General features: G+C 54.6%; 57 protein-coding genes and 2 pseudogenes (2 of these 59 running past the window's edge). 34 read left to right on the forward strand and 25 right to left on the reverse strand.

All coding sequences use genetic code 11. The annotated features are described in order from the left end of the window. Window positions 1-311: the 5' portion of a LacI family DNA-binding transcriptional regulator gene (locus Q1L34_RS13135; protein WP_048023619.1), read on the reverse strand. The gene continues 697 nt to the left of window position 1, outside the view; only the first 311 of its 1,008 coding nucleotides appear in the window; the start codon lies at window positions 309-311; its stop codon lies beyond the left edge, outside the window. Between the two features lie 185 nt (window positions 312-496). On the opposite strand from Q1L34_RS13135, the gene Q1L34_RS13140 reads away from it, so the two are divergent. Next, on the forward strand, window positions 497-1,585 hold the full coding sequence (locus Q1L34_RS13140; RefSeq protein WP_015584289.1) for a cellulase family glycosylhydrolase: 1,089 nt from the start codon (window positions 497-499) through the stop codon (window positions 1,583-1,585). Between the two features lie 45 nt (window positions 1,586-1,630). Next, window positions 1,631-3,025: an MFS transporter gene (locus Q1L34_RS13145; RefSeq protein ID WP_032717477.1), complete on the forward strand. Its 1,395-nt coding sequence runs from the start codon at window positions 1,631-1,633 to the stop codon at window positions 3,023-3,025. A gap of 89 nt (window positions 3,026-3,114) precedes the next feature. Here Q1L34_RS13145 and Q1L34_RS13150 read toward each other — a convergent pair whose 3' ends face one another. From Q1L34_RS13150 to marR, 4 genes are all read right to left on the reverse strand, one after another. Continuing rightward, window positions 3,115-4,575 (reverse strand): TrkH family potassium uptake protein, encoded by a 1,461-nt coding sequence (locus Q1L34_RS13150; RefSeq protein WP_004862197.1) that lies wholly within the window; start codon window positions 4,573-4,575, stop codon window positions 3,115-3,117. 190 nt (window positions 4,576-4,765) lie between these two features. Further along, the gene (marB, locus tag Q1L34_RS13155; protein ID WP_004862194.1) at window positions 4,766-4,972 is read right to left on the reverse strand and encodes a multiple antibiotic resistance protein MarB; all 207 of its coding nucleotides are present in this window, start codon (window positions 4,970-4,972) and stop codon (window positions 4,766-4,768) included. Between the two features lie 30 nt (window positions 4,973-5,002). Next, window positions 5,003-5,383: an MDR efflux pump AcrAB transcriptional activator MarA gene (marA, locus tag Q1L34_RS13160; protein WP_004862191.1), complete on the reverse strand. Its 381-nt coding sequence runs from the start codon at window positions 5,381-5,383 to the stop codon at window positions 5,003-5,005. Between the two features lie 17 nt (window positions 5,384-5,400). Continuing rightward, the gene (marR, locus tag Q1L34_RS13165) at window positions 5,401-5,835 is read right to left on the reverse strand and encodes a multiple antibiotic resistance transcriptional regulator MarR (RefSeq protein ID WP_004862187.1); all 435 of its coding nucleotides are present in this window, start codon (window positions 5,833-5,835) and stop codon (window positions 5,401-5,403) included. 239 nt (window positions 5,836-6,074) lie between these two features. On the opposite strand from marR, the gene Q1L34_RS13170 reads away from it, so the two are divergent. Continuing rightward, complete coding sequence (locus Q1L34_RS13170) at window positions 6,075-6,743, forward strand: MarC family NAAT transporter (RefSeq protein WP_004862185.1); 669 nt, start codon at window positions 6,075-6,077, stop codon at window positions 6,741-6,743. Between the two features lie 88 nt (window positions 6,744-6,831). Here the strand turns inward: Q1L34_RS13170 and Q1L34_RS13175 are convergent, their stop codons facing one another. After that, window positions 6,832-8,031 carry a sugar transporter gene (locus Q1L34_RS13175; RefSeq protein ID WP_004862182.1) on the reverse strand — a complete coding sequence of 400 codons (1,200 nt, stop codon included), beginning with the start codon at window positions 8,029-8,031 and terminating at the stop codon, window positions 6,832-6,834. Between the two features lie 204 nt (window positions 8,032-8,235). Here Q1L34_RS13175 and Q1L34_RS13180 point away from each other — a divergent pair, with 204 nt between their 5' ends. Next, a complete protein-coding gene (locus Q1L34_RS13180) occupies window positions 8,236-9,027 on the forward strand; it encodes a PhzF family phenazine biosynthesis protein (RefSeq protein WP_032724359.1) in 792 nt (263 codons plus the stop codon). 9 nt (window positions 9,028-9,036) lie between these two features. Further along, window positions 9,037-9,825 (forward strand): PhzF family phenazine biosynthesis protein, encoded by a 789-nt coding sequence (locus Q1L34_RS13185; protein WP_032717476.1) that lies wholly within the window; start codon window positions 9,037-9,039, stop codon window positions 9,823-9,825. 61 nt (window positions 9,826-9,886) lie between these two features. Here the strand turns inward: Q1L34_RS13185 and Q1L34_RS13190 are convergent, their stop codons facing one another. Further along, window positions 9,887-10,831, reverse strand: a complete 945-nt coding sequence (locus Q1L34_RS13190) for an L-lactate dehydrogenase (protein ID WP_015584294.1) — start codon at window positions 10,829-10,831, stop codon at window positions 9,887-9,889. A gap of 143 nt (window positions 10,832-10,974) precedes the next feature. On the opposite strand from Q1L34_RS13190, the gene Q1L34_RS13195 reads away from it, so the two are divergent. Next, complete coding sequence (locus tag Q1L34_RS13195) at window positions 10,975-11,457, forward strand: GNAT family N-acetyltransferase (RefSeq protein ID WP_071359417.1); 483 nt, start codon at window positions 10,975-10,977, stop codon at window positions 11,455-11,457. On the opposite strand, the gene ptrR is transcribed toward Q1L34_RS13195, so the two are convergent. Next, window positions 11,411-12,289, reverse strand: coding sequence for a putrescine utilization regulator PtrR (ptrR, locus tag Q1L34_RS13200; protein ID WP_004862169.1), 879 nt, complete (start codon window positions 12,287-12,289; stop codon window positions 11,411-11,413). The two genes, Q1L34_RS13195 and ptrR, sit on opposite strands and share 47 nt — an antisense overlap. Before the next feature lie 118 nt (window positions 12,290-12,407). On the opposite strand from ptrR, the gene sad reads away from it, so the two are divergent. The 7 genes from sad to Q1L34_RS13235 all read left to right on the forward strand — a co-directional run bounded on the left by sad (window position 12,408) and on the right by Q1L34_RS13235 (window position 19,601). Beyond that, on the forward strand, window positions 12,408-13,793 hold the full coding sequence (gene sad / locus Q1L34_RS13205; RefSeq protein WP_327204564.1) for a succinate-semialdehyde dehydrogenase: 1,386 nt from the start codon (window positions 12,408-12,410) through the stop codon (window positions 13,791-13,793). A gap of 79 nt (window positions 13,794-13,872) precedes the next feature. Next, window positions 13,873-14,799 (forward strand): glutaminase B, encoded by a 927-nt coding sequence (gene glsB / locus Q1L34_RS13210; RefSeq protein WP_325938412.1) that lies wholly within the window; start codon window positions 13,873-13,875, stop codon window positions 14,797-14,799. After that, window positions 14,799-15,167 (forward strand): DUF4186 domain-containing protein, encoded by a 369-nt coding sequence (locus tag Q1L34_RS13215; protein WP_004862162.1) that lies wholly within the window; start codon window positions 14,799-14,801, stop codon window positions 15,165-15,167. Before glsB ends, Q1L34_RS13215 begins: the two co-directional genes overlap by 1 nt. Before the next feature lie 112 nt (window positions 15,168-15,279). Then, complete coding sequence (locus Q1L34_RS13220; protein WP_048023611.1) at window positions 15,280-16,704, forward strand: GGDEF domain-containing protein; 1,425 nt, start codon at window positions 15,280-15,282, stop codon at window positions 16,702-16,704. Between the two features lie 78 nt (window positions 16,705-16,782). Next, window positions 16,783-17,310: a GNAT family N-acetyltransferase gene (locus Q1L34_RS13225; RefSeq protein ID WP_044349795.1), complete on the forward strand. Its 528-nt coding sequence runs from the start codon at window positions 16,783-16,785 to the stop codon at window positions 17,308-17,310. Window positions 17,311-17,412: 102 nt separating this feature from the next. Then, window positions 17,413-18,864 carry a tagaturonate reductase gene (locus tag Q1L34_RS13230; RefSeq protein WP_064357036.1) on the forward strand — a complete coding sequence of 484 codons (1,452 nt, stop codon included), beginning with the start codon at window positions 17,413-17,415 and terminating at the stop codon, window positions 18,862-18,864. 296 nt (window positions 18,865-19,160) lie between these two features. Continuing rightward, entirely contained in the window at window positions 19,161-19,601 is a 441-nt protein-coding gene (locus Q1L34_RS13235) for a GNAT family N-acetyltransferase (RefSeq protein WP_004862154.1), read from the forward strand. Between the two features lie 196 nt (window positions 19,602-19,797). On the opposite strand, the gene Q1L34_RS13240 is transcribed toward Q1L34_RS13235, so the two are convergent. Next, the gene (locus Q1L34_RS13240) at window positions 19,798-20,730 is read right to left on the reverse strand and encodes a LysR family transcriptional regulator (protein WP_064357037.1); all 933 of its coding nucleotides are present in this window, start codon (window positions 20,728-20,730) and stop codon (window positions 19,798-19,800) included. A 201-nt stretch (window positions 20,731-20,931) separates the two neighbouring features. Here Q1L34_RS13240 and Q1L34_RS13245 point away from each other — a divergent pair, with 201 nt between their 5' ends. After that, entirely contained in the window at window positions 20,932-21,660 is a 729-nt protein-coding gene (locus tag Q1L34_RS13245) for a flagellar brake protein (RefSeq protein ID WP_050486212.1), read from the forward strand. 36 nt (window positions 21,661-21,696) lie between these two features. Here the strand turns inward: Q1L34_RS13245 and tam are convergent, their stop codons facing one another. The 3 genes from tam to Q1L34_RS13260 form a co-directional block, all read right to left on the reverse strand. Continuing rightward, window positions 21,697-22,461, reverse strand: coding sequence for a trans-aconitate 2-methyltransferase (gene tam, locus Q1L34_RS13250; protein ID WP_032717468.1), 765 nt, complete (start codon window positions 22,459-22,461; stop codon window positions 21,697-21,699). Between the two features lie 200 nt (window positions 22,462-22,661). Then, on the reverse strand, window positions 22,662-22,952 hold the full coding sequence (locus tag Q1L34_RS13255) for a hypothetical protein (protein ID WP_004862141.1): 291 nt from the start codon (window positions 22,950-22,952) through the stop codon (window positions 22,662-22,664). A gap of 228 nt (window positions 22,953-23,180) precedes the next feature. Next, complete coding sequence (locus Q1L34_RS13260; RefSeq protein ID WP_123629269.1) at window positions 23,181-24,371, reverse strand: MFS transporter; 1,191 nt, start codon at window positions 24,369-24,371, stop codon at window positions 23,181-23,183. Window positions 24,372-24,571: 200 nt separating this feature from the next. Between Q1L34_RS13260 and Q1L34_RS13265 the strand changes: the two genes are divergently transcribed. The 4 genes and pseudogenes from Q1L34_RS13265 (at window position 24,572) to Q1L34_RS13280 (ending at window position 27,180) form a co-directional block, all read left to right on the forward strand. Then, window positions 24,572-25,018 carry a VOC family protein gene (locus Q1L34_RS13265; RefSeq protein ID WP_004862136.1) on the forward strand — a complete coding sequence of 149 codons (447 nt, stop codon included), beginning with the start codon at window positions 24,572-24,574 and terminating at the stop codon, window positions 25,016-25,018. Beyond that, on the forward strand, window positions 25,015-25,560 hold the full coding sequence (locus Q1L34_RS13270) for a GNAT family N-acetyltransferase (protein WP_032717465.1): 546 nt from the start codon (window positions 25,015-25,017) through the stop codon (window positions 25,558-25,560). Before Q1L34_RS13265 ends, Q1L34_RS13270 begins: the two co-directional genes overlap by 4 nt. 12 nt (window positions 25,561-25,572) lie before the next feature. Then, window positions 25,573-25,749, forward strand: a pseudogene (locus Q1L34_RS13275) (LysE family transporter); the annotation flags it as partial. Between the two features lie 333 nt (window positions 25,750-26,082). Then, window positions 26,083-27,180, forward strand: a complete 1,098-nt coding sequence (locus tag Q1L34_RS13280) for a YbfB/YjiJ family MFS transporter (protein ID WP_369974014.1) — start codon at window positions 26,083-26,085, stop codon at window positions 27,178-27,180. Here the strand turns inward: Q1L34_RS13280 and Q1L34_RS13285 are convergent. Beyond that, window positions 27,177-28,019, reverse strand: coding sequence for a LysR family transcriptional regulator (locus Q1L34_RS13285; protein WP_015584306.1), 843 nt, complete (start codon window positions 28,017-28,019; stop codon window positions 27,177-27,179). The genes Q1L34_RS13280 and Q1L34_RS13285 overlap by 4 nt on opposite strands. A gap of 91 nt (window positions 28,020-28,110) precedes the next feature. Between Q1L34_RS13285 and Q1L34_RS13290 the strand changes: the two genes are divergently transcribed. After that, on the forward strand, window positions 28,111-29,187 hold the full coding sequence (locus tag Q1L34_RS13290; protein ID WP_048023601.1) for an NAD(P)H-dependent flavin oxidoreductase: 1,077 nt from the start codon (window positions 28,111-28,113) through the stop codon (window positions 29,185-29,187). 26 nt (window positions 29,188-29,213) lie between these two features. On the opposite strand, the gene Q1L34_RS13295 is transcribed toward Q1L34_RS13290, so the two are convergent. The 4 genes from Q1L34_RS13295 to Q1L34_RS13310 are packed head-to-tail and all read right to left on the reverse strand — an operon-like array spanning window position 29,214 to window position 32,516. Further along, window positions 29,214-29,873 (reverse strand): methionine ABC transporter permease, encoded by a 660-nt coding sequence (locus tag Q1L34_RS13295; protein WP_160873165.1) that lies wholly within the window; start codon window positions 29,871-29,873, stop codon window positions 29,214-29,216. Then, the gene (locus Q1L34_RS13300) at window positions 29,870-30,661 is read right to left on the reverse strand and encodes a methionine ABC transporter ATP-binding protein (protein WP_004862124.1); all 792 of its coding nucleotides are present in this window, start codon (window positions 30,659-30,661) and stop codon (window positions 29,870-29,872) included. The genes Q1L34_RS13295 and Q1L34_RS13300 overlap by 4 nt, the downstream gene beginning before the upstream one ends. After that, complete coding sequence (locus tag Q1L34_RS13305) at window positions 30,658-31,464, reverse strand: MetQ/NlpA family ABC transporter substrate-binding protein (RefSeq protein ID WP_004862122.1); 807 nt, start codon at window positions 31,462-31,464, stop codon at window positions 30,658-30,660. Before Q1L34_RS13305 ends, Q1L34_RS13300 begins: the two co-directional genes overlap by 4 nt. Window positions 31,465-31,487: 23 nt before the next feature. Beyond that, window positions 31,488-32,516, reverse strand: a complete 1,029-nt coding sequence (locus Q1L34_RS13310) for an isopenicillin N synthase family dioxygenase (RefSeq protein WP_004862120.1) — start codon at window positions 32,514-32,516, stop codon at window positions 31,488-31,490. 285 nt (window positions 32,517-32,801) lie between these two features. Between Q1L34_RS13310 and Q1L34_RS13315 the strand changes: the two genes are divergently transcribed. Further along, entirely contained in the window at window positions 32,802-33,083 is a 282-nt protein-coding gene (locus Q1L34_RS13315; protein WP_004862116.1) for a VF530 family protein, read from the forward strand. A gap of 17 nt (window positions 33,084-33,100) precedes the next feature. On the opposite strand, the gene Q1L34_RS13320 is transcribed toward Q1L34_RS13315, so the two are convergent. Continuing rightward, window positions 33,101-34,048 (reverse strand): AraC family transcriptional regulator, encoded by a 948-nt coding sequence (locus tag Q1L34_RS13320; RefSeq protein ID WP_004862114.1) that lies wholly within the window; start codon window positions 34,046-34,048, stop codon window positions 33,101-33,103. A 108-nt stretch (window positions 34,049-34,156) separates the two neighbouring features. On the opposite strand from Q1L34_RS13320, the gene Q1L34_RS13325 reads away from it, so the two are divergent. Further along, window positions 34,157-35,356 (forward strand): MFS transporter, encoded by a 1,200-nt coding sequence (locus Q1L34_RS13325; protein WP_004862113.1) that lies wholly within the window; start codon window positions 34,157-34,159, stop codon window positions 35,354-35,356. 12 nt (window positions 35,357-35,368) lie between these two features. On the opposite strand, the gene Q1L34_RS13330 is transcribed toward Q1L34_RS13325, so the two are convergent. Continuing rightward, window positions 35,369-35,848, reverse strand: coding sequence for a GNAT family N-acetyltransferase (locus Q1L34_RS13330; protein ID WP_064357045.1), 480 nt, complete (start codon window positions 35,846-35,848; stop codon window positions 35,369-35,371). Window positions 35,849-36,165: 317 nt separating this feature from the next. Between Q1L34_RS13330 and oxlT the strand changes: the two genes are divergently transcribed. Then, complete coding sequence (gene oxlT / locus Q1L34_RS13335) at window positions 36,166-37,440, forward strand: oxalate/formate MFS antiporter (RefSeq protein ID WP_004862108.1); 1,275 nt, start codon at window positions 36,166-36,168, stop codon at window positions 37,438-37,440. A gap of 71 nt (window positions 37,441-37,511) precedes the next feature. Here oxlT and pgtP read toward each other — a convergent pair whose 3' ends face one another. Then, complete coding sequence (gene pgtP, locus Q1L34_RS13340) at window positions 37,512-38,897, reverse strand: phosphoglycerate transporter PgtP (protein ID WP_064359329.1); 1,386 nt, start codon at window positions 38,895-38,897, stop codon at window positions 37,512-37,514. Between the two features lie 463 nt (window positions 38,898-39,360). Here pgtP and Q1L34_RS13345 point away from each other — a divergent pair, with 463 nt between their 5' ends. The 5 genes from Q1L34_RS13345 (at window position 39,361) to Q1L34_RS13365 (ending at window position 46,230) form a co-directional block, all read left to right on the forward strand. Beyond that, window positions 39,361-40,617, forward strand: coding sequence for an ABC transporter substrate-binding protein (locus Q1L34_RS13345; RefSeq protein ID WP_434064500.1), 1,257 nt, complete (start codon window positions 39,361-39,363; stop codon window positions 40,615-40,617). Beyond that, window positions 40,614-42,641 carry a two-component system sensor histidine kinase PgtB gene (gene pgtB, locus Q1L34_RS13350; protein WP_327204565.1) on the forward strand — a complete coding sequence of 676 codons (2,028 nt, stop codon included), beginning with the start codon at window positions 40,614-40,616 and terminating at the stop codon, window positions 42,639-42,641. The genes Q1L34_RS13345 and pgtB overlap by 4 nt, the downstream gene beginning before the upstream one ends. Further along, window positions 42,607-43,851 carry a two-component system response regulator PgtA gene (gene pgtA, locus Q1L34_RS13355; protein ID WP_088883961.1) on the forward strand — a complete coding sequence of 415 codons (1,245 nt, stop codon included), beginning with the start codon at window positions 42,607-42,609 and terminating at the stop codon, window positions 43,849-43,851. The genes pgtB and pgtA overlap by 35 nt, the downstream gene beginning before the upstream one ends. A 676-nt stretch (window positions 43,852-44,527) precedes the next feature. Continuing rightward, window positions 44,528-45,328, forward strand: coding sequence for a hypothetical protein (locus Q1L34_RS13360; protein ID WP_004862099.1), 801 nt, complete (start codon window positions 44,528-44,530; stop codon window positions 45,326-45,328). Window positions 45,329-45,414: 86 nt separating this feature from the next. Then, the gene (locus Q1L34_RS13365) at window positions 45,415-46,230 is read left to right on the forward strand and encodes a DNA/RNA non-specific endonuclease (protein WP_327204091.1); all 816 of its coding nucleotides are present in this window, start codon (window positions 45,415-45,417) and stop codon (window positions 46,228-46,230) included. 111 nt (window positions 46,231-46,341) lie between these two features. On the opposite strand, the gene Q1L34_RS13370 is transcribed toward Q1L34_RS13365, so the two are convergent. From Q1L34_RS13370 to Q1L34_RS13380, 3 genes are all read right to left on the reverse strand, one after another. Next, on the reverse strand, window positions 46,342-46,890 hold the full coding sequence (locus tag Q1L34_RS13370; protein WP_004862095.1) for a DUF924 family protein: 549 nt from the start codon (window positions 46,888-46,890) through the stop codon (window positions 46,342-46,344). Window positions 46,891-46,929: 39 nt separating this feature from the next. Beyond that, window positions 46,930-47,538 (reverse strand): maltose acetyltransferase domain-containing protein, encoded by a 609-nt coding sequence (locus Q1L34_RS13375; RefSeq protein ID WP_004862093.1) that lies wholly within the window; start codon window positions 47,536-47,538, stop codon window positions 46,930-46,932. A 199-nt stretch (window positions 47,539-47,737) separates the two neighbouring features. Next, window positions 47,738-48,319, reverse strand: coding sequence for a nuclear transport factor 2 family protein (locus tag Q1L34_RS13380; protein ID WP_004862091.1), 582 nt, complete (start codon window positions 48,317-48,319; stop codon window positions 47,738-47,740). Between the two features lie 108 nt (window positions 48,320-48,427). Here Q1L34_RS13380 and Q1L34_RS13385 point away from each other — a divergent pair, with 108 nt between their 5' ends. From Q1L34_RS13385 to Q1L34_RS13415, 7 genes are all read left to right on the forward strand, one after another. Continuing rightward, window positions 48,428-49,387 (forward strand): LysR substrate-binding domain-containing protein, encoded by a 960-nt coding sequence (locus Q1L34_RS13385; protein WP_327204092.1) that lies wholly within the window; start codon window positions 48,428-48,430, stop codon window positions 49,385-49,387. 183 nt (window positions 49,388-49,570) lie between these two features. After that, window positions 49,571-50,005 carry a GNAT family N-acetyltransferase gene (locus Q1L34_RS13390; protein ID WP_327204093.1) on the forward strand — a complete coding sequence of 145 codons (435 nt, stop codon included), beginning with the start codon at window positions 49,571-49,573 and terminating at the stop codon, window positions 50,003-50,005. Window positions 50,006-50,148: 143 nt separating this feature from the next. Then, complete coding sequence (locus Q1L34_RS13395) at window positions 50,149-50,499, forward strand: YcgJ family protein (RefSeq protein WP_032724357.1); 351 nt, start codon at window positions 50,149-50,151, stop codon at window positions 50,497-50,499. 340 nt (window positions 50,500-50,839) lie between these two features. Next, entirely contained in the window at window positions 50,840-51,340 is a 501-nt protein-coding gene (locus Q1L34_RS13400; RefSeq protein ID WP_004862067.1) for a DUF1003 domain-containing protein, read from the forward strand. A 68-nt stretch (window positions 51,341-51,408) separates the two neighbouring features. Next, on the forward strand, window positions 51,409-53,238 hold the full coding sequence (locus tag Q1L34_RS13405) for a potassium transporter Kup (RefSeq protein WP_373365416.1): 1,830 nt from the start codon (window positions 51,409-51,411) through the stop codon (window positions 53,236-53,238). Window positions 53,239-53,402: 164 nt separating this feature from the next. Next, a complete protein-coding gene (locus Q1L34_RS13410) occupies window positions 53,403-53,951 on the forward strand; it encodes a hypothetical protein (RefSeq protein ID WP_004862054.1) in 549 nt (182 codons plus the stop codon). A gap of 310 nt (window positions 53,952-54,261) precedes the next feature. Then, on the forward strand, window positions 54,262-54,870 hold the full coding sequence (locus Q1L34_RS13415; protein WP_004862052.1) for a biosynthetic peptidoglycan transglycosylase: 609 nt from the start codon (window positions 54,262-54,264) through the stop codon (window positions 54,868-54,870). Here Q1L34_RS13415 and Q1L34_RS13420 read toward each other — a convergent pair. Together Q1L34_RS13420 and Q1L34_RS28395 are read right to left on the reverse strand one after the other, a co-directional pair. Continuing rightward, window positions 54,805-55,464 carry a hypothetical protein gene (locus Q1L34_RS13420; RefSeq protein WP_004862050.1) on the reverse strand — a complete coding sequence of 220 codons (660 nt, stop codon included), beginning with the start codon at window positions 55,462-55,464 and terminating at the stop codon, window positions 54,805-54,807. The genes Q1L34_RS13415 and Q1L34_RS13420 overlap by 66 nt on opposite strands. Before the next feature lie 373 nt (window positions 55,465-55,837). Continuing rightward, window positions 55,838-55,954: pseudogene (locus Q1L34_RS28395) on the reverse strand (ISNCY family transposase) (its annotated part continues 308 nt past the right edge of the window); the annotation flags it as partial.

Raw genomic sequence — 55,954 nt, forward strand, 5'->3', positions numbered from 1 at the left:
CCATAGTCGTAAACGGTCAGCAGCGCTTCGTTGCGCCACGCGGCTTCCCGCGCCTGGCTGATGGCGTCGATAAACGGATCAAAGCTTTGCAGGGAGCTCACCAGCAGGGCGATTTCTTCCTGGTTGCGCGGCGCATGAATGGCGGGCAGGCGGTCGTAGCCGAGTTCGGTCGCCACGCTGATGACCCGCTGGCGGGTGTCGTCGCTGAGCTTGATGTTGCGCGACTGGTTGAGCACCAGCGATACCGTCGCCTGAGACACGCCCGCCGTTCGCGCAATATCATTCATCGTGACTTTAGTCTTTCGCTTCATTCGTCCTCTCCCTCTCGCGTCACCGCATCATACCCTAACTGCTCGCTTACGCGCTGTCGATCACGTTTCTCATTCACCGAAGCGTGAACTTTGTGAAGGCTGTCGCTTTTCTTCGCGTGGTGATTTGCGCATTTATCCTGCGGCTAATATTTATTAGCTAAATATTATCAGCAAGAGGACGCGTAATGAAAGAGCAGTGGAGTAAAGCGCAGGCGCAGGCGTGGTATCAGCAGAAGGGGTGGCTGTGCGGGTTCAACTACCTGCCGTCAACGGCAGTGAACTGGACCGATATCTGGCAGCAAGAGACTTTCGATGCCGAGACCATCGATCGCGAACTAGGCTGGGCGGCGGAGGCGGGCTACAACACCCTGCGTATCAACCTGCCGTTTATTGTCTGGGAAGACGATCGCGACGGCCTGATAGCGCGTATCGACAAGTTTCTGACCCTCGCCGACAGTCGCGGATTCAGCACCATGCTGACTCTGATGGACGACTGCGGTTTCTCCGGTGATGAGCCCTATCTGGGGCCGCAAAAACCGCCGGTGCCGGGTAAGCACAACAGCCAGGCGGCCGCGAGCCCGGGACGCGACAAGGTCTGCGATCCCGACTGCTGGCCGCATATTGAGCGCTATATTCGCGACGTTGTCCGCCAGTTCCGCGACGACAGCCGCGTGCTGCTGTGGGATCTGTATAACGAGCCGGGCAACCGCGGCATTTTCGCAACCGGTACGCAAGAGGTGCAGTATGACGCGAAGCTGGAGACCTGCGCGCATGAGCTGATGAAACTGGCGTTCCGCTGGGCGCGTGAAGAGGATCCGACTCAGCCGCTTACCGTCTGCGCCTGGCGTCTGCCGGCGGAGGAGGAGGGCGAGACGTTTTATCAGCATCCGCTGGATCAGACCGCGCTGGCGTTATCAGACGTGGTGAGTTTCCACGCCTACACCAATACCGGGCGTATGACCGCGATTATCCAGCAGCTGCAGGCGCTTGGGCGACCAATCTTCTGCACCGAATGGCTGGCCCGCCACGTGGGCAGCACCATCGAAGAGCAACTCCCGCTGATGTACGCGGCGAAGATCGCTCCGTATCAGTGGGGACTGGTGCGCGGCAAAACGCAGACGTGGCTGCCGTGGCCGGTAGTGATGAAAGAGTCCACGGACTACTGCCGTCTCTGGTTCCACGATGTATTTGAGGAGAACGGTATCCCGTTTTCGCGCAGTGAAATGGCCTTAATGAAGAAGCTCCGTCAGATTGCCCCGCAGGCTCAGGGCTAATAATATCCACCCGGCGGCCTGCCGCCGGGCAACCAGGTACGCACTATGGCAATGACAATGAAAATACCGTCTCGCGAGTTGTGGTCTTATTTTGGTTATGGTTTAGGTCAGTGTTTTAGCTTTGGTTTAGTGGGTTCGTTTATTAACTATTTCTACACCGACGTGCTGGGGATCTCGGCACTGGCGGCGAGTACCATCTTCCTGATTGCCCGCGCGTGGGACGCGGTTCACGATCCGCTATTTGCCAGCATAATGGATACCATTAACACCCGGTTCGGCAAGTTTCGCCACTTTTTGCTGATTGCCCCGGTACTGATTACCGGCGTCACGCTGCTGTCGTTCTATAAAATCGAAGCGGACATGACCACTAAAATTCTCTACGCCGGGGTGACGTACATTCTGTGGGGGACGCTGTACGCCATCTCTGATATTCCGTTCTGGTCGATGTCGTCGGTGATGACCAATGACTCCGGGCAGCGCACCCGCGCGGTGACGGCGGCCATGCTGGGGGTCAACGCCGGGATCGCCTGCGCCAATATCTTCTTCCCGAAACTGGCGGCGTTTTTCGCGCACTACAGCAACGACAAAGGCTACTTTATGGCGGCGCTGGTCATGATGCTGGTAGGCCTGCCGCTGATGCTCAACGGCTTTATGCAGATTAAGGAGCGCGTGCCGCCGAGTCCGGAAAAGGTGACGATACGTGACACCTTCCATAACCTGCGCCAGAACAAGCCGCTGTTTATCGTTCTGCTGTCGTTCTTTTTCTGCGTGTTTCACAACGTGGCCGGTGGCCTCTATATCTACTTCTTTATCAACAATATGGGGGACGGCAGCCTGCAGATGGCGATCGGCGTGATGGGGATTATGGCGGCGGTGGTGTGCCTTGTCGCCCCGATGCTGACGCGCAGGATGCAGAAGCGGAAGCTGTTTATGATCCTCTGCGGGCTGGATGTCGCGGTACGCGTGGTGATGTGGTTTGTCGGATATCAGCACGCGGCCATGCTGTTTACCCTGCTTGGCCTGAGTACGCTGTTCGTGATGATGACCAATATCCTCACCTCGTCGATGATTGCCGACACCATCGAATATGCGGAGTACCACACCCACAAGCGTTGCGCGGCGATCACCTTCTCCGGACAAACCTTTACCGGCAAGATGTCGGTTGCGGTCGGCGGCGGGTTAATCGGCGTGTTTCTGACGATGATCGGCTATGTGCCGCAGGCGCCCACCCAGAGTGACGGTGTGCTGTCGGGGCTGTTCTTTGGTATCTGCCTGCTCCCGGCCATAGGCTCGCTGATCCGGCTGGTGTTTATGTCGCGCTTTACCTTTACCGAGGAGAAGCATGCGGAGATCTGCCGACTACTGGCGGAGCGCAGGCACGAGAAAGAGCAGCAGGGTGAGGACGAGGGACGTCTGGCGCATCCGGCCACGGTGAACTAACCACTAACGCCTGCACTGCAGGCGTTATGTATTCTTCTCAGCGCCGGAGCGCGATCAACTGTCTGGAGAATAGCCGGAAGCCGTCTCCGCTAACTACGCCAGAATGTACGCGAAAGCAGAATCAGTAGCGGATAGATCTCCAGTCGCCCCAGCAGCATCGCCATACACATCAGGTATTTCGATACATCATTCAGGCCAGCGAAGCCATCGGCGGTCGCCCCAAAACCGAGGCCCATGTTATTAATGCAGGCGGCAACCGATGCAAACGATGTCAGCAGATCGTAGCCCTGTAGATTCAGCAGCCAGACAAATAGGCAGGTCGTGAGGATATACAGAAAGAAGAAACTCCACACCGAACGCAGCACGCGATCGGTGATGATTGCGTTTCCGACGCGGATACTCATGATTGCCCGGGGATGGGCTAATTGATGTACCTCGTGGCGGCTCTGCTTGAAGAGGATCAGAAAACGCAGCGCCTTAATTCCCCCGCAGGTCGACCCGACACAGCCGCCGAAAAAGCTCGCTGACAGCAGCAGCACGATAATTTCCGGCGGCCAGGAGGCATAATCCGCCGTTGCCAGACCGTTATCGGTGATCATAGAACTGGTGAGAAAAAAGGCGTGGACCAACGATTTGGGCAGGCTGTACATCCCCGCACGCCACACTTCGAAAGTGACCACCGCCACCACCAGCGCCACCACCAGGAAAAAGAAATGCATCTCGGTGCTGCGGCGAAACGGTTTCAGACTACGACGCGCGATAGCCACAAAATAGAGGGTGAAGTTAAGGGCCGAGAGCAGAGAAAAGGCCCCGGCCACCAGTTCTATTGCATCGCTCTGGTAGTAACCGATGCTTTCCGTATGCGTGGAGAACCCTCCCAGCGACACCGTCGATAGCCCGTGACAAAGGGCATCAAAAAACGACATCCCGGCAAGGAAAAAAGCAAGAGTACAGGCGCCTCCCAGCAGCATATAGGTGAGCCACAGACTTCTGGCAGTATCCGCCAGCCTCGGCGTCAGACGCTCCTCTTTAAACGGACCGGGCATCTCGGACTGATAAAGCTTCATTCCCCCGATGCCCAGCAGCGGCAACACCGCCACAGCGAGCACGATAACCCCTAAGCCGCCCACAAAATTGAGCTGGGCGCGGTAATAGAGGATCGACACGGGTAGCGAAGAGACGTCATGAAATACTGACGCCCCGGTGGTGGTAATCCCCGAGACGCCCTCAAACAGGGCGTCGGCTATCGACAGGCGTAGTTCGTCATTTAACCACAGCGGCAAAGCGCTGATGGCGGAAAACAGCAGCCAGAACAGCACGATAATCAGAAAACCATCGCGGGTTTCGAGATTAACCTTCGACTGATGCGTCGCCCGCCAGCAGAGCAAACCGCCAGAGAAGGCGAGAACAAAGGTCGAAAAAAAGGCAAAAACGCTGCGCTCTTTGGCGAACAGCGCAATCAGCATCGGCGGGATCATGGTCAGGCTGTAGAGCAAAACCAGAAACCCACACAGGTGAAGAACAATTTTAAACCGGGTTGAAATGTACATCGGCGGTCTTATCGTTTCGCGAGCGTAACTACGATGAACAGGGATAAGGAATTATATGATATTGGGGGACAAATTGAGTTGAGGGAGCGCAGTAAACGGCCACCTGGGGACAGTCAGGGTTCGCGATCCGTTGTTGTCAGAGGCGCAAAAAAAAGCCCCGTAAACGGGGCGAAATGCTCGGGTAGTGCAGTTAATTGTAATACGGTACGCCCAGCTCATCCGATTTGTCGCTACCGGCAGCCATATGATTGAAATCAAATGGAGAGTCGTTATGTTCGGAAGGCATAATCATCGCGTCGCGGTGATTGTGGCGAACCGGCGTAGTCGTTTGCTCCGCATAGCTCTGGCTGGAGACCAGGCCGACCAGGACCATGGCCGCGGTAGCGAATAGTTTCATGATTTCCTCAATACGTCTTGTTGCAGGCGATTAACAGCAGTTGTTTAGTGGCATCAGATAGCGGGATTCACCCGGCATATTGGTCATGCGATATTTGTGCGGCGGAACGTCGAAGTAGTTTTTAAAGGTTCTCGTCAGCGTTTGTTGCGATTCGAAACCGTAACGTTCTGCCAGGTACAAAATCGGCTCATTGCTCTGCTTGAGTTTTTGCGCGATTTCCGTCAGCTTGCGACTGCGGATGTACTGGCCTAAGGAGTGACCGGTCTCTTTTTTAAACATTCTTTGCAGGTGCCATTTGGAGTAACCAGAACGCTCGGACACTTTTTCCAGCGACAGGGGCGATTCCAGGTTATCTTCAATCCACGACAAAATACTATGGATAGTGATGGCGTCATTATTGCGTCTGGACATCATCTTACCTCTTCTTATTACGGCAGGACTTTTTTGAGTAAATGCTCAAGATTGACCACTTCATCCGCCGACAGATTTTTTGTTAATTCCTGGTGCAATTTCTGACCCACAACCTGATGACACTGCTCACAAAGGGCTGCACCGTCTGGTGTTAGCTGCACCAGTACGCCGCGTTTGTCATTGGGGTTGGGTAACCGTTCAATCCAGCCTTTACAGACCAGACGGTCGAGCATGCGCGTCATTGCGCCTGGGTCGACCGACAGCACGGTTTTCAGCTCAACGGGGGTAATACATACTTCGCAACGAATGGAACAAAGCACCCGAAACTGGGTGGAAGTAATATCCATCGGCGAGAGATATTCGTTGAGCAGGCGATCTTTTTTCTGGTTAACCATTTGGATCAAGCGACCGAGGGGGATCATTTCGTTAAACAGATCGCTGGTGTTTTTCACAATGGTTGCCCAGGCAAGTAGTTAATTGCTGCTGATATTATTGCCCAGGCAATAATATGTCAACCTGAGGGATTAGACGATGACACGATTTGCTAAAGCAGACTTCTGGCCCTGGCTGAAGCGGCGGTGGGGCGCTGCACCGGCCGGGTGATAAGCGCTGGAATGATATTGACGAGCAAAGTTATACTGGCGCGGCAAAACTTTTTAATAGTGAAAAATTAACGGGGCCTTAATTCATTATGATTGAACTCTTTCAGGCGATAGGTCTGGGGCTGGTGGTGATTTTACCGCTGGCGAACCCGCTGACGACCGTTGCGTTGTTCCTCGGGCTGGCTGGCAATATGAACAACGAGGAGCGCAACAAACAATCGCTGATGGCCTCGGTGTACGTATTCATTATCCTGATGGTTGCCTGGTATGCCGGTCAGGTGGTGATGAGCACCTTCGGCATCTCTATTCCCGGCCTGCGCATTGCCGGCGGGTTGATTGTGGCCTTCATCGGTTTTCGGATGCTCTTCCCGCAGCAGAAATCGCATGACTCGATGGAAGCGAAGATCAAATCCGAAGAGCTGGTGGATGAACCGACGGCCAATATCGCGTTTGTGCCGCTGGCCATGCCGAGCACCGCCGGGCCGGGGACCATCGCCATGCTGATCAGTACGGCATCGACGGTGAAGCATGGCGTCGATTTTCCGAACTGGGTGGTGCTGGTGGCGCCGCCGATTATCTTTGCCCTGGTCGGGATTATTCTCTGGGGCTGCCTGCGCAGCTCTGGGGCAATCATGCGTCTGGTGGGGAAAGGGGGAATCGAAGCGATTTCGCGCCTGATGGGCTTCCTGCTGGTGTGCATGGGCGTACAGTTTATTATCAACGGTGTGCTGGAAATTATTACCACCTACCACGCCTGATAACGTCGCCGTCGCTTCACTGACGACCCGCGAATAAAAAAGCCTGCCGATGGAACAACCGGCAGGCTTTTTTCTTTCGTCATCCCGTTCAGGAGTGGTGAGGCTGATGATCGTCCAGCGACACCGGCCAGCGGCGGAATATCATGATTGACCACACCAGCGCCACCAGCGCCGGAATCGCCCCGACGTAGCCGATCGCGTCCATCGAAAGATGCGTGCTGACCTGGCTGCCGACCAGCGCGCCCGCGCCGATACCAATATTAAAGATCCCTGAAAACAGCGACATCGCCACATCGGTGGCATCCGGCGCCAGCGCCAGAACCTTCACCTGCATCCCCAGACCAATAATCATGATCGCGATGCCCCAGAAGATGCTTAACACCATCAGGTGGTGAGCGTTTTGCGATGCCGGCAGCAGCAGCAGCAGGCTGACCAGCAGCAGGCCAATGGCGATGCTAATCAGCCCGGAAGCATGCTGGTTGCCCAGTTTACCAAACAGCACGCTGCCGATGATCCCTGCGCCGCCGAGGATCAGCAGCAGCACGGTGGCAAAATTACCGCTCATACCGGCTACCGTTTGTACAAATGGTTCAATATAGCTGTAGGCGGTGTAATGTGCGGTCACCACGATGACGGTCAGCAGATAGATGCTCAGCAGCGCCGGGCGACGGAACAGCACCGGCAGGCTTTTCAACGAACCGGAATGCTCGCTGGGCAGTTTAGGCAGCAGCTTAAACAGGCACACCAGCGTCACCAGCGCCCCCAGACCGATCGCCAGGAAGGTGGTCCGCCAGCCAAAATACTGCCCGATGATGCGGCCGATAGGAATGCCGAATACCATCGCCAGCGCGGTGCCGGTTGCAATCAGACTCAGCGCCTGCGCACGTTTGCCCGGCGGCGCCAGACGTATTGCTAATGCAGAGGTTATCGACCAGAAGACCGCGTGGGCAAAGGCGATCCCGATGCGGCTGATCACCAGAACGTTGAAGCTCCAGGCAAAGAACGACAGCACATGGCTGGCAATAAACAGAATGAACAGGCCGATCAGGAGGCGGCGGCGCTCCATCTGGCTGGTCAGCAGCATAAACGGCAGCGACATTAACGCGACCACCCACGCATAGATGGTCAGCATCATACCCACCTGAGCGGTCTCCATGCCGAAGCTGTCGGCAATGTCGGACAGCAGACCGACCGGAGCGAACTCGGTGGTGTTAAAAATGAAAGCGGCGATCGCAAGCGTGACTACCCGAAGCCACGCGACCCTGCGTGAAACCGTGTTTGTAATCATAGGTTCTGAGCTGGTTACTAAAGAGGAAGAAGAGGTCTCGATCTTAAAACGATTGCTGGTGAAAATACAATCGTTTTGTGATCTGGATCTCACTATGGCATCAGGCGGCATTTATAAGCTAACGGATTCATTTTTATATAGATCGTGTACATGACCCGCTTTTATGTCATGTTGAAGAAAAGTAAAAACAGGAAGCGTTGTATGATGCAGGAAATTGATTTTTACCTGGTAGATGCCTTCAGCGATCGCAATTTTGGCGGTAATGCCGCCGCGGTGTGCCCACTCACCGAATGGTTACCCGACGACACGCTGCTGAGTATGGCGCAGCAGCACAACCAGTCCGAGACCGCCTTTTTTGTGCGTACCGATGAGGGTTATGAGCTGCGCTGGTTCACCACGCTGCATGAGATTAACCTCTGCGGTCACGCCACGCTGGCCTCGGCGCACATTATCTTTGAATATCTCGACCATCCTTCCACCACGGTGGTGTTCAGTACCCGTTTTGTGGGGGAACTGAGGGTGACGCGTAACGGCGACTGGCTGACGTTAGACTTCCCGGCGTGGCAAACCACCCCGGTTATCGCCCCGCCGCCGGAGCTGCTGGCCGGACTTGGGCTGGATAAGGCCGTAGAGATTCGCGAAGGGCGGGATTATCTGGTGATCCTCGAAAACCGCCAGCAGGTGGAAGCCGTGCGGCCGAATATGTCATTGCTTGAGCGGACGGGCAAAATGATCTGCGTCAGCGCCGCCGATGATGAATATGATTTCGTCAGCCGCTTTTTCTGCCCGGGCGAGGGCGTTGTTGAAGACCCGGTGACCGGCTCGGCGCACAGTATGCTAATTCCCTACTGGGGGGAAAAACTGGCCAAAACGACGCTGCAGGCGCGGCAGGTCTCCGCCCGCGGGGGCGATCTGCGCTGTCAGTGGCTGGGCGATCGGGTGCTGATTGGCGGGCAGGCGACAACGTACATGACCGGCACCATTACGCTACGCTAAGGAGATACCGTGAAAGAGATCCCCATGTATCTGGTTTCAGCGTTCAGTGAACGGCCTTTTGCCGGTAACCCGGCGGCGGTGTGCCTGCTGGACGCGTGGCTGGCGGATGATATTTTGCTCAAAATGGCGCAGGAGCATAATCAGTCTGAAACCGCCTTCGTGGTGCGCGAGGGAGAGGCGTTTTCTCTGCGTTGGTTCACGACCCGCAATGAAGTGAATCTGTGTGGGCACGCCACTCTCGCCAGCGCACACGTTATTTTTCATCACCTCGACTTTCCGCACGCGGCGATTCATTTTGCGACCGCCTCCGGTCGTCTGACCGTGAGCCGGGAAGGGGGCTGGCTGACCCTGGATTTCCCGGCGAGTGCCACGCAAGAGAGCACCCCGCCTGCAGCCCTGCTCGCCGGATTAGGCCTTGAGCGGTACGTAAGCGCCCACCGTGGCCGGGCATGGCTTATCGAGCTGGCCAGCCGCGAAGAGGTTGCCGCCGTGCGCCCGAATATCGCGGCAATGACGCCCGGAGAACATAAGGTGACGATTACCGCCCCCGGCGATGGCGAGTATGACTTTGTCAGCCGCTTTTTCTCCCCGGGAGAAGCGGTATGGGAGGATCCGGTCACCGGTTCGGCGCATACCATGCTGATCCCGTTCTGGAGCGCGAAACTGGGGAAAAGTAAAATGCTGGCCCGTCAGATATCGGCGCGCGGCGGCGATATTCGCTGTGAGCTGAAGGGCGATCGCGTGCTGATGGCCGGCCAGGCGGTGACCTGGCTGCAGGGGAGAATTTTGCTGCGCTGAATCTAAACCCGTGAGAGCAGGATGCCCGCGTAAAGCGGGCATCAACGGCAGAGAAGCGAATCTAGCCGAGACGGGCGATATTGGCTTTAATCACCTCAACAGAGCGGCGGAATTGCGCCGCTTCATCGTCGGCCAGTTGCAGTTCAATAATCTGCTGGACGCCGCTCTGCGTCAGTACCGCCGGTACGCCAACCGCGACATCATACATACCGTATTCGCCGTCAAGAATGCACGAAATAGCCAGTGCACGGTGGCTGCCGGTGAAAATATTGCGACAGATCTCGGCGATGGTGCCGGCGACGCCGTACTCGGTGCAGCCTTTCCCGGCGTAAATTTCAAAGCCAAGGGTGCGAACCTTCTCCGCGATCTGCTGGCGATCCAGCCGCTGGCCGGTATGTTTCAGGTAAACATCGGCAATCGGGGAACCGTAAACCGACGAATGCGACCAGACCGGAAACTGCGTATCGCCATGTTCGCCGAGAATAAAAGCATCGATGCTCTGGGCGCCAATATCGAGTGCCTGGGCGAGCACCCGCCGCAAGCGGGTGGTATCCAGCCAGACGCCGGTGCCTATCACCTGGCTACGCGGGAGTCCGGACAGCTTCCATACCTGCCAGGTAATAATATCGCAGGGGTTGGTGGCCACCAGAAAGAGGCCGTTGAAGCCGTTGTCCATCATCTGTGGAACGATGCTGTTAACGATTTTGGCGGTGGCGTTCAGCTCGTCAAGGCGGGTCTGGCCTTGTTTCAGCGATCCGCCGGAAACGGTAATCACCGCGATATCGACATCGGCACAGTCGCTGACCTCCCGGGTTGAAATGGTCATCATCCCCGGCATATAGGCGGCTGCATCGCTAAGATCCTGAGCATGTGCCTGTGCTCTGGCCCTATCGAGGTCCACAAGGATAAGCTCCTCGCAGATAGTCTGGTTTAACAATGCGTAAGCCGCTGAGGTGCCGACATTGCCGGCACCGATAATCATCACCTTGCGTGCTTTGGTATTCATGGCCCATTCCCGATATCAAGCGTCATGGCATAAAATTACTGCGGTTCAATTGCTTAGCGCAAGTGGCGGCGGGTTGTATAAGTTAAAACTATGAGAAAGGGGGTATGCGCTGCGCTACAGTAGGCGAAAAAAGGAGCTCGCCTATGTATACCATCGCCCCGACAGCCATAACCGATCCGCATCTGACGGCGCTGATTGCTCGCCTCGATGCCTATCAGAAATCCCTCTATCCGGCCGAGAGCAACCACCTCGTGGATTTGAGCCAGCTGGCGGTGGAGTCGGTGATTGTGCTGCTGATCCGCGATGCCCACCAACAGGCGGTCGGCTGCGGGGCGATTGTGCTCGGCCACGATGGGGTTGGGGAGATGAAGCGGGTGTTTATCGACCCGGATCATCGTGGGCAAAAGCTTGGCGAACGGCTGCTGGAGGCGCTGGAAACGGAAGCGCTGCGCCGGGACTGCCATACCGTGCGGCTGGAGACGGGAGTTCATCAGCAGGCGGCGGTCAGGTTGTATACCCGCTGGGGTTATCAGACCCGCAGCGCCTTCGCACCCTATCAACCGGACCCGTTGAGCCTGTTTATGGAGAAACTGCTCGTTGCCGATCTTCGTTCAGCTGCGCTATAAACGCCTCCAGCTGACGGGTTTTCGCTCCGCGCCGCCAGACCAGCCAGGTTGTCAGCCAGCGCCACTCTTCGGCCAGCGGCCAGGCCGACACCTGATGATGGCCGGGCATACTCTCCAGCATACTACGCGGGATCAGCGCCAGCCCGGCGCCGGCAATGACGCAGGCCAGCATCCCGTGATAGGACTCCATTTCATGGATCCGCCCCGGCGTTGCCCGGTCGGCGTGGAACCAGCTCTCAAAATGGCGGCGATAGGAACAGTTAGCGCGAAAGGCGTAGACGCTGCTGCCGTTCACCTCGCTGGCGCGGGTAATCGGCGGATGGCCGAAGGGCGCCACAATCATCATCTCTTCCGGAAAGACCGGTAATCCCTCAAGGCCGGGATGGACCAGCGGCCCGTCGACAAATGCGGCGCTTAAGGTGCCCTCCAGTACGCCATCAATCATCGTTCCGGAAGGGCCGGTAGAAAGCGCGAGATGGATTTTCGGGTAGCGCTGGTTATAAAGCGCCAGCGTCGAGGGAATGCGAACCGCGGCGGTACTCTCCAGGGAACCCAGCGAAAACAGCCCCTGCGGCTCATCTCCGGCGACCACCATTCGGGCTTCATCGACCAGCGCGAGGATCTGCTGGCTGTAGCGCAAAAAGCTGTGTCCCGCCGGCGAAAGGCGCAGGCGCTGATTCTCACGAATAAACAGCTCGACGCCGAGGTCGGCCTCCAGCTGGCGAATTCGGGTCGTCAGATTTGACGGGACGCGGTGCACCTTCTGCGCGGCCTGGGTAATGCTGCCGGTGCTGGCGACGGCGTTAAACATCTCAAGCTGGGTCAGGTCCATAGTGTTCTTCTTTTGTGAATAGGTTGCTTAATATTATTCATTTTCAATGAAAAGCAGGGTAAGCCAGAATGAGGTCAATTCGCAATCAACATTCGTCATCAACAGAGAGAGCATAACGATGAATTTATCTGCAACTCACGCGGTTTCCGTCAACCCGGCCACGGGAGAAAGGGTGTCGTCTCTGCCCTGTGCGAGCGAACAAGAGGTGGATTCGGCGATTGCGCTTGCTGAGCAAGGTTATCGTCAGTGGCGTCACGTCAGTCTCGAACAGCGCGCTGACGCCCTGCGTAAAGTCGGTAATGCGCTGCGCGCCCGCGCCGAAGAGATGGCGCAAATGATCAGCCTGGAGATGGGTAAACCGATTGCCCAGGCTCGTGGTGAGGTGACTAAATCCGCCAATCTCTGCGACTGGTATGCGGAACACGGCCCGGCCATGCTGGCGACCGAAGCCACTCAGGTGGAAAATAACAATGCGGTGATTGAGTATCGTCCGCTGGGCGCGATTCTCGCCATTATGCCGTGGAACTTCCCGCTGTGGCAGGTTCTGCGCGGTGCGGTACCGATTCTGCTGGCGGGGAATAGCTATCTGTTGAAACATGCGCCGAACGTGATGGGGAGCGCGGCGCTGATTGGCGAGATCGTTAATCAGGCAGGGCTGCCGGCCGGCGTATTTGGCTGGGTTAATGCGACCAATGACGGCGTATCCCGGATGATCAACGATTCGCGTATTGCCGCGGTGACGGTAACCGGCAGCGTACGCGCCGGGAAAGCGATTGGCGCCCAGGCCGGCGCGGCATTGAAGAAATGCGTTCTTGAACTGGGCGGTTCCGATCCGTTTATCGTCCTGAATGATGCCGATCTCGATGAAGCGGTAAAAGCCGCGGTGATTGGCCGCTATCAAAATACCGGGCAGGTTTGTGCCGCCGCGAAGCGCTTTATCGTTGAGGCCGGGATTGCCGAAGCCTTCAGCAAAAAGTTTGTTGCCGCGGTTGAAGCGCTGAAGATGGGCGATCCGCGTGATGAGGCCAATTACCTCGGGCCAATGGCGCGATTCGATCTGCGTGATGAGCTGCATCAACAGGTAACGGCCACCCTGGCTGAAGGGGCGACCCTGCTGCTTGGGGCGGAGAAAATCGCCGGGCAGGGTAACTACTATGCGCCAACGGTACTGGGCAACGTGACCCCGGAGATGACCGGATTCCGCCAGGAGCTGTTTGGTCCGGTGGCGACCATTACCGTGGCGCGAGACGCCGCCCATGCGCTGACGCTGGCAAATGACAGCGAATTCGGCCTGTCGGCGACCGTGTTTACCGCAAGCGTCGATGAAGCCGGGCGTTTTTCTCGCGAGCTGGAGTGCGGTGGCGTCTTTATCAACGGTTACAGCGCCAGCGATGCGCGCGTGGCGTTTGGCGGGGTGAAGAAGAGCGGCTTTGGTCGCGAGCTGTCCCACTTTGGCCTGCATGAGTTCTGCAACGTCCAGACCGTATGGAAAGACCGTCGCTAACGGAAGTCGCACCTGACGATCGTCGTCGTGCTCTGCTATACTCGCAGCCCGAATTTTGACGGCGGGCAAGGAGCCGGGTGTGGCGACGGTCATCAATAATGCAATGCTGGAGACGATTCTGGCAGAAATCAGGCCGCTAATTGGGCGTGGCAAAGTGGCGGATTATATTCCGGCGCTGGCAAGCGTAAGCGGTAATAAGCTGGGTGTGGCGATTTGTACGGTGGAGGGTCAACACTATTCTGCCGGCGATGCCCACGAGCGTTTTTCCATTCAGTCCATCTCTAAAGTGCTGAGCCTGGTGGTGGCGATGAACCACTATCAGGAGGAGGAGATCTGGCAGCGGGTGGGGAAAGATCCTTCCGGACAGCCGTTCAATTCATTATTACAGCTGGAAATCGAGCAGGGCAAACCGCGCAACCCGTTTATTAATGCCGGTGCGCTGGTGGTCTGCGATATGTTGCAAAGCCGACTGAGCGCGCCGCGACAGAGGATGCTGGAAATCGTGCGTCGTCTGAGCGGAGTAACGGATATCGGGTATGATCCGGTGGTGGCGCGTTCGGAGTTCGAACATTCGGCGCGTAATGCCGCGATCGCATGGCTGATGAAATCGTTCGGCAACTTCCATAATGATGTCGCGACGGTCCTGCAAAACTATTTTCACTACTGCTCGCTGGAAATGAGCTGTGTCGAACTGGCGCGGACGTTTCTGTTTCTCGCCGATCGCGGAGTGGCTCCGCATCTGGATACCCCGGTAATTGCCCCGATCCAGTCGCGGCAGGTGAATGCCTTAATGATGACCAGCGGGATGTATCAGAATGCCGGCGAATTTGCCTGGCGCGTCGGACTGCCGGCAAAATCAGGGGTAGGCGGTGGTATTGTCGCCATTGTCCCGCAGGAGATGGCTATCGCGGTGTGGAGTCCGGAGCTGGATGCGGCCGGTAACTCGCTGGCGGGAACCGCGGTACTGGAAAAACTGACCCAACGCCTGGGAAGGTCGATATTCTGATGGCCAACATAGATTCCTTATTTGCCCGTCTCCAGCGGTCGACCTTTCGTTCCCGCTTCCATCTTGGTCGCAAAGAGCGGGAGTACTGTGTCGATAAAGGGCCGGAGATCATTGACCAGCACGCGGCGGATTTTATTGCCCGCCGGCTGGCGCCAGCGCATATTGCGAATGACGGTAAACAGACGCCGATGCGCGGGCACCCGGTATTTATCGCCCAACATGCCACCGCCACCTGCTGTCGTGGCTGTCTCGCGAAGTGGCATGATATTCCCGCCGGCCGTGAACTGACAGACCGGGAGCAGCGCTATGTGGTGCAGGTGATCCATCGCTGGCTGGTTATCCAGATGAATTCATCTGGAGGTCAATAATGCGCATTTATCCGCCATGGGTATGCTGGATAAATATTCTCATGTTATGATAATCCGCTAACTAATTATTAACATAATAATTGCCTGAAACAATTAGACGGATAATCACTGAATGTCTTCACTGTCGATTCGGTTATTCACGCTGTTTCGTGAGGAACACCCCGTGCGTGACGCGCTGGTGTTATTCACCTTAACGTTGTTGCTCCATTTTTTCGGTGCCATGCTGCGTCTGGTCCAGGAACTGTCCTTTTTCTGGCCGCTGAATGCCGTGATGGTCGGGATCTTCGCCCGCTATGTCTGGCTCAATCGTAGCTATTTTTATGCCACCTGTTTTGTGGCGATGATGGTGTACGACGGCCTGACCTCACGCTGGGGAATGGGCTTTGCCTCGCTGCTGATTAATTTCTCGAATATTGTCTTTATCGTCAGCCTGGCGCAACTGTTGCTGTGGGATAAGCGACGGACTGATTCCATGCCGGGCCCGATCAATGTGCTGAATTTGTTCTGTTACTGTCTGCTGGCCGCTTTCCTGAGCGCCGCCGTGGGGACGCTTGGATCGATGGATGTCGAGCGGGAGACATTTATCTCTCTGCTGGCCGATTGGTTTAGCGAACAGTTCTCGACGGCGGTGCTGATCCTGCCGTTTATCCTGACGGTGACGATCCCTTCGACGTTCAGCGGCTTCCGCTGGAGTCAGCTGCTACCGGTCATGGTGCTGGTGCTGTCCATTATCCTTGGCGTCGCCGTAGGGGGAGCCGAAAGTATCACTTTCCCGCTGCCTGCGCTGATCTGGTGTGCGATTCGTTATCCGCTGCCGCTGACCTGCCTGCTGACTTTCCTCACCGGAATCGGGGAGATCCTGCTGGTGGCGAATGCATTAGTTCATCTCTCTCCCGATGCGCATCTGCAGCCATGGCAGCTGTTCTCGACCCGCCTTGGCATTGCGGCGATGTTAATCAGCCCGGTGATTGTGGCCTCAAGTGTTGACGCGATTAATAACCTGGTGAAACAGCTGGCGCTGCGGGCTGATTTTGATTTCCAGACGCGGGTTTACTCGCGTTCCGGTCTGAGCGAGGCGCTGAAGCGTCAACCGCAATCAGAAACGCAGCAGCTTACCGTGATGTTGCTGGATATCGATGACTTTAAGCGGGTCAACGATAGCTGGGGTCATGAGTGCGGAGATTGCGTGCTGACTCAGTTCGCCCAGCGGGTGCGGGATCTGGTGGGCGAGCAGGGGCTGGTGGCGCGTATTGGCGGGGAGGAGTTTGCCGTTGCCATGTTGAGCGCGACGCCGCAGGAGGGTCAGCTGCTGGCGGAGAAAATTCGCCAGGGCGTGGCGGCGCAAACCTTCGTCTGGGGGCCGCACAAGATTAAACTGACCCTGAGCATGGGGCTGGAGTGTCGTCCGGTCGGCGGCGGGCGGATCACCGAGCTGTTTAATCAACTGCTGATGGCTGCCGATGATTATCTTATTAATGCGAAGGAAGCCGGGCGCAATCGGATTTGTACGCCGACGCTGGCGGAACATCAGCCATAAGAAAACGCAATGACAATTCCGCTTGTGTTAAATATAAGTTAAAAAGATAGTGATGTGGTCAATTTCATGGAGCGACCAATGACCACATCCTTTTCTCTTCGTACGCTTTCGCGTGCTGATATTCTCGAAAACCTTTCCCCGCTGAGCGATATTCTGGCCGATTGCGTTAACGGCGGTGCCTCCGTCAGTTTTATGCTGCCTTTTTCGTTGCAAACGGCGCGAACGTTCTGGCTGCGCATCGCCGAAAGCGCGGCGGCCGGGGAGCGCCTCGTGCTGGTGGCCGAACATGCCGGGCAGATTGTCGGCACGGTACAGCTGGTCATCGATCAACCGGAAAATCAGCCTCATCGCGCCGACGTGGCAAAACTTTTGGTTCACCAAAATGCGCGGCGACAGGGGCTGGCTAATGCGCTGATGAATTATCTGGAGCAACTTGCCCGCGAGCAGGGCAAGTCGGTTCTGGTCCTTGATACGGCCACCGGCAGCGGCGCAGAACGCTTTTATGTCCAGTGTGGCTGGGAAAAAGCCGGGGAAATTCCGCGTTATGCCTTAATGCCGGACGGAACGATGACGGCGACCTCACTGTTCTATAAGATCCTGCAATAACCGAGACAGGTTTGATCAAAACACGGTTTTACTCTTAGAAAAGCTGTTAAGTTATTACACCAATTACTCAGGTTGTATGACCACTCTACGAGGGAACCTATTGTGAAAACATTAAACCGTCGTGATTTTCCCGGCGCGCAGTACCCTGAACGTATCATCCAGTTCGGTGAAGGTAACTTTCTTCGGGCATTTGTCGACTGGCAGCTTGATCTGCTGAATGAGCATACCGACCTGAACGCCGGCGTGGTGATTGTTCGCCCCATAGAGAGCGCGTTCCCCCCGTCGTTGAGCACGCAGGATGGGCTGTACACCACCATTATCCGCGGTTTGAACGAACGGGGTGAGGCGGTGAGCGATGCGCGTCTGATCCGTTCGGTAAACCGGGAAATCAGCGTTTACGCGGATTATGACGCCTTCCTTCAGCTGGCTCATAACCCGGATATGCGCTTTGTGTTTTCCAATACCACCGAAGCCGGCATCAGCTATCACGCCGGCGATCGGTTTGAAGATGCGCCGGCGGTGAGCTACCCGGCAAAACTGACCCGACTGCTGTACGAGCGTTACAGCCACTTCGCCGGCGCGGCGGATAAAGGCTGGATCATTATCCCTTGCGAACTGATCGATTATAATGGCGAAGCGCTGCGCGAGCTGGTGCTGCGCTATGCTCATGAATGGGCGCTGCCGGCGGCATTTATGACCTGGCTGCAGGAGGCAAATGCTTTCTGCTCGACGCTGGTGGACCGTATCGTAACGGGCTACCCGCGTGATGAAGCCGCGGCGATCGAAGCGCAGCTGGGGTACAAAGACGGTTTCCTCGCCACCGCCGAACACTTCTATCTGTTTGTTATCCAGGGGCCAAAATCGCTGGCCGCTGAACTGCGTCTGGATAAATTGCCACTTAATGTCCTGATTGTTGATGATATTAAGCCGTACAAAGAGCGGAAAGTGGCGATTCTTAACGGCGCACATACCGCCCTGGTACCGGTGGCCTACCAGGCAGGGCTGGATACCGTCGGCGAAGCGATGAATGACCCGGAGATTTGTGCATTCGTCGAGAAGGCGATATATACAGAGATTATTCCGGTGCTCGATCTGCCGCGCGCTGAACTGGACTCTTTTGCCAGCGCGGTGACAGGGCGTTTTCGCAATCCGTATATCAAACATCAGCTGCTCTCCATTGCGCTAAACGGCATGACCAAATTCCGCACCCGCATTCTGCCGCAGCTGCTGGCAGGGCAGGCGAAATCAGGTAAACTACCGGCGCGTCTGACTTTTGCGCTGGCGGCGTTGATTGCCTTCTATCGCGCGGAGCGCGATGGCGCAACTTATCCGGTGCAGGATGACGCCGAATGGATGACGCGTTTCCAGACCCTGTGGGCGCAGCATCGCGACGCGCAGATCGGCACCCGTGAACTGGTGAAAGCGGTGCTATCGGTGACCTCTCATTGGGAGCAGGATCTGACGCAGATTAATGGCCTGGTTGAACAGGTAACGCAGGATCTTGATGCCATTCTGCTGCGCGGCATGCGAGAAGCGGTGAAGCCGTTGTGCTGATTTAAACATCGTCGATCAACGTTGACCCGGCCACGGCCGGGTTATTAACTTGCTTTATTTAGTTACAACATACAATGGCTGCAAATCAAAAACAGACCGCGCAGATCTGTAGCGCTGAAAACAACAATCGCCAGACAGCGGTAAATGCGCGTACAGATAAAGACGAATAAGGGCAAATTGTGCCCCCGCCGCTTGAAGAAATGTCAGGCCAGGAAAATAATGGGACATCGTAACTGCAAAACGTTAATCGATCGCCCGCGTAACCGGTCCAGTTCGGACATCAGGAGAGATAATCGATGGTTGTTGATATTCGCGAGGTCTGTGCGCAAGACAAGTCGCAATGGCTGCAGCTTTGGCAAGGCTATACCTCTTTTTATGGCAGCCCGCAGCCGGCCGATGTCACGGAATACACCTGGCAGCGGTTACTGGACCACGGCTCACCGGTTCTGGGGCGTGTGGCCGTGGTCGACGATCGCGTAGCGGGTTTTGCAATCTGCGTCCTCCATGAAGGGACCTGGGTGAAAACCCCGATTTGCTATCTGGAAGACCTGTTCGTCGATCCGCAGCTCCGCGGCCGCGGCATTGCCCGGCAATTGATGCAGGCTCTACGGGCGGAAGCCAAAGAGCAAGGATGGTCGCGCCTTTACTGGCATACGCGCACCGACAATCCGGCCCGTCGACTGTATGACGAATTTACTCCCGCTGATGATTACGTGCGTTATCGCATCACCTGTTAAAACAGGTCAAAAGAAAAGCCGTTGTTCAGCGTCGCCTGGCGGCTGAAAACAACTCAGGAGAATCAAAAATGGAAAAACGCATCGAGACCGCCATTAACCTGATTATGTTTCTTTCGCTGCTGGCCACCGCGTGGGATCTCTCGCTGGTGCACCATCTTTCCTGGTAACTCTGCTGCGGCGCCTGCTTTGGCGCCGCTCAACCGCGCCGGATGTTTATTGCTGAAGCATGATATTGTGCCAGAAGAGAGGGCACCGTGGTTTTCAGGAAAGATATCACCTGATTGATTGCGGGTGAAATCGGTTTTTGCGGTGGGGTCAAGGCATGTAAATCAAAAGCGGGGATGTGATAACCCGGCAATAGCTCAACCATTTCACCATTGCTTATTTCTTTCATGCATGCCGGCGCCTGAAGAACGCCAATGCCGATGCCGCGTTTGACCAGCCCATAAATAGAACTCCAGTGGGTGGTCGCCACCACCGTATTGATACGGGTGTGAACCACCACGCCATCCTCGTCATACAGTATCAGGTCTCCACCATCAAAAATCCCCTTTACGCGAATAAAAGGATGATGGCGGAGCTGTTCCGGAACGGTAATGGCCTCGCTGTTACGGAGGTATTCAGCTGAGGCAACAAGTTTTCTTTCGACCTGGCCAAGCGGGTGGGCAATAAAAATCCCGTTTGCTAATTTTCCCAGGCGCAGAGAGATGTCGACCCCCTCAGTGACCGGATCCACAATTGCATCATTGAGGGTGAGATCGATTTTTAGCAAAGGATAGGCGGCATAGAGCAGTGCCAATAGTTCTGGCACCACCGTTTCGCCGAAGCAGCAGGGCGAAGACAGACGTAACGTCCCGGCAAGTCGATCTTCCGTCGGTGTCACGGCGCGAATGGCTTCTGCCGCCGCCGCAAGGACAATTTTGCTGTGGTTGTAGAACGTCATGCCATAATCCGTGCAGGTGATAGCGCGCGGATTGCGCATCAGTAAACGTACTGCCAGATATTTTTCCAGTCGGGTGAGGGTTTCACTTACCGAAGATTGCCCCATATGCAGATCTTTGGCTGCCTGCGAGATGCTCCCTCGTTCGACAACCCGGGCATATACGCGCATGGCCAGAATCATATCCATAGCATTTTCCGCATTCAGTATTGGCCTAATTATAGTCTTTTCTGGCGAGTAAATAGCGGCATGCTATAAACCATTCAATCTGTACAAACCATAAATAATTTGACTGCAAAATAACAATCGTATTAATTGATATTTATTATCGTGTTTATTGACTTAAGTTTATTTTTATCTTCACTTAAGATTTGCGCTGAGGTGAAGTATATGTCAAGAATACATCGTACGAATAAATATGATTTAATGGGTTTATTGAGAGAGGAGTTAAAAAAGAAAAGTCTCCTGCAAATACACACGCAAGATAACCTGATGACCACTCAGTTGAAAGAGGTGAGTGCCGCCGGTTTTACCACCGATCTTGATATTTCTGATGGTAAAAAATTATCCTTTACTATTTTTAGCGAGAATGGAAAGGCTAATTTTTTTTCACGGAGAAAGAAGGGTGTAGCGGACAGTATCGGGACACTATTTAATCTCCCGGATAGCATTACAATAACCCAGAGAAGAGCGCATCCGCGCCTGACGACGGCGCCGGACTATCCTTTCTTCTGCCATGGCCGTTTTCGTAATGGCAAAAACTATCATTTTGCGATCGATAATCTATCCTGCGGCGGCTGCGGATTAATAGCGCATCAGGCATTCAGTGAATTAAAAGTCGCTAACCTGTATCTGAAGCAAGCCATATTAAATCTTGGTGCCTATGGCGAAATAATCGTTGATCTGGCGATAAAAAATATTTATAGCCCCCCCTGTTTTGGCCGCGACAGCCGCGTTGAATATCGTATTTCATGTCAATTTATCTTTCGCCACGAGGACGATAAACAGCGGATGGAAGACCTTATGCTTGAGTTGACGATCAATGAGAAAAGAAAAAAACGCGTAATGCCAGAAAGCGGTCATTACAACGACAAAAACGACGCTGACGCCCGGCGATAGCGCATTGCGTGGCTATCTCGCCGGACGTCTCTGTCATCAGAGGCGAGGTTTGCGCTGCGCGACGATAAACAGTCGTGGGAACAGCAGCAGGACCTTTCCGTTACGCTGTAGCGGATAGTGTTGCTGCAACAGCGCCAGATAGCGTTCGAGGAATCCCTCCTGCTGCCCGGCATCGAGCGGTTGCAGGTAGGGGCGAAGCCCCGTGGATTGCAGCCAGTCGATAATCGCCTGGTGCGACTCCAGCGGGTGGTAATATGTTGTTCGCCAGATATCCACCTCGCAACCGCAGGCGGTGAGAATATCGTAATACGCCTGCGCACCCGGCAGCGGATGACGTCCGCTCTCCGGGAATCCCATCTCCTGCGCCACCTGACGCATAAGCGTGTGGGAGGGTTCCTGCCAGTTGTCCGGCATTTGTACCGCCAGCAAGCCGTTATCCGCCAGCTGATTAACGAGGTGCGGAAACAGGGTTTCATGATCCGTCAGCCACTGGAGCGATGCGTTCGCATAGAGAAGATCCGCGGGGCGTTCGGGTTGATACTGGCGAATATCGGCGGCGACGAACCGGCAGGTCGGCAGCGCCCGGGCGGCGTCATCGAGCATCGCCGGTGAGCTGTCGACGCCGACAAGGGTCGCTTCCGGCCAGGCATGATGCAGCAAAGCGGTGCTGTTACCAGGACCGCAGCCCAGATCGACAGCGAATGTGACGGGATGCTGTGCAATACGGGCGACTAATTCAGCGGCGGGGCGCGTACGTTCAGCGCCAAATTTCAGATACAGGGAAGGATTCCAGTCGGCCATGGGTGACTCCGGGTAAGATATACGCGTTCATCAGCATAGAGGGCAATGCCGTCAGATAAAACGTCTTTTGCTCGCGATGAAGGAATTGTCACCCTTTTTGTGACAATGTCACGCACGAGCGGTACGCCACACGTGCCTCAGCGTTTACACGTGGGCTATGCCGGGGAGCCCGGCATGTGTAATGTGCAATGTGCGGGCGGTTAATCGCTCTCCTTGAGCGCTTCGGCGCGTTTCGCCGTGGCATAGACGAAGTCCAGCATCGGCTCCAGATCGGTGTCATACCCGGCCTGAATAATTTTACCGCGCAGCCATTCGATTTCGCTGGTGATATCCGGATGGAAGATATTGTTGTCCTGAGCTTTACGCAGCCATTTCAGCAGGAAATTGTTCTTTCCTCTGATTCCACCCGATTTTTTTGATTTTCCATGAATTTTCAGCGCGACTAAGATGCAGTAATAGAAATGAACGCGCTGATTAAAGCTTTGATGCATTTGCGTATTTCCCGCCAGGCTCAAGAACTCACCGTCGTGGTCAGTGATTCGGATTGGGTTACGTCACGGGCCGGATCTTTAATTACGCGATCTCTGTTATGCCACCCGCCACGTCAGTGCGCCTGTAACCAGACGTGACAAGGATGTTGGCACGGATGCGGAATCACAGTCAATTATTGATTAGTTTTTTACCGGCTCCGGTAACCTGCGACTACCGGAGACCGTCGCTCATACGTGGCGCATAGCGGCGCGTTGCTGCAGGTGGACACGAAAAACCAGCAGGAATGCCAGCACGACGACCACCGCGGCCAGCAGATAAATTGTATCCAGTGCATAATAGCCGGCGACCCAGCCAGCCAGCGGGCCGGTCAAACCCAGCGCTAAATCGAGAAAGGCCGAATAGGTCCCCAGCGCCGTCCCCTGGTTTTGTTCTTCAACCTGTCTGACCGCCTCCACGCCCAGCGCCGGGAAAACCAAAGAGAAACCGCTGCCGGTCAGCAGTGCGCCGAGGCCGGCTATCCATGCGGAAGGCGCGAGCCAGATAATCATCAGCCCGAGACACTCGACCACGAAGCAGACCAGAGAGACGCGGACGCCGCCATAGCGGGTAATTACATTGCCTGCGACCAGGCGAACACAGATAAACCCGGCGCTGAACAGGGAGAGGGTAAATGCCGCGCCTTGCCAGCGATGCGCGGAAAAGTAGAGCGTGATGAAGGTCGCGATGACCCCGAATCCGACGGTTCCCAGGGCCAGGCCCAGGCCATAAGGCCAGATCTTGCGCACCACCACGTGGAACGGCGCCCGGATACCGGTGGTGACGCTGACATCCTGGCGCGTACGGGCAAAGAGCAGGCCAATCACCGCCACCAGAACGACCACCGCGGCAAAACCGCTGATACCAAAGACGCTGTTGAGCATCACGCCGAGTGGCGCGCCTACCGCCATCGCCACATAGGTGGCCACGCCATTCCACGAAATCACTCGCGAAGTATGGATCGCCCCCACGGTTTTAATTCCCCACAGCGTTGCTCCCGTCGCGGTAAAGCTTTCACCGACGCCGAGGAAAATACGCCCAATCAACAAAGCGCTAATCGCCAGCACCGGCACCGATTGCAGCGCCACAGCAACCAGTGTGAACAGACCGCTCAACAGGCAGCAGACGATCCCAAGACTGACGACCTTTTTCGGCCCCCAGATATCCGTATAGCGTCCGGCGTGCGGCCGACTGAACAGCGTCGAAATGTACTGCAGGCTGATAACAACACCGGCAATGAGCGTACTGTATCCCAGCTGGTAATGGATATATCCCGGCAACACGGCAAGCGGCAGGCCGATGGAGAGATAGCAGATACAGGTGAAAACGACGATCGAGATAATGCGCAGATTAAGCTGAGTATTACTGACTGAAGAGGTCATAACATCATGGTATTTCAAACGAAGGTGTGAGCAGCATAGCGCAGACCCGGTCATTCGGACGAGCACAGGATGCGTTTTTCCGCTGTTTTAGCCAAACCCACCAAAATTAGCGTTGGGACAAGACGAATCTGTGCAAGTCTGCGTATTCAATGTATAAATTTTCTACTGGCTCTATTCTGTGTTCACCGTCAGGAGGGAAGATGACAAAAGATTTCACCGATATCGCCGTGCTGTTTGTCGCGGGATTTGGTCCCATCACGCAAAACACCGCGCTGAGCCATGCCTTTTATGGCGAGACGTTAGGTTTACCGTTGAAACGGATGGCGGGTAACGATGACTATCTGCTGACCGAGCAGGATGCGCTGGCGGGAGTGAAACATTTTGCCCTCTGGCCGCTGGCCCAGGCGGCGTTCTCCTGCTTTGGCAGTGAAGAGTGGCCGGCAGATCTGCCCGTTCCCCAGGCGTGGATTGAATTTGAAGTGCGCGATATTCAGGCCGCCTCCGACGTGCTGATGGCCAAAGGATACCGACTGCTGATCGCCAACCGGGAAGAACCATGGGGTCAGACCGTCACCCGACTGCTCAGCCCGGAAGGGCTGCTGACGGGCGTCACGATTACGCCATGGCTCCGCGAGGAGGCTCCGTGAAAGCGCCACTCTTAACCACCGACAGGCTGCGGCTGGTCCCGCTGGTCAAAGACGACGCGCCGCAGATTCAGGCGGTGTTTCCGCAATGGGAAATCGTGCGCCATCTGGCGGCCAGTTTTCCGTGGCCGTTCCCGGACGACGGCGCGTCTCGTTATGTGAACACGATTGCCTTACCGGCTGCCGAAAAGGGGAGCGGCTGGTTCTGGACGATTCGCCGCCAGGCCGCCCCGGAGCAGCTTATCGGCCTGATTACGCTCTCCGACCAGGCGGATAACAATCGCGGCTTCTGGCTGGATCCGGCCTGGCAGCGTCAGGGGTTAATGACCGAAGCCTGCCGCTGTGTGACCGACTTCTGGTTTAACACTCTCCATCGGGAGGTGCTGCGCGCGCCTAAAGCCCGCGACAACGATGGATCGAGGAAAATATCGATGAACAGCGGCATGCGGCTGATTCGCGTAGAGAAACAGCAGTTTACCGCGGGCATGCTGGATGCAGAATTGTGGGAAATCACCCGGGAGGAGTGGAACCGCCTGGTGCGCTGAAGCACGATGCGGCTCGTGACCAACATCCTGAAATGGTGTGGGGCAGCCTACTTATGCTGGCCAGGCTTTCAGCTTCTGCTTCGTCCACGTCAGGCCTTCGATACGCGCCAGTCTACCGCGCCTTTTACCAGCAACTGGTTTTTAAAAGGAGTGCTCGGGAACGTATTAAATCCGAAAATGGGGGTATTTATGCTCTTTGCGGCCAGACTGGCGCTCAGTCACCGCTAACCGTTACGGGGGCTGCAAGCCCCCCGCATTTATCCGTCGCATTGACCACCACACTTCGTTGTTCAGCGAAGCATCTTCATCGGGCTCCTCTACACTGGCAGCAGTGGTCGGCCTGCGCTCCGCGTTTTCTGCTGGTCGGCCTGTTTATTACCACGACACCAAGAGAACAGTAGAAACGTCATTCTCTTATTGAGATTTTCAGCGGCGAGGTAGCGAGTGAACAGGACGAAACAGCGGCCGGAACGTCAGGCTTTGTGGCTGGCGCTGGCCGGTGCAGTGGTGCTGATTATCGGCATGGGATACGGGCGTTTTGCCTATACCGGAATTCTCCCGGTAATGCTGAATGAGCAGATTCTATCGCTGCGGCAGGGGAATCTGGCAGCGTCGGTCAACTACGCGGGTTATCTGATCGGGGCGCTGCTGCTGTCGAAAGCCCGACCGGCTGACAGCACCCGCCTGACTCTCGCTTCGGTGGCATGCACGTTAGTGTGCCTGGCGCTACTGGCGTGGGTGAGTTCGCCCTCGGGGATCATACTTATCCGCGGACTGGCGGGGGTGCTGAGTGCGGTGACGATGATCGCCGCCTCGCTATGGCTGCTCCAGCATATGCAACACCATCACGGTGCGCCGGTACTCTTTTCCGGCGTTGGAATGGGGATCTTTTTATCCGCCGAAGGTATTTCGCTGGCGAAACATGCGGCGCTCTCCAGCCCACAAATCTGGCTTATCTGCGCCGCGAGCGCGACGATCCTCTTTTTCCTGGTCGTACGCCTGCTGCTGATGCCGGCCCATGAGGTGCAGACCTGGCCGCCGCAGTCGCCGGCTTTAACAGCGACGGATGGACAAACCGCCGATGCCTGGCGATTGCTGGCGATATATGGTTTTTCTGGCTTTGGTTACATCATTACCGCGACCTACCTGCCGCTGTTTTTATCCGCTTCGCTGGCGCAGATCGATCCCGTGCAACTCTGGGCGCTGTTTGGTCTCGCGGCGGTCCCTTCATGCTTTATCTGGCACAAACTGGTGATCAAACTGGGCTTCCGCCGGGCGCTGACCGCCAATCTGCTGATACAGGCGGCGGGCGTGGTACTGCCGGCTCTCAGCCAGACGCTCCTCGCTTGCCTGCTCAGCGCGCTGCTGGTCGGTTTTACCTTTATGGGCACCGTTACCATTGCGCTCCCGGAAGCCAGAAGGCTGAATCAGCGGGTAAAATTCAATATGATCGCGGCGATGACGGCCACTTATGGTATCGGACAGATTATCGGGCCATTTGTCGCCGGGACGCTGCATAACCTGACGGGATCGTTTAATCCCTCATTGCTTGCGGCGGCAGCGTCTCTGTGTCTGGCGGCAGGGCTGGTTGCGGTCAGGTCAGCGCGCGCGCATCCTTAAAATTGGATGCCCGCCGTCAGCAGTTGCCGCATTTCACTGAGCGCAGGGGACATAGATTCCCGGCGCCAGATGAGCTGAGTCTGTACCTGCTTAAGCGGCTGAATCTGGCAGTTGTCTGGCAGGGGCAGGATATCTATTACGCTTTGCGGCAGGATACCGCGATAACCACCGGACGCAATGCAGGCGATCATGGCGTGGTACGACCCCACATCCTGAATCTCGACATGCGCATCGGAGGCGAAAAACGCTTCCGCGATCGCCCGATAGCTGCAGCCCCTGGGAAAAGCGGCAAGTCTGATATCAGCCGGCCCCTCTGGACTCACCAGCATCAGCTGCTCGTCAAAAACGGGGATCGCGTCGATGTCCGTCGGGCGGACAAGCTCACCTTCGGCGGTAACCGGCAGACTCACCAGCGCGCAGTCGAGGGCGGCACGCTGTACCAGATCGGTCAACTGCTGCGTAGGCTGGGTATGCAACGTCAGTTCGACCTGCGGACAGATGGCGCGGAACCGTGGAAGGAGGTGAATAAGCCGGCTCGCGGCTGTCGCTTCCATCGCCCCCAGGCGCAGGCGCCCGGCGGGGTTTGTCGGGTGCAGCGCCTGTTTCGCCTCTTCGCCAAGGCTCAGTATTCTTAGCGCGTAATCGAGGAACTGCTTGCCGGCAGAGGAGAGCACCATTTTTTTATTGCCCCGCACGAACAGCTCGACATCAAGCTCTTCTTCCAGCTGCTGGATGCGCGTGGTGATGTTTGATTGCACACGGCCCAGCTTCTTGGCTGCCCGGGTAATGCTTTGCTCTTCCGCGACAATTTTAAAGATCAGTAACGTGGCGTGGTTCATATTTTTCTTCTAAATATGGAAATGATATTGATCTTAACATCTCAAAAAGAGATGTTAAGCATTCAGCATCACACATTCAAACAGGGTGACCATGAGCAACCGCTTTACGCAGAGACTGGATATTGCCTATCCCATCATTCAGGCGCCGATGGCCGGGGTCTCAACCCCAGAGCTGGCTGCCGCGGTGAGTAACAGCGGCGGGCTCGGCTCGCTGGGGCTGGGGGCCGCGACCGTTTCCCAGGCCGAAGCGCTGATTGCGCGTACTCGTCATCTGACCACGCAGCCCGTCAATGTCAATCTGTTTTGCCATGCGCCGGCGCGCCGGGACCCGCACACGGAAGCAAGGTGGACCGCGCTGTTGCGTCCGCTATTCGCTCGTTTCGGCGCGCAACCGCCCGAGACGCTGACGGAAATCTATCAAAGTTTCCTTGTGAATCAGCCCATGGCCGAGCTGCTACTTGACCTGGCGCCAGAGGTGGTCAGTTTCCACTTTGGCGTGGCGGATAAGACACTCATTCGCCGGCTGAAGGAAAAAGGTGTGCTGACCATGGCCAGCGCCACCAGCGTAGACGAGGCACAGCGGGTCGTCGCCCAGGGCTTCGATGTGGTGATTGCGCAGGGGTATGAGGCCGGAGGTCATCGCGGGATCTTCGATCCTCGCGGCGACGATCGGCAAATGAGTACCTTGACGCTGGTCCAGGCGCTAAAGCGGACGGTGTCGATACCGGTTATTGCCGCCGGGGGGATCATGGACGGTGCCGGGATCCGCAGCATGATGCATCTGGGCGCAGAAGGGGTTCAGCTGGGGACCGCGTTCCTGCTCTGCCCGGAATCGGCTACCGACGCCGGATATCGCCAGGCGCTGAGCGGTGAACCAACGCCAGAAACCGTGATGACTGCGGCGATTTCCGGTCGCCCGGCGCGCTGCATTGACAATGCATTTTGTGAAACCGGTCGACGCAATCCCGACGTTATGCCCCCGGACTACCCGCTAGCCTACGACGCGGGAAAAGCGCTGGCGGCAGCGGCGAAAGCGCAGGGCGAATGGGGATTTGGGGCACATTGGGCAGGACAGGGGGTCGGGATGATCCGGGCGTTGCCGGCAGCGGAGCTGATGCAAACGCTGATCCGGGAGGGCGGATTTTCCACTCAGCCGTCGCGGCGGTGATGGCGACCTGCCGCGACGGCTGATGTTTAACGACGGTGGGCCAGTCGGCGGACCAGGCTGTCGCCCGCCATCTGCACGCCCTGCACCAGGGCCACCAGAATCAGCACCGTGCCGACCATCACTTCATTATTAAAGCGCTGATAGCCATAGCGAATCGCCAAATCGCCCAGCCCGCCGCCGCCGATCACGCCGGCCATTGACGAGAAGCCAATCAACATCACGATAGTCAGCGTGACGCCAGCCAGCAGGGTTGGCAATGCTTCCGGCAGTAGCGATTTAAAAATTACATGCCAGACCGTGCCGCCCATCGACAAAATGGCTTCAATACGTCCGTAATCCACTTCATCGAGCGCGTTTTCCGTCAGCCGGGCGAAAAAAGGGAAGGCGCCAATCGTTACCGGCACCACCGCCGCCGTGCTCCCGAGCGTCGTACCGATAATCAGCCGGGTAAACGGGATCAGGGCGATCAGCAGCACGATAAACGGCAGCGAGCGACCGAAGTTAATCACTGCCCCCAGCAGCGCGTTGAGTTTCGGCATCGGCAGCAACCCGTTTTTACGCGAAATAAACAGCACCACGCCAACCGGAAGGCCGAGCAGAACGGTAAATACCGCCGCCAGCCCCACCATATACACCGTCTCCAGCGTCCCGTCCCACAGCAGCGGCCAAAGGTCATCCCAGCTCATGCGACTGTGCATAATGGCCTCCGCTGATAACCATGACGAGCAAGAAAATCGCGTTCCGACTGCGGATCGTGCAGCAATGATTGACGCAGCTTCGACCACGGCGCCACCAGCAGTTCGGCGATACTGCCGCTTTCGACGATTTCGCCATTTTCCAGCAGCGCGGCGTGGTCGCACAGGGTTTTGACCACCTCCAGTTCATGGGTGATCAGCACAATCGTCAGATTCAGACGCTGATTAATATCTGCGAGCAATGCCAGCACCGAGGCGGTGGTCTCGGGATCCAGGGCGCTGGTCGCCTCGTCGCACAGCAGGACGTCCGGCCTTGACGCCAGCGCTCTTGCAATACCCACGCGCTGTTTTTGCCCGCCCGATAGCTGGGAAGGGAACGCGTGGGCTTTATCGCTAAGCCCGACCAGCTCAAGCAGCTCCGCGACTCGCGTCTGACGCGCCGTTTTGGTCATGCCGGCAATTTCCAACGGCACAGCGATATTGTCGGCGACGTTACGTGCGTGCAGCAGGTTAAAATGTTGAAAGATCATCCCGGTACGCAGGCGATAAGCGCGCAGCGCGGCTTTATCCATCTGCGTAATATCCTGTCCGTTCACAATAATGCGGCCCGATGTGGGCCGCTCCAGCAGATTCAGACAGCGGATCAGCGTACTTTTTCCCGCGCCGCTGCGTCCGAGGATGCCGTAAATCGCGCCCTTCGGGACCTGCAGCGACACATTGTTCAGCGCCGGTCGGCCTGTTCCGGCGTAGGTTTTACTCAGCCCGATCGCTTCAATCATGATTTCGGGGTAACCGGGATAACCGAGCCGTTATAGCGTTGACGGATAAATTCAGCCACCTGCGGCGAAGTCAGGTCTTTCGCCAGCTGTTTGATGCGCGGATCGCTTGCCAGGGAGGGATTGGTGACCAGAATGTTGGCGTAAGGGTTATGGCTGGCGCTCTCAAGGCCAAGCGCGTCTTTTGCCGGCGTCAGCCCGGCTTCCAGCGCATAGTTACCGTTGATCACGGCCAGATCGACATCGTCCAGAGAGCGCGGGATCTGCGGCGATTCAATTTCGAGAATCTTCAGATGCTTCGGGTTTTCCACAATATCTTTGGGCGTCGCCAGCGTCGTGGCCGGGTCGGTGAAGGAGGAGGCCAGTTTGATCAGTCCCTGGCTTTGCAACAGGAACAGGGCACGGCTCAGGTTGGTGGTGTTATTGGGCACGGCGACGGTGGCATTTTCCGGCAGTGAAGCAAAGTCTTTGTGCTTGCGCGAATAGATACCCAAAGGCTCAATATGAACCGTGGCGGCGACGGCGAAGGTCTTGCCCAGCGCCTTTTCCTGATCCTTCAAATAGGGTACGTGCTGGAAATAGTTTGCATCCACGTCGCCGTTTGCCAGCAGTTCATTGGCATTTACGCCGCTGGTCAGTTCGACCACCTTCAAATCCAGGCTCGGATCGATTTTCTTGATGTAGTTAAGGATCTCCGCATGCGGAACCGGGTCAGCCGCTACGCGTAAGGCGGCGGCCTGCGCTGATGTCCAGGCGAAAGAGAGAGACAGAGCAACCCCTGCCAGTTTAAAAGCGGCAATTTTCATGGTGTTTTCCTTTATTGTTATCTTTAAACGATTGGTTGCCCGGCCGGTTCGCGAAACACATCCTGGTAGTAGCGTTCAGCCACATCCGGGTGTGAGCGCAGGCGGCCCTTCAGGTAATTCCAGCCCACTTCGCGCAGCAGCGGGTTTTGCGGATCGCTGTCCGGTCCGAGCGCTTCCTGCGCCAGTTCCGGCGGCAGGGTGAAGACCGGAACGGTGGCATCCAGCTGCGCACCGAGGAAAAATGCGATAGAGAGACGCTCCTGGTGTACCGGCGGAGACACCACCCGATGGACGGTGGCACGCAGGTAGCCATTGGTGGCCAGCTCCAGCAGTTCGCCAATATTGACGACAAAACTGCCGGCCAGCGGAGTCGCATCGATCCATTGCCCGGGGGCAACTTCTACCTGCAGACCCTTTTGCTCATCCTGAAGCAGGAAGCTGAGGAACCCGGAGTCTTTATGCGCGCCGACGCCCTGGTGGCTTTGCGTCTCATGCTGACCGGGATAGCGGATCAGTTTGATATGCTCGTTGGGTTTATTGCCATACAAGGTCTCAAAGGCGTCATCAGGTAGCGCCAGCGCTTCAGCAAAGGCGCGCAACAGGGTTGTGCCGACCTCGGTCATGGCGCGCTGCCAGCTGAGCAGCGTGGGTTTCAACGTCGGTAGCGCTTCCGGCCACAGGTTAGGCCCCTGCAGACGCTGCCAGCGCGGCGCATCGTCATCCAGACGCAGCGCCGGACGCTCGGCGCCAATATCAAACTGTTCTCGCCAGTCTGGCTGTCCGCGGGTCAGCTCGGATGCGGCGCGGTTATAGCCGCGAAAGTGTGGGGAATGAATCATCGCAACCGGCTGTTTTTGCTCATCAGGCAGGGCAAAAAAGCGGCGGGATTGCTGCTGGACAGCTTTTTGCAGGGCATCGTCGACGCCATGATTGATCAGATAAAAGAAGCCGATCTCGCGGGCCGCATGGCGAAGGTCGGCCAGAAAAGCCGTTTTTTCAGCAGGATCGGCGTAGCGAGCAAGATCGAGAATCGGCAAAGTCGTTGCGTTCATTGTGTGCTCCGAAGACGGCATTCAGGGAGTTGCGTTTATTCATATTCAGGGTTCGGGGACAACAACAGCGCATGGTGATTTCCTCATTCTGTGGGGTGAACACAGCTTGCCTCAACGGAAAATAATCAACCAATAACCTTCTTTTCTAATTTATGACCGGGCGGGGTTCTGTGCTTTTGCGAATAATGGATAAAGGCGTCGCGAACCTGCTTTCTGCCTTGCGCAGGGGCGGTGTAGCCAGTATGGTGTGCGACATTTATCAGATATTCAGGATTCAACATCGCAATGCAGCCTTCTAAAGATCCTCTTCATGGCATCACCCTTGAGGCTTTACTGAACGCCCTGGTGGCGAAGTATGGCTGGGCCGAGCTGGCAAAACGGATCAATATCAACTGTTTTAAGAGCGACCCGAGCATCAAATCGAGCCTCAAATTTTTACGTCGAACGCCGTGGGCGCGTAAAGAGGTTGAAGACCTTTATATCGACTCTCTCGGCGATTCAACCTCCACCGCGACGCCGCTGTCGGCGGAAAGCCCGTGGGCGAACTGGCAGAATAAAAAAGAGTAGGGCGTAAGCGCGAAGCATTACAGCACCGTCTCGCCACGGAGCGCCCCTGGCGCCTTGCCGGTGATGCGCTTAAAGGCCCGGCTGAAGGCGGCTAACGAACTGTATCCCAGGCGGAAGGCGACCTTTTCCAGCGTCTGACCTTCATCCGAAATATACTGCACGGCCAGACGCATTCGCAGTTCCGTGAGGTAACGCGCGGGTGTGGTACCGGTGGCGGCGAGGAAACGTTCCGCAAAAACGGAACGTGAGGTCCCGGCTTCGCGCGCAAGCTCTTCGACTTTCCAGTTGACGCCAGGCTGCTGATGCATCGCGTAGATAGCTCTGGCAAGTTTGGGATCGCGCAGGACCTGTACCCAGCCGTTTGCGTTACCGCAACCGCACGCCACCCAGCCGCGAACAATCAGCGCCGCCACCACATCGGCAAGTCGCGCCAGAATACCGGCATAGCCCGCCTGTCGAGTGAGGCTTTCGCGTTCCATGGCCGCCAGCATCGGCTGGATTTCCGGGCGGCTGGTCAGAAGGCTGCTGACCAGCATCACTTCGGGCATCGCTTTAACCAGAGGCTGCATGCCGCCCAGCTCAAAGTCCATACAAGCGCTGAAGATAATGGCGCTGCCGCTTTCCGCGTCGTCGCACGCGTTTTTGACACAGCTTACCGAGTCACAAACCGGTTCGCTGGGAAGTCTGGAGACGTTGACTACCGATGCCTGGTCATCAGAGAGCAGCACGTGGCCATCGCCGTTGGGAATAAACAGCGCATCGCCGCTTTGCAACATTAAGCGCTGACCGCTGACCATGCGCAGCAGTACCGGTCCCCGGCTGATAAAGTGAAACTGCGCTTTACCGGGTACAAAGCCGAACTCGACGCCGAAAGGACGGGAGGTTTCGATGCGCCGATAGTTGACGCCGGAAAGGCGCATGCCGCGCAGTAGTTCGCTGGTGAGATCGAGGGCTTGCTGAGTCATAACATCATTCCCGGACGAATTATCAATAATCACAGAGTATTTATCATAGATCGTCCTGACGGAACCTCCTAACCTTAACGAAATGTTAATTGTTCTGGAGAGATGTTTATGAGTTCCTGCATTGCAACTGAAGAGAGGCTGGCCACCGCCAGGCCCGCATGGCGCGCCGTGTATGCACTGGCATTGGGCGTTTTCGGCCTGATTGTTGCAGAGTTTCTTCCCGCCAGCCTGTTAACACCGATGGCAGCCAGCCTTGGGGTCAGCGAAGGGATGGCGGGGCAGGCGGTGACCGCGACGGCTCTGGTGGCGCTGGCGACCGGATTGCTGATCACCCCCGCCACTAAAAATATCGACCGCCGCTGGGTACTGATGTTCTTTTCTGTCCTGCAGATCGTCTCCAGCCTGATGGTGGCTTTCGCCACCTCGCTCGAGTTTCTGCTGCTGGGACGCCTGCTGCTGGGGATAGCGATCGGCGGATTCTGGTCGATGTCGACCGCCACGGCGATGCGTCTGGTGCCTGCCGCGTTCGTGCCGAAAGCGCTGGCGGTGATCTTCTCCGCCGTGTCGATAGCGACCGTGGTAGCGGCGCCGCTGGGCAGCTATCTGGGCGGCCTGATCGGCTGGCGCAGCGTCTTTATTCTCTGTACCGTCCCGAGCGTTCTGGCGCTGCTGTGGCAACTGTGGGTACTGCCCTCAATGCGCCCGGAAAGCGTCGGCAGCTTTGCTACGCTGTTTAAGGTTCTGCGTCGTCCCGGCATGGTTGGCGGGATGCTGGCCACCATTTTAATCTTCAGCGGACATTTTGCCTTTTTCACCTATCTGCGGCCGTTCCTGGAGACCGTCGCCCAGGCCAGCGTCGAAGGGGTCTCTCTGATTCTGCTGGGATTTGGGGTGGCGAACTTTATCGGGACCTCTATTGCCGGGCATCTGCTGAGCCGTAGCCTGCGTTTGACGCTGGCGCTGGTTCCTCTGGCCATGAGCGTACTGGCGCTGATGATGGTGACCTTCGGCCACATCGCGCTTCTCGACGGACTGCTGGTCGCCATGTGGGGCTTTGCTTTCGGTCTGGTGCCGGTAGGCTGGTCAACCTGGCTGGCGACGACGGTACCGGATGAAGCGGAAAGCGCGGGCGGGCTGCTGGTTGCCTCTATTCAGCTGGCGATTGGCGCCGGCGCGGCCGGCGGCGGGGCGGTGTTTGACCTCAATGGCGCCAGCGGCGTCTTTACCGGCAGCGGTTTACTCCTGCTGACCGCCATGATTATTGTTTTTGCCGGCGTACGGGTGAAATCCCCGGCCAGCGAAGAGTAGATCCGCGCCGCGTCAACGATGCGCCTGCGGGCGCATTTTTTTCGCCTGCTGTTGCGGCCAGGCCGCTTTGCGTTCCAGCAGGTGATACGTTCCCTCGTCGCTTATCCCTTCGCCAAGCGTGACAAAGCCGCTGGCGGCATAAAACGCCAGCGCCCTGTGATTGCGCGTCAGGCACTTCAGCCGATAGCCGTGTTCTTGCCAGCCGGGTAATGCCTGCAGCAGCATTTTGCCCACTCCGCATCCCTGACGGGCGGGAGCGACATGCAAATGGTGAATAAAGTGGTCTGGCATCCAGACGGCAATGAAACCGGCCAGCTCTCCCTGAGGATCATGCGCCAGCCAGATCGTTTCCCCTTCAGTCTGCTTTTCCAGATCGGTTAAGCGAAAATCGGTGACGTTCAGCCACGTAAACGTATGACACCGCGATAAAAGAAACAGCCGCTGTAATGCTGGCCAGTCATGACGGGTTGCCTGACGAACTGAAATAGTCAATCTCACTCCTTTCTCTTTTCCCTGCCTGAACCCGGAACATCCCCGGCGGCGACACAATTATAGCGAATCTCCCTTTTTAGCTGCACATCAGGCGAACAAAAACCGCCCTTCAGCGGTGCAGCGCAACGCCAGGCTGAACATACGGCGGCCGATGACTTCAAGAAGACATTGATAAATAACAAATAAATAACGTGGCATGGTTAATGCTTAGCACTGTAAGTATTGGGATGCGCAGGGGACGGGGCGGGGTTTCAAGGACCCATAACCGTCATGGCCGTCATTGTTGATTTGTGGCTAACGGATTACTGGAGCTGATTATGACCGTTCTCAGAGAACCTTTGGTTGTCGCCAGATATGGCAAATGGACGCAACTCTCACTTGGCCTGATCTGTATGGCTGCAATATCCAGTCCGCAATATGTCTGGACGTTGCTGACCAGACCGTTGACCGAAAAGCTGGGCGTCGGGTTAGCGGAACTACAGGTTACCTTTTCGCTGCTGATTATCCTGCAGACGTTTTTCTCGCCGTTTCAGGGACGGCTGGTTGAGCGCTTTGGCCCGCGGCTGCTTATCTCTATCGGCACGGTCATGGCCGGGCTGAGCTGGGTTCTCTCGGCTCAGGTCAGCGGCCTGGCCGCGCTGTACCTCGTCTATGGCGGCCTCGGCGGGCTGGGGACCGGTATTGTCTATATCGGCGTCGTCGGTTTAATGGTGCGATGGTTTCCCCGCCATCGTGGATTTGCCGCTGGCGCCGTCGCGGCAGGGTATGGCATGGGGGCGATTATGACCACCTTTCCTGTCTCCGTTTCGTTGGGCCAGTACGGACTGGAACAGACCATGACAGTCTTTGGCATCCTCTTTGCCGCCGTGGGATTGCTGGCCAGTCAGGGGCTGAAGCTGCCGCCCGATAGCGGAGCGTTGCCCGCCAGTCGGAGCGTTGCGCAAAGTACCCGGCAATTCACTTCGCGTGAAATGCTGCGCCAACCGCTTTTCTGGCTGATGTTTGCCATGATGGCGATGATGTCGACCTCCGGACTGATGGTGACGTCGCAAATGGCCGTCTTTGCTGAGGATTTCGGTATCAGTAAGGCGGTGGTTTTCGGCATGGCCGCGCTGCCGCTGGCGCTGACTATCGACCGTTTTACCAATGGCCTGACGCGACCGCTGTTCGGATTTATCTCCGATCGCTATGGCCGCGAAAACACCATGTTTATCGCCTTTGCGCTGGAAGGGGTGGCGATGACCCTGTGGCTGGCCTGCCGGGACGATCCGATGCTGTTTGTGCTGTTGTCCGGGGTGGTGTTTTTCGGCTGGGGAGAGATCTTTTCACTGTTCCCCTCCACGTTGACCGACACGTTCGGCAGCGAATATGCGAGCTCTAACTACGGCTGGTTGTATATATCGCAAGGGATCGGATCGATTTTTGGCGGCCCGCTGGCGGCGCTGCTGTACCAGCATACTCAAGGGTGGGGGGTGGTCTTCAGCTGTGCGATAGGGCTTGATTTTATTACTGCCGCGCTGGCGATTGCGCTGCTGAAACCCTGGCGCGCACGGTTTATCCGTCAACACAGTGACGCGGCCGCGCTTCGCTAAAGGTTCTCAGGTCTCCACCCCGGCGCCAGCCTGTGGCCGCCGGGGCTATTCTTTATCTCATACTGACGAATTTACGCCTGTGCCAGCGACAGCTCGTGCGCGCTGGCCGCCTCCTGACGCTTACGTTCCAGCTCCAGCGCGCCGCGGTGTGACAGGTAGCAAAACAGGATGCAGCACACCACGCCGCCCATCAGCAGATAGAAACCGCCGTGCCAGCCCAGCTTATCTACCATCACGCCGAACAGACTGGTCCCCAGCGACGCGCCGAAGATGTAGCTCATAAAACCGCGCAGACCGACGGCAGAACCGACCGCAAAGCTCGGCACAATCTCCATGGTCTGTACCGAGGCCAGAAATTGCGGGACGTAAATCAGGCAACCGACGATGGCGGCAAACACCGTGACCATAAACAGCGAATCACTTTTCCAGTAGCCAATCAGGCAGAAGAAGATCAGCGTCATGCAGATCATCGCCAGCGGCATGCGGCGACCTTTAAACAACTTATCCGACAGCCAGCCGGCCAGCAGCGTCGACGGAATAGCCGCCCATTCGAAAAACAGAAAGGCGACGCTCATCTCTTCTTTCGAGAAGTGCTTCACCGACAGAAGATAGATAGGCAGCCAGCTGATCATCCCGAAGCGCACCATATAGACGAACACGTCGACCATCGACACGTACCAGGCGTTCTTGTTTTTCAGCACGTAGGTACAAAAGATCTGCCATGCGCTCATGTTTTCCGGCGCTTTTTCCACTTTGCCGGTATTGAGCAGCACTTTCTCTTCCGGGAGCATTTCGTCGAGCGCCGGTAGCCCTTCGCTGCGCGGGGAGCCTTTCCCCAGAATCAACACCACAACGGCAAACAGCACCGCAACCGCGGCGGGAACGATATAGCTGGCGGTCTGCCAGTGTTCGGTACCGAGTAGCGCAAAAGCGGTTCCGACGATGGGGGCGACAATACCGCCGCCAACGTTATGCGAAATGTTCCAGAATGCGCCGACCCGGCCGCGTTCGCGGCGTGGAAACCAGTTGGCGATGGTGATAAACGAGGGGCCAACGCCCATGCCCTGAAACAGCCCGTTGATCACTACCAGCGCCACGAAAATCCAGAACGCGCTGCTGAAGCCCAGCCCGACGTTCACCGCCGCGCACATCACCAGTCCGCAGGCCATAAAGACTTTCGGGCTGGCCTTATCCGCCAGGCTGCTCATCACGCCTTTGCTGATACCGTAGGCGATCAACATGCAGCTGCTGAGCATGCCAATTTGAGTGGCGCTCAGGTCAAGCTGCTCTTTGAGGTAGGGGGTCGACAACGTGAAGTTGTTACGCACGATGTAGTAGGCGAGATAGCCGAGAAAGACGCTCAGTAGCGCCTGCATACGATAGCGTTTATAGGTGGGGGCAATCTGTTGTGCAGGAATCGTGGCCGAGGCGACCTTGGGTTTTAATAATGAAAGCATAACCGTACCTGTATTTTATTGGCGGTGGTGAATATCGGGATAATTCAATTAAGCGATTGTCAGTACGCTATCGATTGTGGTGAAAACAAAGCGACAATACAATCCAGGCTATTTGAGTCAAAAGTGACTCAAATATAAATCCAGACGTTCTTTTTTTGACCCAAATATATTTTTCTGGCATCACTCATTTTGTGAAATACTCATGCGGGCCGGGGGCATATGGTGCAACGGCGCAAAGGGCCTGCATTCTTGTTAGTTTGACCTTGTTAACAGTATGATTTTAATAGCGGTGCTAGGCTGTTTATTATTCTGCGAGATTAAGCTGAGTGTGGATATTTTCCCGGCTTTAAGCAAAGCGCCGGGCAATGAACTTTTTTGTCACAAACCTCAGCGAGATATTATTTATTCAGGTTCTTGTTTTATGAAAACGATCACAAAACCATTTCAGCGGGAAGGGTATTTCATGACGAAGTGGTCAAATAAACGACAGCGCGGATGGGGTATTGCGCTCTTTCTCAGTTTGCTGATGGTCTTTAGCGCTGAGGCCAAAAAGAATGAACTGGTGATTGCCACCACGTTCTCACCTGATGCGACCGCCTATATCATCAGCCGCTGGCAGACTCAGCCGCAATCGGTGATCATCCGTACCCTGAATCGCACCAGCGCCTCACTGGAACAACTGCTGGACGGCGCCGGAGGCGAGAATATCGATCTGGTGCTGACTTCCTCACCCATGCTGCTGCAGCACCTGCAGGAACATCAGCGGCTGGCTGCCTACCCGGACGCGCCGGCCCAGTCGCAGCAGCGGGTACCGGCTTCGATCCGCGGTACCGCGGTCGCGGTGGCCATCTCCGGTTTTGGTTTGCTCATTAACCAGCGTAATCTCAGCGAGCGCCATCTGCCGCTGCCCGGCAGCTGGGACGATCTGATGCAGGCGCGCTACCAGGGCACCTTATTAATGAGTAGCCCCTCGCGTTCGGATACTAACCATCTGATGGTGGAATCGCTGCTGCAACAGGAGGGCTGGAACCACGGTTGGGAGATTATTTTGAGCATGGCGGGAAACCTGATCACCATCTCCAGCCGCAGTTTTGGCGTGGCGGATAAAATCAAAAGCGGCTTAGGTTCGGTCGGCCCGGTGATTGATAACTACGCCAATCTGTTGCTCAACGATCCCAACCTGACGTTTCACTATTTTCCGCACTCGGCGGCATCACCTACCTATGTTGCGATGATTCGTCATAACCCGTACCCGGCGGATGCCCGGCGCTTTATTCAGTTTTTGCTGAGTCCGGAAGGCCAGCAGGCGCTCTCGGATACCAACACCGGAAAATACTCGATTATCCCCGACCCGGGAAATACGCCGCGCGCGCGGCGGCAGCGCCAGCTATTGAGCGAACCCTCGCTCAATTATCAGTTGATCCTGCAACGTCAGCGTCTGGTGCAAAAGTTGTTTGATACCGCGATCAGCTTTCGTCTGTCGCAGCTGAAGGATGCCTGGCGGGCGTTGCACAATGCTGAAGCCCGGCTTAAGACGCCGCTACCGGAGGTCCGTGCGTTGCTGACCGCCATGCCGGTCAGCGAGCAGCAGAGTCGCGATGAGGATTATCTCCGACAGCTGGATAATAAAGATCGGGCCGAACAGCTCATGATGGAGTGGCAGCTCTTTTTCCAGGAACAACAGCGGCAGGCGATCGTCAAGCTGGAGAACCTGAAATGAGGTTGCCCGGCTTTATCAGAAATCTGACTATCAGCGCCAGTCTGCGCGGCGCGTTCCTGACCGGCGCGCTGCTGACCCTCGTCGTCAGCGGTGTCAGCCTCTATTCCTGGCACGAACAGAGCTCGCAAATTCGCTATGCGCTCAACGACTATTTCCCGCGGATTCAGACCTCGTTCCTGATTGAAAATAGCCTGAATACGCTGGTCGATCAGCTTAATGAGTTTTTACTGGCGGCCAATACCACGTCGCGCCTGCAATTACGTAACCAGATCCTGCAACATCTGGATGACATCGACAGGTTAAGCCAGCGCCTTGATAGACCGGAACGCCAGCAAATTGAGCTGACGCTTCGCGACAGCCGGCAGCTGCTCGCCAGGCTCGATCGCTCGCTCTACAACATGTTTATCGCACGGGAAAAGGTCAATGAAATCACCGCGCGTATTAACTGGCTGCATGATGACTTCACCTCGGAGATGAACTCCCTGGTGCAGGACTTCAGCTGGCAGCAGGGCGCCTTGTTGGATCAGATGGAGGAGAAGCAGGGCCATGCCGTTCACCGTCTGCAGGCCAATCTGCGGGCGGTACAGGGAGAACAGCAGCAGGTCTACACCCTGGCGCGCATTGAGAACCAGATTATTAGCGACCTGCGCGACAGACTCAGCGAGGTGCAGTCCAGCACGGAGGGCGACGGCAACGTGGAAGGGCATATTCGCTACCTGACCTACCTTAAAAACACCGCCGATGACAATATGCATCTGCTGGAAGGCTATCCCAGCACGATCACCCTGCGGCAAACCATCGATGAGCTGCTCGACACCGGCATCGCGGAAAACAAAATGCCGGCCGCGATTCGGGAATACATTGAAGCGCAAAAGGCGCTGGCGCAGGTGACGCAAGCCAAAGAGAGCACGCTGGCGCGTTTTCGCGCCCAGCTGGAGTCCCAGCTCAGCGACAGCCACGCTAAAATGCGCGCGTTCAATCAGCGCCTGGAACATACCATGTGGTTCAGCGGCAGTCTGATTCTGATTGCTACGCTGCTGGCGCTGGCGCTGGCATATTTGCTCAACCACTATTTTATCCGCTCGCGGCTGGTTAAACGCTTTAGCCAGCTGAATCAGGCGGTGGTGCGTATCGGACTGGGCGATGTTAACGCCGCTATTCCGGTGTATGGCGAAGATGAACTGGGGCGCATCGGGAAACTGCTGCGCCATACCCTGGGACAGCTTAATCAACAACGCCAGCTGCTGGAACAGGAGATCGCTGAGCGCAAGAGGATCGATATCCATCTGCGTACGACCCAGGATGAGCTGGTTCAGGCGGCCAAGCTGGCGGTTGTCGGGCAGACGATGACAACGCTGGCGCATGAAATCAATCAGCCGCTCAACGCCCTGTCGATGTATCTCTACAGCGCCCGTACCGCCATTAAGCATGAACAGATGGCCAGCGCCAGCCAGACCCTGGTCAGGGCGGAAGGGTTGATTGGCCGAATTGACGCCATTATCCGCAACCTGCGGCAGTTCTCTCGTCGTGCGGAGGTGGATACGCCCGCCCGCGCCGTCAGTCTGCGCCAGGCATTCGTTGCCGCCTGGGAGCTGCTGGCGTTGCGCCATAAACCGCTGTGCGGCGTACTGAACCTGCCGCCTGATGAACCACGGGTACTCGGTGACGAGGTGCGCATCCAGCAGGTGCTGGTAAATGTGCTCACCAATGCGCTGGATGCCGCCCAGACGGCGCCCTGCATTAGCGTGGCGTGGGAGCGCACGGCTGAAGGCTGGACGGTGATGATCGCGGATAATGGCGGCGGCTGGCCACTGGCGTTGGCGGGGTCGCTCCTCAAGCCATTTGTCACCAGCAAGCAGCTGGGGCTGGGTATCGGCCTGTCGATCAGCGAATCGTTAATGATACAGATGGAAGGGCATCTACGGCTGGCGTCGACGCTGGATCGTCATGCCTGTGTTGTTTTGCAATTTTTAGCTACGGAAATAAGTCATGCTGACCGATCACCACAACATATTGCTGATTGACGATGATAGCGATGTCCTCGATGCCTATACCCAGCTGCTCACCCAGGCCGGGCATCGGGTTTACGCCTGCGGCGATCCGCGAAGCGTACAGGATCTGGTCAGCGAGGCGTGGCCCGGCATTGTGCTCAGCGATGTGTGTATGCCGCACTGTTCCGGTATCGATTTACTGAAGATACTGCTTAAACACGATCCGCATTTGCCGGTGATATTAATTACCGGCCACGGCGATGTCCCGATGGCGGTTGAGGCGGTAAAGAAAGGCGCCTGGGATTTTCTGCAAAAACCGGTTAATCCCGGACAGCTGTTAGAGCTGGTCGATAAAGCGCTGGCCCAGCGTCAGTCGCAGGTGATGCGGCGACAGTGGCAAAAAGAGCAGCTGGAAGACAACCTGATTGGCCGCAGCGAGTGGGTGATTCAGATGCGACAAACGCTTCAGCAGCTGGCCGAAACGGATGTCGCGGTCTATTTTCATGGCGAACGGGGAACGGGGCGAACGCTGGCGGCATGCTACCTGCATCGCCTCAGCACGCGCGGCGATCGGCCGATAATTTTCGGCGATATCCTGCAAGGCCAGGAGACACCGCTGCAGGCGTGGTGTGAGCAGGCGCAGGGCGGCACATTGGTTCTGCGTAATATCGAATTTCTGAGCCAGGCGCAGCAGCTGGTACTGGCCCATCAGCAAGCGCAGGATGAACCGCCGTGTCGACTGGTTGCCACGGGGCTTCAGCCGCTGATTACCCTGGTGGGCAACAACCTGGTTGTTCCCGATCTCTATTACTGTTTTGCCATGACCCAGCAGTTTTGCCCGCCGCTGGCACAGCGTCTCGACGATATCGAGCCCCTGTTTCTGCACTACCTACAGCAGGCCTGCTTACGGCTGAATCATCCGGTACCTGAACTGCCGACGGCGCTGGCTAAAAAGCTGGTCAATCGCCACTGGCCGAACAACGTGCGCGAACTGGCAAATGCCGCCAGGCTGTTTGCCGTCGGGGTGATGCCGCTGGCCGAGATCCCCAATCCGCTGCTGCATCAGGTAGAACCGATGCAACTAGACCAGCGGGTTGAGGATTATGAACGGCAGATCATTATTGAGGCCCTGAACATCCATCAGGGCCGGATCAACGATGTCTCAGAGTATTTGCAGATCCCGCGTAAAAAGCTCTACCTGCGAATGAAGAAATTTGGCTTAGACAAGCACCACTATCGCTAAGCCGGCGGGGCGGTGTTTGAGCTCAATGGCGCTTTACCGCTAGCGGGTTACTGCTGCTCGAGCGCCATGATTAGGGTCTTTGCCGGTGTCCGGGTGACACCAACGGTCAGGGAAGAATCAATCTGCAAAGCGTTAGCGGTGCGCCTGTGGGCGCATTTTTTTGTTCCCCGCACTCAAGCTGACGGTGGCCGGCACGTGTCATTTTTTTCATCTGAAAATTTGGTTTTCTGTCGTTTCGTTTAAATAAAGAATTTTATCCTTAAAAATAAAATTACACAGTTTTAATGATCGAATAAACACATATTTTAAGATATCCATCCGCATCTGTGCAAATGTTTATTGTCCACTCCATACATTATTTTCATAATAATCATCGCGTTGTTTTTCGCTCATTAAAGCAACCTCGACATATAATTTTGAAGATTGCATGGAATATTTGATGGATAAAATTCGGACAGAATATAAGCTAGTAAAACATCAAATTTGCAGCCCGCCAGATATTCTGGCGCAATCATCATTGCAACCAGCAATGCACGTTTTCGTTTCTCTTTTACACTGCCAGTTTGATGTTAAATCATCGTCTTTTAATAGGTAATCAACCACAAGGCAATCACTTGCTTTGCTCTTCGCAATGGTACAGTGATTGCATCTGTTTAATATTGTTCGGAGATAAACTATGAGTTCGGAAGATATTAAAGACAGAACACAGACCTGGTTTAACTACATTACCAGCCCGGTAAATCATGATCATATATTCTTGTTTAACTCACAAGATATACTTGTTATGAACCCTGCGATAGCCGCTGCGACGCAGGATTATATTGATGGTAATATTCACGCAAGTAAACTTGTTAATGCAACATCGTCAGCCCCGCAAACAATGTTTGATGGCCTGCAAACCATTGTAAACCTCTGTCGCGTGCAATCAGGTTATAACGCGCTGGATCCTGATGGTACCGGGAATAAAGTCTATTTCACCAGGTTTACTCAGAACGTGGCCAACGTTCCGTGTCTGAGTTTACTAAGCGCAGAGACAAAAAATATTAAACAACAAAGCCATAACGCAGATGAGCTCATCAACTCATTTGTCGATGCTTTTGATGGTCTTACACAAAGCGACCAGTCTAAGATTAAATCTTCCGTAACCTCGTTAGCAAAAGCCGCGCTAAGCTATGCAAACCAGGATCAGAAATCATCAAACTTTACGCAAAACATTTTGCAAACTGGCGACGACCAGGTGATTTTCACGCTATATGCCAGCACATTTGAGATTTCGTCGACCCAAAGCAAAGGCGTGATCTCCTTTAAGTCTGAATACTCATTGCAACAGGCGTTATATAGTCTCTCCCGTGCGAGCTGGGAACGGGTTAAAGATCTTTTTGCGGAACAAGAAAAAACCACCATGGAACAGTGGTTGAATGATATGAAAACGCCGGCTAAAAGTGGCAGCACAGTAAAAGCCCTGTGTCTGGAATGACGTTTTTTTAAATAAAGCGCTGCAATAAATTGCAGCGCTTTCGTTTAATATTGGCGTGGTCAAGCGTAATGCTATGAGGTGTTAAGATGCGTATTTACTATAGATATTTATGCTTGTGGTTTGTGTTCTTATTATTTTCTTGTACTACCAGTTATCAACCCTCGACTCAATTTCCTGTAACAACAGATAATTGTGAAGTTGGATGCCCAAGCGGTGGCAGTGATCAGACATTAGTTCGCGATAGTTATACCCTGAATAATAATAGCAATACTAAGTTTGCTAATTGGGTGGCATATAAAATGACAAAATCCAGTCAGGCGAGCGGCCGTCCGAGAGACTGGAAGCGGGATCCCGCATTACCACCTGCTGATACATTATCCCCGGATGCTTATCAAAATGCTAATACGCTCCTTGAGGTAGACCGCGGACACCAGGCACCGTTGGCTGGGTTAGGGGGGGCGTCAGACTGGCCATCACTCAATTATCTGTCGAATATTACTCCACAAAAGGCGGACCTCAATCAGGGAGCCTGGGTTAGGTTAGAAGATAAAGAACGAGAACTGGCCAACAGAAGTGATGTTACGGCTGTTTATTCAGTCACCGGACCACTTTTCGAACGACATATCGCCACTTTACCGGCGGACCCTTCGGTTGAAATTCCAAGTGCCTACTGGAAGATCATTTTTATTGGCGTCAGTCCTGATAAAGGACAATACGCAGCGTTTCTGATGGATCAGTCAACGCCTAAAACAGCTAATTTTTGCGATTACCAGGTCACCGTAGACTTGATTGAGAGTAAAACAAACCCAAAACTCTCGATTTGGTCCTCGCTGCCTGCGAAGGTCTTGGCTCATATCAAAGCAACGAAAGGGACTTTAGCCAGCGAGATGGGTTGCCTGTAAAACGATAATCTGGCTTGTTAAACTCAGACCGCAGAATGGCCGTGATGGGGATACAGTGGGGTAAGTGTTCATACAACGCCAGCGCCATGAATGTGTGTCGTCCGGGCGGGGCTATCGTTGTTGATTAAGCCAGCGGCGCTCTTCCGGCGTGGATCTTCTGCCGAGCGCCTGATTGCGATACGGGTAGCGGCCAAACTGGTCAATCACCCGCTTGTGCTCTGTTTCTGCTCTGAGTGAGCGTGTGCTCGCGTAGCGTTGATAGAGCCTGAGCGCAGCAGCATGAATTATCGGCGATTCCGAATGCATAAATGGCAGCAGGGCAAAATCGCGTCTTTCAACAGGAAGTTGGTCAAAGTCAGGTTGTTTGACCAATTCCTGTGCCAGGGCCAGGGCCATACCGTCGGCAGCGAATGAAAGCGGGCTGTTGCGAAACAGATTGCGCGAAAACTGATCGAGCACGATGATTTCCGCCAGCCGACCGGAGCTGCTCTCCCGCCACTCGGCCAGCTCACCGCGCAAGGCTGCCTGATGAACATCAGAAAAACGGTGACGAATCTGCTCATCAAAACCCGCGTCCGATCGAAACCAGCGTTCAGGCGGAATTTGATGAAACCAGAATTGCAGAATTTCCCGGGCATCACTCATCGTATTAAGCGACATTTTCGCTCCTGTTATCAAGCCTCGACGATTGCCAGTGGTTTACTCCGCATCCATCACCGGCAAACCTGCCAGCGCGTTCCGGCGATCCTGTTCGCCGATCGGCCTGAGCACCCGGCAGGGAACGCCGGCGGCCACCACGTTGGCGGGAATATCTTTTGTTACCACGCTTCCGGCGCCTATCACGCTGTTACGGCCAATGGTCACGCCAGGGTTAATGATAGCGCCGCTGCCGATCCAGACATTGTCTTCCAGGGTGACGGTCTGTGAAAACTGCTGACCGGTAATGCGAACCGCGGGGTCAATCGGGTGTCCGGTCGTCGAGATGGTGACGTTAGGGGCAATCATGACATTATTGCCGATAATCACTTTGCCATCATCGACAACCACCAGATTAAAATTTGCGTAGAAGTTATCGCCGATACTAATTTGACTGCCGTAGGCCACGTGCAGCGGCGGTTCAATCCAGACGTTATTCCCGACGCGGCCCATCATCTGGCGGATCAACGCCACGCGTTTCTCGGGTTCTGCGGGGGACGTATGATTAAATTCATACGCCAGCATCTTACCCCGAAGCCGCTCTTCCGGCATCCCCTCATCCATATCGGTGTACAGGTAGCCACTGGCGAGGCGTTCCCTTTGCGTCATCATCTTGAGATCCTTTGCATTGTTGAAGTAGGGGGCTTACGTCATCTGGTTTGCGTGCCATCCCGCCTCCGCTTAAGCCTGAGGCGAATGGCGGGCTGCAGCAAGGGTGATAAGCCGAGAAATCAATGAGGTTATAAAAATACTTTTTTATACATATCACGGATTTGTGCTAAAAATCGAACCTGGATTGTTGATTGTGTGCTTAGGCCAACAGCCAGCTTTTCGCATCGGCTTTCATCTTCGCTTCCAGTTCGCTGCCGCGGGTAGCAAAAATCCGTCCCAGCGGAAAACCACTCTGTTGCAGAAGATAGGCCAAAGCCGCGTATTCGCGGGGGTAAGCCAGCGCTACCGACGGGTCAATTTCAACCGGACCGAGCGGGAAGGTAAAGGTACCCATATCGTAAATGCTCTGCCGGTGAAACAATTTCCACACGCCGTCTCTTTTTTCTGCCAGATCGTAGAACCGGTTATGGCATTCACAGCCCAGATTGAGTTTGACGTTTTCAGCGATGATCATGGCGTTGGTCTCAAGAATAGCCTTGTTCCCGCTGGCATTGAAGGTGATCACGGGTGTGCCGATGAGGTGTTTGGTGCGTAGGTCAGATGCGCCCATCCGCATGGAACCGTCGACAAAATCGCTCGCCAGCCCTTCAAACCACGTAATTTCGATCGTGCCATCAGGATGAAACAGCTGACGTAGCGCGGCCCATTCACCGAGGTCGCGATGCATCCAGCCATTCACCAGATCGTTGAGTTGTTGGCGGTCTTGTTGGCGATTGTTCATAGCTTCAGCTCCTGTTAGTTGACGGCCTTCAGTTTGCGGAACGGCAGGGTTAAACTCAAATAGATAGATCTGACTGAATAATCATTTTAAATGATGAATGGGGGGTGTATGGAGTTACGTCATTTGCGCTATTTTCTGGCCGTGGCGGAGGAAGGGCACTTCGGACGCGCGGCCGAACGGCTGAATATTGTTCAACCCGCACTCAGCATGCAGATCAAAGCGCTGGAAGCGGAATTGGGCGGGGCGCTGTTTATTCGCACCAGCCGCCGCGTTGAGCTCACCGATGCCGGGAAACTGCTGCAAGCAGAGGCCCAGCGGACGTTAGACCAGGTCGAGCATACCCGTCTGGCCGTGGCGCGCTCCCTTCGCGGCGAAACGGGGCGTGTAAGGGTCGGATTTGCCGGCAATGCAATCTTCAGCGGTAAAATGATGAGCGATCTGCGTCAGTTCAGAAAACGCTACCCGGATGCGGAGGTGACGATTGAGGAGATCGGCCCGCAGCAGCAGGTGGCGGCGATTCTTGCCGGGCAGATAGATGTTGGCTACACACCCGATAATAGTACCACCCATTCACCCGGCATCACGGTATATCAGGCGGGGCGCTGGAAGATGATGGTCGCGCTGGCAGACGATCATCCGCTGGCCGCTCACGCCTGTTTGACGGTGGAGATGCTCGCCGGAGAGCCTCTGGTTCTGCATGATACTCACGATAATCATGAACAGCTTTACCTTGTGCTGGGGCAAATGCTGGGCAGCCAGTTCCATGTTGCCCATCGTTCTGGCAGTACTCTGAGCGTGCTGGCGATTGCCGCGGCGGGCCTCGGGCTGGCGCTAATTCCGGCGCCGCTGCAGCAGGTTAACATCCCGGGCCTGGTCTATCGTAGCCTTAACGCACCGGAGTTCGGTGAATATCACCCATTTACGAGCGGCGCTGCTTCAGGTCCGCGAGGCTATCGAATCGGAACAATATCGTTAGCATGGAAAAGCGCAGGGAAGGGAGATCCGGATAGGGTATCGGCGGCAGGAGAAGGGGGATGCGTGATAAATATGGTGAACCTGCTTATTTAAATCGCCATGCTACGTAGATTTTCCGCGGCTTAGAGCTGAGTCTTATTACTCTGTATCCAGAATAGGCGCCACAAGCGTTCATCCTGTCCTGACCGGGCGCATGAAGATTGAGCGCACATATAAATTTCAGCCGTTCCCTGCTATAAACGATCGCTAATATCTGCGGTTTTAAAGGATGCCACAATGATGATGCTGCAAGGTAAAGAGGGGCTTAACTCGGTTGACTGGCGGGCAATAGCAGAACTTATCGCGGCTTCCGGGCTGGGGCAACGCGATATATCGTTGCTTGAACAGGCCTTTCGCCACAGTACGTTCTGCTGGTTTGGTTTCCTCAACGGCCAGCTGGTTGCGGTAGCCAGAGCGATAAGCGATCTCACCTGGTGTAGCTATCTGGCCGATGTGGCCGTAGATCCGCGTTATCAAGGGCTGGGCTATGGCCGTCAGTTAATGCAGACAATATGTGATGTGCTGTTACCCTACGGGAAAATTTTTATTTATTCGGTGCCGGATAAAACCGGATTTTATCAGCGTCACGGATTTGAATTACTGACGACGGGTATGGTCTGCCTGAGTGATGAAGCTGTAATAAGAATGCGTGAGCAGGGTTATATCAGATAAGCCGCCCGTTTGCCGACTTGCAGAATTATCTGATGTAGACAGCGACAATATATTCAAATAGTCTGACATTGCTTAGCGTGAGCAATGCGCATTATCCGAAACACACATAAAATATTTAACGGGATTATTCAGTGCATATCAACATGAAACCATGCCTATTGTCATTGCTGCTGGCGACGGCAGCCATTCCCGTCTGGGCGAAACAACCTGTTTCCCTTCACTCGCCGGAAGCACACGTCCTGTGCGATAAGTATATCTGCGCCACGGCGACAGACGGCGTTTCTCAGGCCATGACTGCGAAATATCTGGGCAAAGAAGCGGCGAAACGACTGAGTTCACAGGGGCAGTTTGACCCGACTTCGTTTACCTTTGCCGGTGGCACGTTCTGCGATATTAAGGAAAAGCTGTGCCGTGAAGACCGATATTATGGCGCGGATGGTAAACACAGCGGTGCGATTTCGACAAAATATACCCGGCTGCTGTTCGGGAAGTAAGACTTCCCGCTCACCCTTGGTGAAGGGCAGGGAATTCACGGGATGTACTCGCTGCAGCCCTGTGCTCCCTGTTCTGAACCCGCTGTATCATCTGCAAAGCGGGTCCCGAACCGTTGTTGTCGCCGCCACGTATTCCATCCGATCTGGTCTTAGGGCCAATGAGGCGCCGCTTGCCCAGAGCGTGTTCCATCCCGATCGCCTGACGGCGCGCTGTTTTCCTGAAAATACCGACGTCCTTTCATAAGGATGGCCAGGCCGATCCCGGTACCTTTAGCTATATTCTTAATACAGAACAAACGCTTTTCTCTTTCAGGAACGCAGCTTCTCTTATAGGTGTCCTATGAATAAGAAGGATATTTTCCGCTTTCATCGACCCTTATCCCGCTACTCGCATACGTTTGGTGATGAATGGTTTGCCCTGAAAGCTGAAGCATTCGCACGTTTTTTTGGTACACCAACGTTTTTGGTGGCACAAACGGTCATTGTCGTTGTCTGGATCCTTATCAATATTATCGGATGGACCCGGTTTGACCCTTATCCCTTTATTTTGCTTAATCTGGCCTTCAGTTTACAGGCGGCCTACGCGGCGCCGCTGATCCTGCTGGCACAAACCCGACAGGCTGAGCGTGACGGGGCGCACGCGTTAGCCGATGCACAGCACCGTGAAGAGCTGGCGGAAGATATAAGCCAAAGGCAGGGGCTCGCACAGCGGCAATCAGAACAGTTGATGATTTTATTGCAGCAAAATACCGAATTAACGGACCTGACGCGGCAAATGGCTGAGCGCATTGAGAAATTAACGTTGCAGCTCGCCCAACATCAGAACCTGAATATTCAATAAAACGGCCAGATGGACGGGGAATTATGGCTAATAATAACTCAGCAAGCCACAGGACATCAGGAAAGCTCATGCTGGCAGGGGGAGCGCTGGGAGTGGTTTTTGGTGATATTGGCACCAGCCCACTGTATACGCTAAAAACGATACTGCTGTTATCCGGCGATAGTCCCACTCCCGATGTCATTCTGGGTTTATTATCACTTATCATTTGGACACTTATTCTGGTTACTTCCGTTAAATATGCCATCTTCGCCATGCGTATGGATAATAATGGCGAGGGCGGAATCATGGCCCTGATGTCATTGCTGGTGCATAAAGGTAAAGATAGTAAGTGGGTGACATTTTCTGCGTTGACTGGTGCGGCGCTGATATACGGAGATGGCGCAATTACGCCCGCTATTTCCGTGCTTTCAGCCCTTGAAGGGCTGAATATTATCTTTCCTGACGCACACTCTTTTATATTACCTGCCACGGTAGTGATCCTGGTTACTTTATTCGCTATTCAACCATTCGGCACCGCCAAAATAGGTAAAATCTTTGGTCCGGTGATGACGTTGTGGTTTCTGGCGATTGCTGCGCTGGGGATATCGGGTATCGTCCAGCATCCGGCAGTGCTGCTGGCGATGAATCCGGCCTACGGTGTCTCCTTTTTACTCTCAAATGGGTTCAGCAGCTTCCTGGTATTAGGCGGTGTGTTTCTGTGTGTCACCGGAGCCGAAGCCCTTTATGCGGATATGGGCCATTTCGGTAGAAAACCAATCTGGATGGCCTGGTTTGGCCTGGCGTTTCCGGCGTTATTACTCAACTATGCGGGCCAGTCAGCGATAATTCTTTCAGGTGCGGACATTTCACAGAATATCTTCTTCCGTCTTTGCCCACCGTTCCTGCAAATTCCACTGGTTATTCTGGCCACCCTGGCCACTATCATTGCCAGTCAGGCCATTATTACCGGGGCGTTTTCAATGACCCGACAGGCGATTCAGCTTGGCTGGTTTCCGCGCTTGCATATCAAACAAACCACCGCGGAGAGCTACGGGCAAATCTATATCGGCACGATTAACTGGCTGCTGATGATCGTTACCGTCGGTCTCGCGATTGCATTCAAATCATCAGAGAACCTCGCCGCAGCCTATGGGATCGCAGTGTCGTTGACGATGCTGATGACCTCCGGGCTGCTGTTCATGGCTATGCGGCAAATCTGGGGCTGGAATCTGCTTGCCAGTACGCTGGTTGCCATCAGTTTTCTGCTGATCGACAGCAGTTTTCTGATTGCCAATCTGGTCAAAGTCATGGAGGGCGGCTATATCCCGCTTATGCTGGCAGCCGTGGTTTGCGGCGTTATGATTATCTGGAACCGCGGCGTGAAGGCCACGTCACGCGCGATTAATGAGAAAGTGATGGATGTTGACGAGTTCTTCAAGAAAATCAACCGGCTGAAGATTCCTCGCGTACCGGGTACTGCGGTGTTTTTAACCCGTAGTCAGAATGGCGTGCCGCCGGTTATGCGCTGGCACGTCGCGCGTAACCGCGCTCTGCAACAGCAGGTCATCTCATTGACCATTGAAGTACAGAACATCCCTTATGTGGACGCGGGGAAGCGACTGGTGCTTACCGAGCGGGCACCGGGTTATCTGCAGGGCGTTGCGCATTATGGCTTTATGGAGCAACCGCATATTCCGCAGCTTCTTCATGGCGTCCCTGGACTGGCGGTTCCGTTTGTTCCAGAAGAGATCACCTGGTATCTGGGACACGAGACGATCATCGCGCTCGAGGGGCATGGCATGGTCGCGTGGCAGCGTAACTGTTTTGCGTTTATGGTGAGAAACAGCACCCACATTACCAATTACTATCGTTTGCCGGGCGATCAGGTGGTGGAAATTGGTCGGCGGGTAGCAATTTAGCGCGGTGGTAGAGAAATGGCGTTCATCCGGCGGTGGTCTTATCGGCTTCGGAGTCAGCGTTGGCGCTAAATTAGCATATTGTCAAAGCTTAGTTGAATTGTTTAATCAGCGGTTCATTAGAAAATCAGTCATAATTTTCAGTACGTTAGTCAAGGTGAGGATGTATGGATAATGCGCGATATAAACCGGATGGCCGTAAACGATATACCACATGGTTGTGGTGCGGAATTTTGTATTTGGTTACATGGTATTGTTCGGCGGATGAAATAAACCTGTACTCAATCAATACGGGCTCATATGTTTATCATTTAACCCATAACCACGGGCAGTATACTGAGAATTTTGAAAATAACTTCATATCCGTGGAGCGAAAATTCTCTGATGATTCAAAATATAGTTTTGTGCTCGGCACAATGAAAAACAGCTTTGATGACAGATGCCTGGCTGCCGGCGTAAGAAGGGATTGGGTAGGGTGGGATAATGGCTGGGTTTTCAAGGGAATATATGGCTATGTCGGTGAGTTTTTCTTTGATGCTTTCAGTGATTGCGGCGATCATGGCTCATACCATGATTTTAAGAAAGCGACAGGAATCGGTTTTTCTCCCTATATCTATCATGGGTTCCAGTATAATTTTACATCTTATTTTGGGATGGATGTTGGCATTATCATACCGTCAGTATTTGTCATTACGGCACAGTGGAGTTTTAGATAAATTCGATAACAGTGATGAGACACGGAAACATAGGTGCGAGATGCTACATCGGAGATTTAATATCCAATGAGATCTCTGATACATGCAGCACCGAGGGCGTGGATGATGCACATGCAGTAGGTGCAGTTACTGGAGATCCATAAATCGTCCGGGTCATAAGCTTACGTACGGTCTCTTTGGCCAGATAGAGATCCTGAACTTTAGTAGTCATGTGACTAGATTATTGAGTTAAGTGTTGATGATTTTATTTGCTTTTTATGGTAATTATATGAGGTAGATTATCTTAATCTTGCTTTTTACTGGGGTTTTTATGTCCGGGTATCCATATAATCAAAGGCATTACAGGCGTTTCAGAAATATTCTGATTGATTTGAATCGAGATCTTTTAACGATATCTGAATATATGAATGAATATGATGACTATTATGAGTTAAATGATCTTTGCTATTTTGTTATGGCCCTTGAAGATCGTCGTTTTTTTAGGCATTGTGGGTTTGACTTTTTTTCTTTTGTTAGAGAGGTATTTAAAGCCGCTTGTAAGAAGAAACATGGTGGCGCCAGCACTATTGATATGCAGTTAGTTAGAACGATTACCGGATTCAAAGATTTAACTCTTTATCGAAAGTTTTACGAGGTAATTCTGGCTATTCTTTTGAATTTTAAATTCTCAAAAAAACAAATAATAATGTGTTATTTGAGAAATGCATTCTTTGGTTCAAGATTAATTGGGGCTGAAAAGGCAGCGTCTTTTTTTAATAAAAATGTTGGTGAATTAAATTATGATGAAAGTGCCTGTCTGGCAGCTATGTTACTAAGACCTAAACCATTGAAGCCAAGTGAAAAATGGTTTGAATCAATCAAGGTCAGGGCGCTTTATGCGAAGAGATTTAGGGGTGCGGTGAAAAAGAGCGATTATTAAAGTGTATAAGTTAGCACGTTCAAGATTATACAAACAAAGTTTTTCAGTATTGCCATTTATGGTGTTAGTCCATCTTGATGCTCCTTCGTTAATGAGGTTTGATGATATGCTTCTTGTGTTCTTGAATACTCTATCAGCTAATTCACTAATTTCCAGCTCTCTCGCGGGAGTGTTATTTTTTATACTATCGTTGATTAGCTTATGAGTTTTTCTAAATGTGTTATGTACATTTCTTTCTAAATCAATTGCGTAACTATAAAGATTATAGCTATAGAGTTCAGTGTATATAGTTGTTATATTTACATTCCATTCTTTTACAGTCTCTCTATATTCCTTTCTGATTTCATCGAGTTTCTCGCTATCTTTACCTCTGAGATTTATCGCTGATGATAATACTCTGACAGAATAATTTCTTGCGCCTGACAAAATCTCTATTTTTTTTGCTAATTCTTTTATTTTTTCAACCTCTTTTTCAGTTTTGCTTATTTTTGTTTGATTTACAAAGTTTTTCCTCTGTATTTTTGATGAAATTGTCGCGCCTAATATTCCAGTAAATACAAACCCTATTGCTATTTTTATAATGTCATTGAGCATAATATTTCCTTATCTTTACCCCATGTTATTCTTTCAGTTTAGCCTTAACAGGCGCATAACTTCAAGGCTCTCTCTTCTAAATCAGTTACCAGTGGTTAGCGATCGTGTCTTTTCGGGTTGGGCTCAACTGGACTAACACGCAACAATCAGACTGAACGGAGTTCTCGTGCATATAGTCCAGCCTGGAGAGAACCACCTCCGCGCAATTGATATCAGGCGTAGAATGAGATAAACGCGGCCATAAGAGCGGGATTGGTCGATTTTTGAGAAGCGGAGTAGGGAAGAGCAGTCCCGTTAGCCGAAGCTCTTTCACAAAGCGATCCTGAAGCGTCAGTTGAACGCTGTAAAAGTAAGTGATTTACCATGCTTTTACAGTCAGCCTCGCGTGGCTGAATGTCGATTCCGGTTTTATAAAGCGAAGTTGCATCAACCGGCTTGTCACATCGTCAACGTAGACCAGCGCATACAGGTTCTCAAACCAGTGATGGTC

It is taken from the genome of Klebsiella ornithinolytica, from assembly GCF_030505655.1.
Taxonomy (GTDB): domain Bacteria; phylum Pseudomonadota; class Gammaproteobacteria; order Enterobacterales; family Enterobacteriaceae; genus Klebsiella; species Klebsiella ornithinolytica.

Excerpts from the sequence above, each read along its gene's own strand:
- Q1L34_RS13140 (WP_015584289.1), top strand. The coding sequence starts at position 497 with ATGAAAGAGCAGTGGAGTAAAGCGCAGGCGCAGGCGTGGTATCAGCAG.
- Q1L34_RS13145 (WP_032717477.1), top strand. The coding sequence starts at position 1,631 with ATGGCAATGACAATGAAAATACCGTCTCGCGAGTTGTGGTCTTATTTT.
- Q1L34_RS13150 (WP_004862197.1), bottom strand. The coding sequence starts at position 4,575 with ATGTACATTTCAACCCGGTTTAAAATTGTTCTTCACCTGTGTGGGTTT.
- marB (WP_004862194.1), bottom strand. The coding sequence starts at position 4,972 with ATGAAACTATTCGCTACCGCGGCCATGGTCCTGGTCGGCCTGGTCTCC.
- marA (WP_004862191.1), bottom strand. The coding sequence starts at position 5,383 with ATGTCCAGACGCAATAATGACGCCATCACTATCCATAGTATTTTGTCG.
- Q1L34_RS13170 (WP_004862185.1), top strand. The coding sequence starts at position 6,075 with ATGATTGAACTCTTTCAGGCGATAGGTCTGGGGCTGGTGGTGATTTTA.
- Q1L34_RS13175 (WP_004862182.1), bottom strand. The coding sequence starts at position 8,031 with ATGATTACAAACACGGTTTCACGCAGGGTCGCGTGGCTTCGGGTAGTC.
- Q1L34_RS13180 (WP_032724359.1), top strand. The coding sequence starts at position 8,236 with ATGCAGGAAATTGATTTTTACCTGGTAGATGCCTTCAGCGATCGCAAT.
- Q1L34_RS13190 (WP_015584294.1), bottom strand. The coding sequence starts at position 10,831 with ATGAATACCAAAGCACGCAAGGTGATGATTATCGGTGCCGGCAATGTC.
- Q1L34_RS13195 (WP_071359417.1), top strand. The coding sequence starts at position 10,975 with ATGTATACCATCGCCCCGACAGCCATAACCGATCCGCATCTGACGGCG.
- ptrR (WP_004862169.1), bottom strand. The coding sequence starts at position 12,289 with ATGGACCTGACCCAGCTTGAGATGTTTAACGCCGTCGCCAGCACCGGC.
- sad (WP_327204564.1), top strand. The coding sequence starts at position 12,408 with ATGAATTTATCTGCAACTCACGCGGTTTCCGTCAACCCGGCCACGGGA.
- Q1L34_RS13215 (WP_004862162.1), top strand. The coding sequence starts at position 14,799 with ATGGCCAACATAGATTCCTTATTTGCCCGTCTCCAGCGGTCGACCTTT.
- Q1L34_RS13220 (WP_048023611.1), top strand. The coding sequence starts at position 15,280 with ATGTCTTCACTGTCGATTCGGTTATTCACGCTGTTTCGTGAGGAACAC.
- Q1L34_RS13225 (WP_044349795.1), top strand. The coding sequence starts at position 16,783 with ATGACCACATCCTTTTCTCTTCGTACGCTTTCGCGTGCTGATATTCTC.
- Q1L34_RS13235 (WP_004862154.1), top strand. The coding sequence starts at position 19,161 with ATGGTTGTTGATATTCGCGAGGTCTGTGCGCAAGACAAGTCGCAATGG.
- Q1L34_RS13240 (WP_064357037.1), bottom strand. The coding sequence starts at position 20,730 with ATGGATATGATTCTGGCCATGCGCGTATATGCCCGGGTTGTCGAACGA.
- Q1L34_RS13245 (WP_050486212.1), top strand. The coding sequence starts at position 20,932 with ATGTCAAGAATACATCGTACGAATAAATATGATTTAATGGGTTTATTG.
- tam (WP_032717468.1), bottom strand. The coding sequence starts at position 22,461 with ATGGCCGACTGGAATCCTTCCCTGTATCTGAAATTTGGCGCTGAACGT.
- Q1L34_RS13255 (WP_004862141.1), bottom strand. The coding sequence starts at position 22,952 with ATGCATCAAAGCTTTAATCAGCGCGTTCATTTCTATTACTGCATCTTA.
- Q1L34_RS13260 (WP_123629269.1), bottom strand. The coding sequence starts at position 24,371 with ATGACCTCTTCAGTCAGTAATACTCAGCTTAATCTGCGCATTATCTCG.
- Q1L34_RS13265 (WP_004862136.1), top strand. The coding sequence starts at position 24,572 with ATGACAAAAGATTTCACCGATATCGCCGTGCTGTTTGTCGCGGGATTT.
- Q1L34_RS13280 (WP_369974014.1), top strand. The coding sequence starts at position 26,083 with ATGGGATACGGGCGTTTTGCCTATACCGGAATTCTCCCGGTAATGCTG.
- Q1L34_RS13285 (WP_015584306.1), bottom strand. The coding sequence starts at position 28,019 with ATGAACCACGCCACGTTACTGATCTTTAAAATTGTCGCGGAAGAGCAA.
- Q1L34_RS13290 (WP_048023601.1), top strand. The coding sequence starts at position 28,111 with ATGAGCAACCGCTTTACGCAGAGACTGGATATTGCCTATCCCATCATT.
- Q1L34_RS13295 (WP_160873165.1), bottom strand. The coding sequence starts at position 29,873 with ATGAGCTGGGATGACCTTTGGCCGCTGCTGTGGGACGGGACGCTGGAG.
- Q1L34_RS13300 (WP_004862124.1), bottom strand. The coding sequence starts at position 30,661 with ATGATTGAAGCGATCGGGCTGAGTAAAACCTACGCCGGAACAGGCCGA.
- Q1L34_RS13305 (WP_004862122.1), bottom strand. The coding sequence starts at position 31,464 with ATGAAAATTGCCGCTTTTAAACTGGCAGGGGTTGCTCTGTCTCTCTCT.
- Q1L34_RS13310 (WP_004862120.1), bottom strand. The coding sequence starts at position 32,516 with ATGAACGCAACGACTTTGCCGATTCTCGATCTTGCTCGCTACGCCGAT.
- Q1L34_RS13315 (WP_004862116.1), top strand. The coding sequence starts at position 32,802 with ATGCAGCCTTCTAAAGATCCTCTTCATGGCATCACCCTTGAGGCTTTA.
- Q1L34_RS13320 (WP_004862114.1), bottom strand. The coding sequence starts at position 34,048 with ATGACTCAGCAAGCCCTCGATCTCACCAGCGAACTACTGCGCGGCATG.
- Q1L34_RS13325 (WP_004862113.1), top strand. The coding sequence starts at position 34,157 with ATGAGTTCCTGCATTGCAACTGAAGAGAGGCTGGCCACCGCCAGGCCC.
- oxlT (WP_004862108.1), top strand. The coding sequence starts at position 36,166 with ATGACCGTTCTCAGAGAACCTTTGGTTGTCGCCAGATATGGCAAATGG.
- pgtP (WP_064359329.1), bottom strand. The coding sequence starts at position 38,897 with ATGCTTTCATTATTAAAACCCAAGGTCGCCTCGGCCACGATTCCTGCA.
- Q1L34_RS13345 (WP_434064500.1), top strand. The coding sequence starts at position 39,361 with ATGACGAAGTGGTCAAATAAACGACAGCGCGGATGGGGTATTGCGCTC.
- pgtB (WP_327204565.1), top strand. The coding sequence starts at position 40,614 with ATGAGGTTGCCCGGCTTTATCAGAAATCTGACTATCAGCGCCAGTCTG.
- pgtA (WP_088883961.1), top strand. The coding sequence starts at position 42,607 with ATGCTGACCGATCACCACAACATATTGCTGATTGACGATGATAGCGAT.
- Q1L34_RS13360 (WP_004862099.1), top strand. The coding sequence starts at position 44,528 with ATGAGTTCGGAAGATATTAAAGACAGAACACAGACCTGGTTTAACTAC.
- Q1L34_RS13365 (WP_327204091.1), top strand. The coding sequence starts at position 45,415 with ATGCGTATTTACTATAGATATTTATGCTTGTGGTTTGTGTTCTTATTA.
- Q1L34_RS13370 (WP_004862095.1), bottom strand. The coding sequence starts at position 46,890 with ATGTCGCTTAATACGATGAGTGATGCCCGGGAAATTCTGCAATTCTGG.
- Q1L34_RS13375 (WP_004862093.1), bottom strand. The coding sequence starts at position 47,538 with ATGATGACGCAAAGGGAACGCCTCGCCAGTGGCTACCTGTACACCGAT.
- Q1L34_RS13380 (WP_004862091.1), bottom strand. The coding sequence starts at position 48,319 with ATGAACAATCGCCAACAAGACCGCCAACAACTCAACGATCTGGTGAAT.
- Q1L34_RS13385 (WP_327204092.1), top strand. The coding sequence starts at position 48,428 with ATGGAGTTACGTCATTTGCGCTATTTTCTGGCCGTGGCGGAGGAAGGG.
- Q1L34_RS13390 (WP_327204093.1), top strand. The coding sequence starts at position 49,571 with ATGATGATGCTGCAAGGTAAAGAGGGGCTTAACTCGGTTGACTGGCGG.
- Q1L34_RS13395 (WP_032724357.1), top strand. The coding sequence starts at position 50,149 with ATGAAACCATGCCTATTGTCATTGCTGCTGGCGACGGCAGCCATTCCC.
- Q1L34_RS13400 (WP_004862067.1), top strand. The coding sequence starts at position 50,840 with ATGAATAAGAAGGATATTTTCCGCTTTCATCGACCCTTATCCCGCTAC.
- Q1L34_RS13405 (WP_373365416.1), top strand. The coding sequence starts at position 51,409 with ATGCTGGCAGGGGGAGCGCTGGGAGTGGTTTTTGGTGATATTGGCACC.
- Q1L34_RS13410 (WP_004862054.1), top strand. The coding sequence starts at position 53,403 with ATGGATAATGCGCGATATAAACCGGATGGCCGTAAACGATATACCACA.
- Q1L34_RS13415 (WP_004862052.1), top strand. The coding sequence starts at position 54,262 with ATGTCCGGGTATCCATATAATCAAAGGCATTACAGGCGTTTCAGAAAT.
- Q1L34_RS13420 (WP_004862050.1), bottom strand. The coding sequence starts at position 55,464 with ATGCTCAATGACATTATAAAAATAGCAATAGGGTTTGTATTTACTGGA.